Source organism: Cyclobacterium xiamenense, assembly GCF_009467825.1.
GTDB classification, from domain to species: domain Bacteria; phylum Bacteroidota; class Bacteroidia; order Cytophagales; family Cyclobacteriaceae; genus Cyclobacterium; species Cyclobacterium xiamenense.
This window is the reverse complement of record NZ_WIOK01000019.1, coordinates 1-57671: the sequence shown is the minus strand read 5'-3', so window position 1 is coordinate 57671 and position 57671 is coordinate 1. Positions and strand designations below refer to the sequence as shown.

The 57671-nt window shown below is 50.2% G+C and carries 47 protein-coding genes and 1 pseudogene (1 of these 48 running past the window's edge); 29 read left to right on the top strand and 19 right to left on the bottom strand.

Annotation, left to right across the window (positions count from 1 at the left end):
- The 6 genes from GCU44_RS14995 to GCU44_RS14980 all read right to left on the bottom strand — a co-directional run.
- Window positions 1-568 carry the 5' portion of an arginine decarboxylase gene (locus GCU44_RS14995; protein ID WP_154857257.1) on the bottom strand. The gene continues 824 nt to the left of window position 1, outside the view, so the window shows 568 of its 1392 coding nt (coding positions 1-568); it begins with the start codon at window positions 566-568; its stop codon lies beyond the left edge, outside the window.
- Window positions 569-640: 72 nt separating this feature from the next.
- Window positions 641-763: a hypothetical protein gene (locus GCU44_RS23385; RefSeq protein WP_262885323.1), complete on the bottom strand. Its 123-nt coding sequence runs from the start codon at window positions 761-763 to the stop codon at window positions 641-643.
- Window positions 764-895: 132 nt separating this feature from the next.
- Window positions 896-2980: a tetratricopeptide repeat-containing sensor histidine kinase gene (locus GCU44_RS14990; RefSeq protein ID WP_154857255.1), complete on the bottom strand. Its 2085-nt coding sequence runs from the start codon at window positions 2978-2980 to the stop codon at window positions 896-898.
- A gap of 42 nt (window positions 2981-3022) precedes the next feature.
- Window positions 3023-3331: a hypothetical protein gene (locus GCU44_RS23290; RefSeq protein WP_241684970.1), complete on the bottom strand. Its 309-nt coding sequence runs from the start codon at window positions 3329-3331 to the stop codon at window positions 3023-3025.
- Entirely contained in the window at window positions 3319-5244 is a 1926-nt protein-coding gene (locus GCU44_RS14985) for a carbohydrate binding family 9 domain-containing protein (RefSeq protein WP_241684969.1), read from the bottom strand. Before GCU44_RS14985 ends, GCU44_RS23290 begins: the two co-directional genes overlap by 13 nt.
- Window positions 5245-5345: 101 nt before the next feature.
- The gene (locus tag GCU44_RS14980) at window positions 5346-5966 is read right to left on the bottom strand and encodes a TetR family transcriptional regulator (protein ID WP_092177463.1); all 621 of its coding nucleotides are present in this window, start codon (window positions 5964-5966) and stop codon (window positions 5346-5348) included.
- Between the two features lie 195 nt (window positions 5967-6161).
- On the opposite strand from GCU44_RS14980, the gene GCU44_RS14975 reads away from it, so the two are divergent.
- The 4 genes from GCU44_RS14975 to GCU44_RS14960 all read left to right on the top strand — a co-directional run bounded on the left by GCU44_RS14975 (window position 6162) and on the right by GCU44_RS14960 (window position 14828).
- On the top strand, window positions 6162-9398 hold the full coding sequence (locus GCU44_RS14975) for a SusC/RagA family TonB-linked outer membrane protein (protein ID WP_154857253.1): 3237 nt from the start codon (window positions 6162-6164) through the stop codon (window positions 9396-9398).
- 13 nt (window positions 9399-9411) lie between these two features.
- Window positions 9412-11208 (top strand): RagB/SusD family nutrient uptake outer membrane protein, encoded by a 1797-nt coding sequence (locus GCU44_RS14970; RefSeq protein WP_154857251.1) that lies wholly within the window; start codon window positions 9412-9414, stop codon window positions 11206-11208.
- 93 nt (window positions 11209-11301) lie between these two features.
- Window positions 11302-12534 (top strand): alkaline phosphatase family protein, encoded by a 1233-nt coding sequence (locus GCU44_RS14965; protein ID WP_154857249.1) that lies wholly within the window; start codon window positions 11302-11304, stop codon window positions 12532-12534.
- A gap of 92 nt (window positions 12535-12626) precedes the next feature.
- Complete coding sequence (locus GCU44_RS14960) at window positions 12627-14828, top strand: DUF5916 domain-containing protein (RefSeq protein ID WP_154857247.1); 2202 nt, start codon at window positions 12627-12629, stop codon at window positions 14826-14828.
- A 52-nt stretch (window positions 14829-14880) separates the two neighbouring features.
- Here GCU44_RS14960 and GCU44_RS14955 read toward each other — a convergent pair whose 3' ends face one another.
- A complete protein-coding gene (locus GCU44_RS14955; protein ID WP_154857245.1) occupies window positions 14881-15804 on the bottom strand; it encodes a hypothetical protein in 924 nt (307 codons plus the stop codon).
- A gap of 355 nt (window positions 15805-16159) precedes the next feature.
- Between GCU44_RS14955 and GCU44_RS14950 the strand changes: the two genes are divergently transcribed.
- From GCU44_RS14950 to GCU44_RS23285, 6 genes are all read left to right on the top strand, one after another.
- The gene (locus GCU44_RS14950) at window positions 16160-17539 is read left to right on the top strand and encodes a serine hydrolase (RefSeq protein WP_154857244.1); all 1380 of its coding nucleotides are present in this window, start codon (window positions 16160-16162) and stop codon (window positions 17537-17539) included.
- 448 nt (window positions 17540-17987) lie between these two features.
- Window positions 17988-19646, top strand: a complete 1659-nt coding sequence (locus GCU44_RS14945) for an apiosidase-like domain-containing protein (protein ID WP_154857242.1) — start codon at window positions 17988-17990, stop codon at window positions 19644-19646.
- Between the two features lie 503 nt (window positions 19647-20149).
- Window positions 20150-20338: a type II toxin-antitoxin system RelE/ParE family toxin gene (locus GCU44_RS23210; RefSeq protein WP_206670844.1), complete on the top strand. Its 189-nt coding sequence runs from the start codon at window positions 20150-20152 to the stop codon at window positions 20336-20338.
- 128 nt (window positions 20339-20466) lie between these two features.
- The gene (locus tag GCU44_RS14930) at window positions 20467-20760 is read left to right on the top strand and encodes a nucleotidyltransferase family protein (RefSeq protein WP_092177646.1); all 294 of its coding nucleotides are present in this window, start codon (window positions 20467-20469) and stop codon (window positions 20758-20760) included.
- On the top strand, window positions 20750-21112 hold the full coding sequence (locus GCU44_RS14925; protein WP_154857240.1) for a HepT-like ribonuclease domain-containing protein: 363 nt from the start codon (window positions 20750-20752) through the stop codon (window positions 21110-21112). Before GCU44_RS14930 ends, GCU44_RS14925 begins: the two co-directional genes overlap by 11 nt.
- Window positions 21113-21539: 427 nt before the next feature.
- Entirely contained in the window at window positions 21540-21749 is a 210-nt protein-coding gene (locus GCU44_RS23285; RefSeq protein WP_317175341.1) for a DUF433 domain-containing protein, read from the top strand.
- Window positions 21750-21995: 246 nt separating this feature from the next.
- Here GCU44_RS23285 and GCU44_RS14910 read toward each other — a convergent pair whose 3' ends face one another.
- Window positions 21996-22181, bottom strand: a complete 186-nt coding sequence (locus GCU44_RS14910) for a type II toxin-antitoxin system RelE/ParE family toxin (protein ID WP_154857238.1) — start codon at window positions 22179-22181, stop codon at window positions 21996-21998.
- On the bottom strand, window positions 22174-22443 hold the full coding sequence (locus GCU44_RS14905; protein WP_154857236.1) for a ribbon-helix-helix domain-containing protein: 270 nt from the start codon (window positions 22441-22443) through the stop codon (window positions 22174-22176). Before GCU44_RS14905 ends, GCU44_RS14910 begins: the two co-directional genes overlap by 8 nt.
- 263 nt (window positions 22444-22706) lie before the next feature.
- Between GCU44_RS14905 and GCU44_RS14900 the strand changes: the two genes are divergently transcribed.
- The 5 genes from GCU44_RS14900 to GCU44_RS14880 all read left to right on the top strand — a co-directional run bounded on the left by GCU44_RS14900 (window position 22707) and on the right by GCU44_RS14880 (window position 27679).
- Entirely contained in the window at window positions 22707-25418 is a 2712-nt protein-coding gene (locus GCU44_RS14900; RefSeq protein ID WP_154857234.1) for a cation-transporting P-type ATPase, read from the top strand.
- 193 nt (window positions 25419-25611) lie between these two features.
- On the top strand, window positions 25612-25800 hold the full coding sequence (locus tag GCU44_RS14895; RefSeq protein WP_154857232.1) for a hypothetical protein: 189 nt from the start codon (window positions 25612-25614) through the stop codon (window positions 25798-25800).
- Window positions 25801-25815: 15 nt separating this feature from the next.
- On the top strand, window positions 25816-26235 hold the full coding sequence (locus GCU44_RS14890) for a hypothetical protein (RefSeq protein WP_154857230.1): 420 nt from the start codon (window positions 25816-25818) through the stop codon (window positions 26233-26235).
- A gap of 60 nt (window positions 26236-26295) precedes the next feature.
- Window positions 26296-27033 carry a carboxypeptidase-like regulatory domain-containing protein gene (locus tag GCU44_RS14885; protein ID WP_154857229.1) on the top strand — a complete coding sequence of 246 codons (738 nt, stop codon included), beginning with the start codon at window positions 26296-26298 and terminating at the stop codon, window positions 27031-27033.
- A 178-nt stretch (window positions 27034-27211) separates the two neighbouring features.
- Window positions 27212-27679: a DUF1569 domain-containing protein gene (locus GCU44_RS14880; protein WP_154857227.1), complete on the top strand. Its 468-nt coding sequence runs from the start codon at window positions 27212-27214 to the stop codon at window positions 27677-27679.
- Window positions 27680-27852: 173 nt separating this feature from the next.
- On the opposite strand, the gene GCU44_RS23205 is transcribed toward GCU44_RS14880, so the two are convergent.
- Window positions 27853-28170 carry a hypothetical protein gene (locus GCU44_RS23205; RefSeq protein WP_206670843.1) on the bottom strand — a complete coding sequence of 106 codons (318 nt, stop codon included), beginning with the start codon at window positions 28168-28170 and terminating at the stop codon, window positions 27853-27855.
- 51 nt (window positions 28171-28221) lie between these two features.
- Window positions 28222-28719: a hypothetical protein gene (locus tag GCU44_RS23200; protein ID WP_206670842.1), complete on the bottom strand. Its 498-nt coding sequence runs from the start codon at window positions 28717-28719 to the stop codon at window positions 28222-28224.
- A 732-nt stretch (window positions 28720-29451) separates the two neighbouring features.
- Between GCU44_RS23200 and GCU44_RS23500 the strand changes: the two are divergent.
- Together GCU44_RS23500 and GCU44_RS23280 are read left to right on the top strand one after the other, a co-directional pair.
- Window positions 29452-29658: pseudogene (locus GCU44_RS23500) on the top strand (glycosyl-4,4'-diaponeurosporenoate acyltransferase CrtO family protein); the annotation flags it as partial.
- Between the two features lie 140 nt (window positions 29659-29798).
- Window positions 29799-29960: a type II toxin-antitoxin system PemK/MazF family toxin gene (locus tag GCU44_RS23280; protein WP_262885322.1), complete on the top strand. Its 162-nt coding sequence runs from the start codon at window positions 29799-29801 to the stop codon at window positions 29958-29960.
- Between the two features lie 18 nt (window positions 29961-29978).
- Here the strand turns inward: GCU44_RS23280 and GCU44_RS14865 are convergent, their stop codons facing one another.
- Together GCU44_RS14865 and GCU44_RS14860 are read right to left on the bottom strand one after the other, a co-directional pair.
- Complete coding sequence (locus GCU44_RS14865; RefSeq protein WP_154857225.1) at window positions 29979-32276, bottom strand: hypothetical protein; 2298 nt, start codon at window positions 32274-32276, stop codon at window positions 29979-29981.
- 139 nt (window positions 32277-32415) lie between these two features.
- Entirely contained in the window at window positions 32416-33342 is a 927-nt protein-coding gene (locus GCU44_RS14860; RefSeq protein ID WP_154857223.1) for an AraC family transcriptional regulator, read from the bottom strand.
- 559 nt (window positions 33343-33901) lie between these two features.
- Here GCU44_RS14860 and GCU44_RS14855 point away from each other — a divergent pair.
- Both GCU44_RS14855 and GCU44_RS14850 read left to right on the top strand, forming a co-directional pair.
- Window positions 33902-35428 carry an aldehyde dehydrogenase family protein gene (locus GCU44_RS14855; protein WP_154857221.1) on the top strand — a complete coding sequence of 509 codons (1527 nt, stop codon included), beginning with the start codon at window positions 33902-33904 and terminating at the stop codon, window positions 35426-35428.
- A 73-nt stretch (window positions 35429-35501) separates the two neighbouring features.
- The gene (locus GCU44_RS14850; protein ID WP_154857219.1) at window positions 35502-35909 is read left to right on the top strand and encodes a DUF779 domain-containing protein; all 408 of its coding nucleotides are present in this window, start codon (window positions 35502-35504) and stop codon (window positions 35907-35909) included.
- Here GCU44_RS14850 and GCU44_RS14845 read toward each other — a convergent pair.
- The 4 genes from GCU44_RS14845 to GCU44_RS14830 all read right to left on the bottom strand — a co-directional run bounded on the left by GCU44_RS14845 (window position 35906) and on the right by GCU44_RS14830 (window position 43525).
- Entirely contained in the window at window positions 35906-37072 is a 1167-nt protein-coding gene (locus GCU44_RS14845) for an efflux RND transporter periplasmic adaptor subunit (protein WP_154857217.1), read from the bottom strand. The two genes, GCU44_RS14850 and GCU44_RS14845, sit on opposite strands and share 4 nt — an antisense overlap.
- Entirely contained in the window at window positions 37069-41385 is a 4317-nt protein-coding gene (locus tag GCU44_RS14840) for a CusA/CzcA family heavy metal efflux RND transporter (protein ID WP_154857215.1), read from the bottom strand. The genes GCU44_RS14845 and GCU44_RS14840 overlap by 4 nt, the downstream gene beginning before the upstream one ends.
- Window positions 41386-41454: 69 nt before the next feature.
- Window positions 41455-43167: an amidohydrolase gene (locus GCU44_RS14835; protein WP_154857213.1), complete on the bottom strand. Its 1713-nt coding sequence runs from the start codon at window positions 43165-43167 to the stop codon at window positions 41455-41457.
- A gap of 34 nt (window positions 43168-43201) precedes the next feature.
- Entirely contained in the window at window positions 43202-43525 is a 324-nt protein-coding gene (locus tag GCU44_RS14830; RefSeq protein WP_241684966.1) for an antibiotic biosynthesis monooxygenase family protein, read from the bottom strand.
- Between the two features lie 369 nt (window positions 43526-43894).
- Between GCU44_RS14830 and GCU44_RS14825 the strand changes: the two genes are divergently transcribed.
- Window positions 43895-44881, top strand: coding sequence for a DUF4097 family beta strand repeat-containing protein (locus GCU44_RS14825; protein WP_154857211.1), 987 nt, complete (start codon window positions 43895-43897; stop codon window positions 44879-44881).
- A 28-nt stretch (window positions 44882-44909) separates the two neighbouring features.
- Here the strand turns inward: GCU44_RS14825 and GCU44_RS14820 are convergent, their stop codons facing one another.
- Window positions 44910-45140 (bottom strand): hypothetical protein, encoded by a 231-nt coding sequence (locus GCU44_RS14820; RefSeq protein WP_154857209.1) that lies wholly within the window; start codon window positions 45138-45140, stop codon window positions 44910-44912.
- Between the two features lie 138 nt (window positions 45141-45278).
- Here GCU44_RS14820 and GCU44_RS14815 point away from each other — a divergent pair, with 138 nt between their 5' ends.
- The 8 genes from GCU44_RS14815 (at window position 45279) to GCU44_RS14780 (ending at window position 54081) form a co-directional block, all read left to right on the top strand.
- Complete coding sequence (locus GCU44_RS14815) at window positions 45279-47456, top strand: penicillin acylase family protein (RefSeq protein ID WP_154857207.1); 2178 nt, start codon at window positions 45279-45281, stop codon at window positions 47454-47456.
- Window positions 47457-47713: 257 nt separating this feature from the next.
- The gene (locus GCU44_RS14810) at window positions 47714-49099 is read left to right on the top strand and encodes a cytochrome ubiquinol oxidase subunit I (RefSeq protein WP_154857205.1); all 1386 of its coding nucleotides are present in this window, start codon (window positions 47714-47716) and stop codon (window positions 49097-49099) included.
- A gap of 3 nt (window positions 49100-49102) precedes the next feature.
- Entirely contained in the window at window positions 49103-50140 is a 1038-nt protein-coding gene (cydB, locus tag GCU44_RS14805) for a cytochrome d ubiquinol oxidase subunit II (RefSeq protein WP_154857202.1), read from the top strand.
- 178 nt (window positions 50141-50318) lie between these two features.
- Entirely contained in the window at window positions 50319-51245 is a 927-nt protein-coding gene (locus GCU44_RS14800) for an SMP-30/gluconolactonase/LRE family protein (RefSeq protein ID WP_154857200.1), read from the top strand.
- Between the two features lie 3 nt (window positions 51246-51248).
- A complete protein-coding gene (locus tag GCU44_RS14795) occupies window positions 51249-52520 on the top strand; it encodes a mandelate racemase/muconate lactonizing enzyme family protein (protein WP_154857198.1) in 1272 nt (423 codons plus the stop codon).
- 87 nt (window positions 52521-52607) lie between these two features.
- A complete protein-coding gene (locus GCU44_RS14790) occupies window positions 52608-52916 on the top strand; it encodes a putative quinol monooxygenase (protein WP_154857196.1) in 309 nt (102 codons plus the stop codon).
- A gap of 579 nt (window positions 52917-53495) precedes the next feature.
- A complete protein-coding gene (locus GCU44_RS14785) occupies window positions 53496-53798 on the top strand; it encodes a type II toxin-antitoxin system RelE/ParE family toxin (protein WP_154857194.1) in 303 nt (100 codons plus the stop codon).
- Between the two features lies 1 nt (window position 53799).
- Window positions 53800-54081 (top strand): addiction module antidote protein, encoded by a 282-nt coding sequence (locus GCU44_RS14780; RefSeq protein ID WP_154857192.1) that lies wholly within the window; start codon window positions 53800-53802, stop codon window positions 54079-54081.
- Between the two features lie 578 nt (window positions 54082-54659).
- Here the strand turns inward: GCU44_RS14780 and GCU44_RS14770 are convergent.
- Window positions 54660-56180 (bottom strand): glycosyl hydrolase family 79 N-terminal domain-containing protein, encoded by a 1521-nt coding sequence (locus GCU44_RS14770; protein ID WP_154857190.1) that lies wholly within the window; start codon window positions 56178-56180, stop codon window positions 54660-54662.
- A gap of 172 nt (window positions 56181-56352) precedes the next feature.
- Here GCU44_RS14770 and GCU44_RS14765 point away from each other — a divergent pair, with 172 nt between their 5' ends.
- Window positions 56353-57084, top strand: coding sequence for an NUDIX hydrolase (locus GCU44_RS14765; RefSeq protein WP_154857188.1), 732 nt, complete (start codon window positions 56353-56355; stop codon window positions 57082-57084).
- The last annotated feature ends 587 nt before the right edge of the window (window positions 57085-57671 follow it).

The following is a 57671-nucleotide window of genomic DNA, read 5'->3' as shown; positions in this document are numbered from 1 at the left end:
AGAAACCAAATTTTGGCTCCTCGTCCGCGGCTATACGAATTCCCACCTTAAACGGTACCTTCACGTGCTCCAGGTAATAGTCGATTTCGGTCAGGTTATCCAGCACCGGTATGCAGTTGCTAAACCCCTCATTGAGGAGTTCGGTCACATATTGTTTATAAAGGTCGCGTTTAAAGCCGTTGCAGACGATGTAGGTTTCTTTGCTGATTTTACCCTGTGCAAACAGACTTTTTACCAAGGGGATATCGTAGGTAGAACTGGTTTCTATATGCACATCGTTTTTTAGTGCCTCGTCCATGACAAAACTAAAATGGGAGGATTTTGTGCAATAACAGTAGGTGTAGCTCCCTTTGTAATCATGCGTCTGCATCGCATTTCCGAAAAAAGTTTTTGCATTTTGAATGTTTTCGGAAATTTTAGGTAAATAGGTTAGCTTCAAGGGGGTACCGTATTCCTCGATGATTTCCATCAGGTTTACCCCGTTGAAGGCCAATTGATTGTTGGCGACAGTGAATTCTTTCGTTGGAAAATCAAACGTTTGCTTGATGAGGTCAATATACTTATTCATACCTAACATTTTTCGTAATTAAATCGGAATCAAAATTTGCATTAATTATTCAAATTTCAAACCAATTTTAACTTAATAAAATCCTACACTGAATAAGGTATTCCAGCGACTGGCTGCGATCGTTTCCCTGGCTCTGAGGGGCTTGTTTGCCCGGGTGAGCCTGGGCGAAACCTCAAACGGAGCAATACGGTCCATTCGTAGTCGATTTTAAGCGAAGTAGCAAGCCAGGGACCCACTTTTTGGGTGTTTCATGCGTAGGGAGTAATGCGGAGCGACGCGTCGGTAGATGGCTAACACATCGCCACAGCTAGCGGGTGGAACAAGTAATCAGCTTTTTTGGACTTTGATAGGGATCTCTATGTAAAACGTGGTGCCTTTGTTTTCTTCGCTCTCAAACCAAATCGTACCTCCATGGGCAGCAATGATTTGTTTGGAAATGGCCAGGCCCATGCCAAAGGGTTTTTCTCCTTCGGTTCCGGAACGTTTGCCGTCGGTGTACCATTCAAAGACCTTGTTTTTAATGGATTCCGGTATGCCAATTCCCTCGTCCTTGATGGAGACGATCACTTTTTCGGATGTTTTCTTCATGCTTATCCGAATAGATTTTCCTTTCGGACTAAATTTCACCGCATTGGCAATAAGGTTGCTGATAACTCGCCAAAGTTTTTCCCGGCTAACGAAAGCGGTCACAGGGATGGTTTCCAAAATCAATTTTTGGTTTTTCTCGTGAGCTTTGTGCTGCAGCAATTCCACGCAATAATTTAGTAAGCGGTCGATGTCCACGGCTTCTTTGGTAAACGATGCCGCGTTTTTATTGGACTGCATCATTTCGGAAACCAGGTTCAGGGAGTTGTTACAGGAGGTTTTGATATGGCCCAGCAGCACCCTGTTTTCGCCGGATATCTGCTCGTCTGAGAGCAGTATATCGGCCATCATCACCATGCTGCTGATGGGATTTCGCAGGTCATGGGCGACCATATACATGATTTTGGTGTTTTCGGCCTGGCTTTGTTCCAGTGCACCCAGGGTTTCCTGAAGTTCAATGTTTTGTTGGCTGATGACCTTGTTGATGTTTTTGGATCGGCTGAGTCCCTGCCAAATAAACGCCAGGAAAATGACCAGTAAAACAGTGAATCCGATAGTTGCACCCAGGTAAATATTTTTGATCTGATTGTCGCGGTTTATCAGGGAAAGCTGGTATTGCTGGGCAGCGTTTTGCAAGGATGCCTCCATGTCTACGGTACGAAGGGCATCGTCCGCGCGGTCCAGCGAATCCTGCAGCTGGTTATGCATGCGTACGTATGGATAGGCTTTCTCCAGCGCCCCCTGTTGTTCGTAGAATGCATCCATTGCCTTTGCCCAACCGATGCGTCCCTGCACGTAGGCGCGGTTTTTCAATTCGGATCCGGATAGCACCGAATCCATGGCTACAAGTAGTTGCTCCGCTTCCTGGAGGCGGTTCTGGCTGATAAAAAGCTCGGCCAGTTTTATTTTCGCAGTCAATGCGTCTAGCACGTCAAAATTCGGCTGGCTGTTGATCGCAATGCTTTCCTTCAAAAAACGCTCTGCGTCCTGCGTCTTTCCGAGGCTGGCCAGTACTCCTCCCAGGTTTCCCAAAATAACACCCCGGGCCAGGCTGATGAATTTTTTTTCTCCAGGATATCGCTTCTCAATTGTTTCCAGAAATGTCAAGCCCTTTTGGTAAAAATAAGCAGCACTGTCCAGCGCACCTGTTTTTTCGTAGGCCAAACCCAGGGTATTCCGGTACATTTGCGGGAAATAGAGATTCTGGTCCATCATGTCGGCATCCCAACAGTCCTGATTTTCTTCGATTGCTTGTTTGAAATACGGTATACTCGCGGCATATTGCTGCTGCTCGTAGCGGAAAATTCCCAATTGATAGGTCAGGTTGCTGATCAGGCAATCACTTAGATTGGCCTGGGCAAACTCCCGCCCTTCAAAATAGCTGGCAAAGGCTTTTTCGAAATCTCGCCCTGCCTTGTACCAGTCTCCTTCCAAAAATTTAGTTTGGGCATATTCCTTTTGGTAGAGTCGGTTGCGGTCCTCCAGTACCCAAAACATGCTGTCCAGGTACACGCGTGACTGGTTGAGGTCAACGTCGTATTTCAGGTAAATGCGACTAAGAAAATTGTACCTTTCCCACCAATCCAGTGGCGTTTTGTTCCCCATCTGCTGGTACGCACTGTCCAGAAACTGCATGGACCTTCGGTACTGACCGCTGTTGAGCAGGTTACTGGATCGGTCCAGTATTTCGGTTGTTTCCGCAGAAATGGGTTGATAGGATTCTCCCTGGGTTTGGCAGCCTATCAGGCCATAAAAACCGATGAAATAAAGGAAACAATGAAAACAGGTTTTGGAGCTCCAAAAATAAAACCGGGTCACGCTATTCATAGGTTGTAAAAATAATCTAAAAATCTCCAAAAAGCCTAATTTTCAGAATCTAAAAGTATAAGCCAGCTTTACGGTGGATTGATTTTCCCGCATGTCGAAACGATCTCCAAATCGTTGCCAGTTGTGATTGTGGACCACAAACAGGGTATTCCCTGGGTCGATCACCCAGATAAAGCGGCTGTTCGTTCCCAAACCTTCCGTAATGGTATCGTATTGAATATTGAAGTTAATGGATACCCAGGGCGAAAAGTCGTAACTGCTAATGAGTCGGAAAAGATGGGTAGTAAACGCGCCTTCTTCTAACCGCACCCGATTGTACAGGTAACTGCCGGTAAGGTTCAGCCCTGCCAAAGGCCGCAGAACAGGTCCGCCTCAAGGGTGGCTTGCCGGCCTGTCCAAAACCCCATATTTTTGTAACGTAGGTTGCCGCCGAATTTACGAAAGGGGGCCGATTGAATCTCCAGGGAATAGCCCCGATTTTTGTAGATCCCTTCCGGTATCAGGTAGCGACCATCCCGCAAAACGTCAAAGAGGAAATCCAGGTTTTCGTAATTTTGGTGCACATTCAGGTAAAAGATATCCCCGCTTTCCAGTCGGATGCCCAAAAACCGAAGGTTATGGTTAACCGTGGCCGGTCTCCAGTCCATAAACATCAGGTATTCAAAATAATATTGCCAGCTGAGTTCCCGGATGCCTTTGCTCCGATCAATCAGCGGGTTGAAAGTGAAGGTGGGTTGCAGGCGCCGGAAACCATTTCTTGGCACAAAGCCAACAGCGGGCGCGTAATTCACGCCGAATTCCCGATAGGAAACATGTGCATCCCAGGGTTGATTCGGGAAATTCACCCGCAACCCGCGAACGGACCGGTCCAGTAAGCTCCCGGATTCGTCGTAGCTATTGGGCGTATGCCCCACAAAAAAGGACTCAAATTGCAGGTTTTTGTTTCCCAGGAAACGGGAAGTACTGAGGTTTAGATCCGCTCCAAAGGTTTCGCGCATGGGTAAGCTGTCCCCATCGGTATTTCTCCGGGTATAAATGACTCCTACGGTACTTTCGTTAGAGAAATTTTGCACCACCCTACCTACGGTAAAATTCTCTCCCGGCAAGCTGCCCGCTGCGTCAGTCCGGACCTGGATGAAGCCCACATCCGTCTGCTTGATACGACCGATTACACGTGCCCCATGCTTGATGGGGATGGGATTGCCCCCTTCCAGACCGATTCTTCTACTGAAATAAGGATTGGGGTTACTCGAAGGGGCAAATTGAAAGACGTTGGCGCCCTGTAGGAAAAAATCCCTGCGCTCCGGGAAAACCAGTGGAAAACGCGTCAGATTCACCTGCCGGTTGTCCACCTCCGTTTCGGCAAAATCGGTATTGACGGTAATGCCCGCTTTCAGGTTTGGGGTGATGTTGTAATTGAGTTCTCCGCCCGCATTGTAGGAAAACTGTTGGCTTGGGGAAGTCTCCGGCAGTTCTTTGCTACTGTTTCGGGAGACGATCGCGTAGGGGATGGCTTCCAGGCCAATGCCCTGATTGATGTCCGATAAGCCCCTTAGTTTGCCGGCATTTTGCGGGCGCTCAATACCTTGATTTCGTTGGTGGCCCATCCAGAGGCTGGTTTCGTTTTTTCGGCGGACGGTTCGTAGAAAGTTGATACCCCATGCATCGTTACGGGGATCGAAACTCAGGGTCATAAAAGGAATACGGATTTCAGCCGACCAGCCCTTGTCGTCTTGGCTTACCCATGCCCGCCAGATGCCGTTCCAGTCCCGGTTGATGCGGGCTCCCTGTCCGGTTCGCAAGATCCCATCGCCCATCAGGCCCACCGGGTTGATTTCAAAATAAAAAGCGGATCGCTGATCATCGTAAGTATCTAGAATGAAGGCAAACAAATCATCCGTGGATAAGTCGGCATCCCTTCTGCGCTGAAAGGCTTTGATTTGATCCGGTTCGCTATCGTACAACCGCACACCCAGGTACAGGTTTTTTTCGTCGTAGGCCACCTGCACGGCGGTTTGCTCGGTGGCCAGCTGCCCTTCCATTGGTTCCTGTTGACGAAAAGCAGTGGCTGCCCCCACTTTTCCCCAAAAGCCCTCTTCCAGCCTGCCGTCAAGGACGACCTGCTCGTCCCCGGAAAGGCGGTAGGCGTTTATTTCCCCCGATTGTCGGGCAGAAAGCTGCGAGAAAAAAAGCAGGGTACATCCCAGGTATGCTAAAATGTGTCCGATAGGGCAAGTTGTTTTACGAGTAGCAAAGTTGATCATTCGGTGTCGCCCAATCCATTGTTTTTTTACGAAAGGTCAACGCCGGAATTGCAGCTGCTGCCCTACCGGTAAACCGTACCCGCTATTCGATCGGCCCCTGTCTACCCGGAACGGGCAGGCTGTTCGAGGCGGTTGATCTCCGAATAGATGAGTTCGTATACCTGGTCTTTAAAGATTTTGAGTTTCTCATCGTAGGTTTTGGGATCATCCATCATGGATAGGTAATAATACGCTCCTTCAATGACCACAAAAATCCGTTCGGCCAATAGTCCGGTATCGCCGTTCATCAGCACTTCGTCCTTGTCTAGCAGGGTTTTTAGCGTCATTCGTAACTTGACATGCAGGTTTTTGTATTCGCGTTTTATAGAGGCATCCCGGAAGATAAAGGCATAACAACTAAAAAACACGCCGTCGTCGAAAAGGAGGTTCCAGTCCCGGGAAAAGAGCCGGTCCACCAATAGCTCCGGATTGATGCGGGGCTGGTTTTCCATCTTACTAATTATGGGCTTGTAAATAAGCTGGTACTGATGCAAGATGTGATCGATCAATCCCAAAATCAACAGGCGTTTGTTCGGGAAATAATGCATGACCAGACTCGGAGGCATTCCCAAATGCTTGCCGATTTTTGCAATGGAGACGTTTTCCAATCCCTCCGACTGGGACAATTCGTACAGGCCCGAAATAATCTCTTTTTTCCGCTCTTTCCTAATCGAATTTTTCATAGTATATAAAATAAAAAGGGCAATTTAGTCATAAAAATATTCTTTATATGAATTTTTTATTTATTTTAAATTATTTAATATTGAATGAATATTCAATAAATAAATAGTAATTCTGGTTTAACAATAAGGTAATAACCAACGACTAACTTGCCTGAAATATCTCTGAACCAATTCATCACCAACACCTAAAATTATATGCGAAAAGAATTACACCTACGAAAAGACATCGCAACGAAAACGGGATTTTTAAGCCTGCTTCTTTCGCTGATGTTGCTTGGGGCGACCCAGGCCCAGATTGTGGTTAAAGGAGTGGTTAAAGATGGCGTAGAAGACCTGCCTTTACCAGGAGTTTCCGTGTACCAAAAAGGCGGAAACAGCGTAAGTATTACCGATATTGACGGTGCCTACAGCATCGAAGTACCCTCGCCGGAGTCCGAATTGGTATTTTCCTTTATCGGCTTTGAAACACGTACCATCGCGGTCGGGGACCGCACGACCCTCGACGTAACCCTATCCGCAGAAGAAACCCTGCTGGAACAGGTCGTGGTGGTGGGATACGGAACCCAAAAGAAAATCAACCTCACCGGTGCCGTGGATCAAATCTCGGGTGAAGACATCATCAACCGCCCCGTAGCCAACGTCATGCAAGGCTTGCAGGGTGCCAGTCCCGGTTTGAACATTACGTATTCCGGAGGTCGCCCCGGTACGGTGCCGGATATCAATATCCGGGGTTTCACCTCCATTAACGGAGGCGGTCCACTGATCGTCATCGATGGAATCGCCGTTGCCTACGAAGACCTGCTTCGCTTGAATCCTGCCGATATAGAATCCTTTTCCGTATTGCGAGATGCGGCATCGGCTGCCATCTACGGCGCCCGGGCTGCCTTTGGCGTGGTTTTGATCACTACCAAACAAGGGGGTAGCAAGCAAACCATTTCGTACAACAGCAACTTTTCCTGGGGAAAACCCACCGTGTTGCCCGAACCGGTTACCGATCCGTATATTTATTCCAGGGTCATGGACCAGGCCACCAGCAATACGCCCTGGAATTACATCAACTTTAACGACTTTCACTACCAATGGGCTCGGGAACGGTCCGAAGACCCCAGCGTAGAAGACGTGCGAATCGACCCCAACAATCCCAATCGATGGGCCTACATGGGTAATAACGATTGGTACGGCTATTATTTCAACAATGCCAGCTTTTCTACCAACCAAAGCCTGGCCATCAGCGGGAGTTCCAACAACGAAAACCTGCCCATGACCTACTACGTGTCGGGAGACTATACCCGGGAAAACGGCATGAATAAATTGCAGCCGGATAACTGGGATCGATATTCCCTGCGAGCCCGATTGACAGCCACGCCGAAGTCCTGGTTGAAACTGGATAACAACCTGAACATCTACCAGACGAAACGGGCAGAATCAACCAATACTATCACGGATATCTATTTTCTGACGCCCATAGAAGTAGCCGAAAACCCCGACGGCACCTGGGCCAATACGGATGCCGGGAGACTGGCTGCCCGACTGGTAGACGGTGGACGAAACCAGGAGGACATGTTTGGCTTTCACAACATCCTTCGCGCCACCGGGACTTTCTTGAATGGAGACCTTACGGTAACGGGTAATGGTAGTTTTAAAAGAGAGCAGTGGATCTACGGTTGGGACCGACGAAAATTTGACATTGGATTCGGTCCCGATGACGTGCGTACGGAAGGTGGAGACGGGCTGGTGGCAGAGCGAAACGGCAACCTGCAAAACACCATCTTCGATCTTTACGGTAACTATACCAAAACCTTTGGTGATCATTCCATCAATATTCTGGCTGGGTACAACCAGGAAAGCTATTCCTATTCTTCGGTGGAGTCCGAAAGACGGGTGCTGATTTCCTCCTCCCTGCCTTACCTGGGCTTGACTACCGGAGATTCCTTTATTCGACCCGGATACAGTTCGTACGCCACCCAAAGTGTATTTGGCCGGGCCAACTATACGTACGACAACAAGTACATTTTGGAATTTAACGGGCGTTACGATGGATCGTCCCGTTTCCCTTCGTCCAACCGCTGGGGATTTTTCCCTTCGCTTTCCGGTGCCTGGATTATCAGCGACGAAGGTTTCTTTCAGGACATGGCCATGGGGGCCGCCGCTCCGACGTTCAAGCTACGAGGATCGTATGGAAGCCTGGGTAACCAAAACGTATCCAATTTTGGGTACCTGCAAGCCCTCCCCACCGGGTTGTCCAGTTACCTCATCGGCGGAGACCGGCAGGTGGTGGTCAATAGCGCCCCCGCACTCGCAGTGGATCCAAATTTTTATACCTGGGAACGGGTTGTTACCACCAATTTTGGCGTGGATCTGGGTCTTTGGGAAGACAAATTCTTTGCGACCTTCGATTATTTCATTCGGGATACCCGCGACATGTTGACCAATCCGGTGGAACTGCCCGGCGTGTTGGGAACCTCACCTCCCCAGCAAAATGCAGCCGATCTGCAGACCAAAGGCTGGGAACTGACGCTAAATTACCGAAATCAATTCGGCAGCTACGAGAAACCGATTCAGTTTTCGTCCAAATTCTTCGTATCCGATTCCCGCTCCTGGATCACCCGCTTTGAAAACGAGCAAGGCTTGTTGTCCAACTACCGGGTAGGGCAGGAAATCGGCGAAATATGGGGATTGGTAAACGACGGCATGTTTAGCTCGGAGGACGAAATCAGCCAGTTGGATCAGTCGGCCATAATTCCCTGGGGAGCCTTGGATATCGTACCTGGCTGGCCTAGATACGAGGATTTGAACAACGATGGGAAAATCGAGCAAGGCCTTACCGAAACGGATTCCAAAGACCTGACCATCATCGGAAACAGTCGGCCCCGCTACCAGGTGGGAGCCAACCTGAACGTGTCCTGGAACGGCTTCGACGTATCCATGTTCTTGCAGGGAGTAGGACGACAAGATTACTACCCGCAGCACTACCTTTTCTGGGGTCCGTACCAGCAGCCTTATGCCAATATTTACCCCTGGAACCTGGATTTTTACCGGGGACAAGCCGATGGAGAGGCCCTCCGTGCGCAGCACAGCCAGTCGTATCTGGATGCGGGACTGGCTGATGCCAATACCGATTCCAGCTATCCCGTACTGCAAGCCTGGCTGGCGGACAACAACTACGGCTCAGGCCTGGATATTCCGCAGACCGGTTACCTGCTAAACGCCGCCTACCTGCGGGTGAAAAACCTGACCCTGGGCTATTCCCTGCCACAGGAACTGGCAGGCAGGATCAATGCCAGCCGAATTCGAATCTTCGTTACCGGAGAGAACCTATTCGAATTTTCCGCCATCAAATCCTTTGTAGACCCAGAGGCGGTCAATAACGGGTACGGCTGGTCCTATCCCTTTCAGCGAAGGTATTCTTTTGGCGTAAATATTGACCTTTAAAATCCGACACACGATGAAAAGATATAGCATTTATTTATTGGTTCTGAATGTCATTTGGTTTGCATCCTGCGACGACGAGTTCATGGATCGGTATCCGCAGACGTCTATCTCTCCCGAAGAGTTTTTCAAGACCGAAGAAGATCTTCGTTTGTATGTCAATGGCCTCTTGTCCCTTCCCGGCATGTTTGAATACCAGGCCGACCAAAGCAGCGACAACATGGCTACGACCGGGGCCATCGAAATCAAGAGCATGATGACCGGCTCTCCCAGTTCCCAGAACATCACAGGTGGATGGAATTGGGCCCGGCTTCGGAACATCAATTATTTTCTGGAAAACAGTCCCAATGCCGATGCCAGCCCGGAAGCCATCCAGCATTACGAAGGACTGGCCAGGTATTACCGAGCGGTGTTTTATTTCGGAATGGTCAAACGCTACTCCGATGTTCCCTGGTACGACCGACTTCTCAACCCGGCCGATGAGGAGTTGTTTAAGGGAAGGGATTCAAGAGAGACCGTGGTAAGCGGAATCGTGGAAGACCTGGAGTTTGCAGCACAGCACGTGCGGGAGGACGTACCCAGCGGTACGCCCGGCAACTGGGCGGTAAAAACCTTCTTTGCCCGGATGGCCTTGTACGAAGGTACCTTTCGCAAATACCACGACGAACTTGGCTTGCAGGGATCCGCTGAGGCCTTCCTAACCCGGGCAAGAGACCTGGCCCGGGAAATCATGGATTCCGGGAATTTCTCCCTGCACCAAACCGGAAATCCCGAAAGCGATTACCAGGCACTCTTTACCAGTCAGGAACTCGGCGGCAATAGTGAGGTGATTCTTTACAACCCGTACGACTTAAACAAAGACCGAAACAGTAACATCAATTATACCGTATTCGGAACCTACGAACAGTCGCCTTCCCGCGATCTGGTGCAAACCTACCTGATGCGCGACGGCTCCCGATTTACCGATCAGCCGGGCTACGAAACGCTGCCTTATGTCAGCGAGTTTCAAAACAGAGATCCGCGCTTATCGCAGACCCTGGTCTATCCGGGTTGGGTAAGGCAGCCAGAGCCTGCGGAATTTATCCCCATTTTGAACCGCAATTTTACCGGATACTTCCAGCAAAAAGGGTACAATAACACCACGGAAAACGTGGCGCTGGGAAGTTTGGATTTCCCCGTTTACCGCTATGCCGAAGTGTTGCTGACCTATGCGGAAGCCGCAGCCGAATTGGGCAGCCTGACACAGGCCGACCTGGACATGTCGGTAAACCTGCTGCGCCAACGGGCAGGAATGCCCGATTTGCAGCTAACGGAAGCCAATGCCCAGCCGGATCCTTTACTTGCCGAAAAATACCCACAGGTATCCGGACCCATGGCTGGCGTGATGCTGGAAATTCGCCGGGAACGACGGGTGGAATTTGCCATGGAGGGCTACCGCCACGACGACCTGATGCGTTGGTCGGCTGGAAAGCTACTGGAGCGAATTCCCAAAGGCATGTATTTTCCCGGACTCGGAAAATACGACATGACCGGAGACGGCGTGGAGGATATTATCCTGATCGATAAGGATGCGGATATTCCTGGTGATCCGGAAAAGGAAACCAATTCTCTGGGCAGGATGCTAATTTACTACCGCGCAGGAACGGTAGACGATAACGTAACCGTGTACCTGGAAAACGGATCGCAGGGAGGTACGCTGGTAACCGAGACCACGGAGCGAACCTTTGTCGAGCCAAAGTACTACTACCGTCCCATTCCCCTACAACAAGTTACCCTGAATCCGAATCTGGAACAGCTATTTGGATGGGAATAATCGGCATGTAACGTAATTTTAGACCAAGCTACCGGCTGTCTTCCGGTAGCTTGGTTTATTTTTAGTATCTCGACCGTAAAACACAAAGCACCTATGAAGAATAAATTGAATGCCTTTTCCCTCTTTTTTTTAGCCGGTTTCTTGCTGGCTTTTTCAGGCCGGGCGCAGGAAAAGAAGACCCTGTTTATTATTTTGGATGGAATCCAGCGCGAATTGCTGCTTAAAAACCCTACGCCCCATTTGGACCAGGTGATGGCCGAAGGGGGCTACTATCCGGCCCATGTTGGGGGAATGCGGGGCGGATATTCCGAGACCCCCACCGTCTCCGCTGTGGGGTACAACAGCCTGTTAACCGGCGTGTGGGTCAACAAACACAATGTCAGGGGAAACAGTATTCGCCGACCCAATTACCATTATTGGACGATTTTCCGGCATTTCAAGGAGGACTACCCCCATAAGACCACTGCCGTATACTCTACCTGGCTGGACAACCGGACCAAACTCGTTGGAGAGAATCTGGAGGCCACGGGCAGGCTGCAGTTGGATTACCATTTTGATGGGTTGGAAGTCGATACCCTGGGGATCCCCCATGACGAGCAAAGCGATTACATCCGGGAAATAGACCAACAAGTGGCTGCCTATGCGGCAAAGGATATCCGGGAAAAAGGGCCTGACCTGATCTGGGTATACCTGCAGCACACCGATGATATGGGGCACCGATACGGCGCCAGCCCCCAAATGGATAGCGCCATTCAGGAAGCCGACCGGCAAGTCGGGTTGATTTGGTCGGCCATTCGGGAACGCGAAAAAAATTATGGCGAAGACTGGCTGCTCCTCATTACCACAGACCATGGCAGGGGAGAAGGCGGCTTCCACCACGGCGGCCAAACCGAGGAAGAGCGGGCCACCTGGATCGTTTCTAACAAAGCGTTGAATGAAATCGCCTCCCAGACCCCCGGAATCGTGGATCTGTTTCCAACAATGGCGCACCACATGCACCTTTCCATTCCAAAAAACCAGGCAATGGAAGTTGATGGGGTGTCCCTTTTGGGCGAAGCCCATGCCTCGCACCTGTCGGGCAGCCTTTCCGGTAAAGACCTTTCCCTTCATTGGAAAAGTTACGGTAGTGGGAAAACAGGGCGCGTTTGGATCACGCCCACCAACCAGTTCCGCTACGGCAATTCCGATCTGTACCGGCTGTTGGGAGAGGTGCGTTTGGACAAAGAATCCGCCAATTTTGACCTGCAGGTAGTTCCCGATAACCTGAAGGTCGTGTTGGAATTACCTACCGGGTTTGTAAATGTTTGGGTAAAAAACACCGATTGACCTTTTCCTGGCCCCATTGGCTACCACTTGTGTAAATCTAATCATATCTTTGGCGTTTGAAGTCCTAACTTTGACTTTGAACGCCAGATTTGATGAATAGACTTGTATTAACTTACGTATTTCTTTTTTCGACTAATTTTATTGTTTTCGGGCAGGAAGCCGTACCGGACATGCATGCCGTGTTGGTAGATGAGCCAATTACCGTAGATGGACAATTAACCGAGAAAGTATGGCAGGAAGGAGGATGGATTGCCGATTTTATTCAGACCTTTCCGACAGATACCTTACCTGCGATCGGGAAAACCCAGGTGAAAATCGCTTACGACGATAAATTTCTCTACATCGCCGCGGTGATGCTTAGCCCGGAGCCCAGGGATTCCTACGTCAGTACCTCCTTGCGGCGCGACTACCGCGGCAATCAAAACGATGGAATCAGTTTCGTGATCGACACCTTCAATGACAAAACGAATGGCTATATCTTTGGCGTTAACCCCTATGGCGTACAACGGGAGGCCATGGTAGGTAATGGAGGCCTGCAACCGACCGATTTTAACCTTGCCTGGGACAACAAGTGGTATTCCGAGGCCGTAATTTTGGAGGATCGCTGGGTGGCAGAAATCGCCATTCCCTTCTCCACGCTGCGCTACAAGGATGCCACGGACAATTGGAACGTAAACGTATACCGCATCGATAGTAAGTATTCTGAAAAAACCACCTGGACACCCATACCCCGGAACTTCAACGTGACCCACATGGCTTTTTCCCGGAATTTGTACTTCCCGAAGCCCCTGCCCAAATCCGGGGGAAACTATTCCCTGATTCCCTATGCTGCCATGGTGACCTCCAACAATTCCCTCGAGGGCATTCGCGAACCATTGAAGCCCTCTTTTGGCGGGGATGCCAAAATTGGCCTGGGGCCGGCATTGAATCTGGATTTGACGGTAAACCCGGATTTTTCACAAGTGGAAGTGGACGAGCAAGTAACCAACCTGGACCGCTTCGAAATATTTTTCCCAGAGCGGCGACAGTTTTTTCTGGAAAACGCGGATCTTTTTGCCGATTTTGGAACGGACCGCATCCGGCCTTTTTTCTCCCGCCGGATTGGAGTTGATCGGGACGAATCCACCGGACAAAACGTGCAGAACCAGATTCTCTACGGTGCCCGGCTCAGCGGCAAGCTTACCGATGACTGGCGGGTAGGGGCCATGAACATGCAAACCGGAAGCGATCCCTTGCGAGGCATTACGGGAAAGAACTTTTCCGTAGCAGCGCTGCAGCGCAAAGTGTTTAACCGCTCTAATGTGGGCGTCATGCTGATCAACCGGGAGACCCTGGACATGGAAAAAACCAACCTGGTGAATGGGGATCATAACCGCCTGGCTGGGATTGATTACAACCTGTTTTCCAAAGACAACCGCTGGAGCGGGAAGTTTTTTTACCACCGTACCTTCGAAGAAGGCGTGGACGACGACACCGGTACCGGCCATGCCCAACTGGCGTTTAGCGACGTGAACTTCAATGCCGGACTGGCCTATTCCTACGTGGGAGAAAATTACAATCCCCTGGTAGGGTATACACCCCGTACGGGATACCAACGCATCGCCCCCGAGATCGGCTATACCTTTTTTCCCGATTCGGAGCAGGTCAACCGGCACGGACCGAGCATTGTCTCCGAAACCCTCTGGAATCCTGCGCTGGGCGTAACGGACGAACTGCATGCCTTGAATTACCTGGTGCAGTTTCATTCCTTTGCCGAGGTGACGCTAAGTGCCAACAACCAATACACCTACCTCTTTTTTCCCTTTGATCCCACCCGAACCGGCGGCGAACCGCTGGCGGAAGGGACGGCATACCGGTACAGCTACCTCGGAATCGATTTTCGCACCGATCCCAGAAAGGCACTGGCACTGCGGGGTACCGGACAGATCGGGCAGTACTACAGCGGAACCATGGCTAATTTTACAGGCATGGCCGAATGGCGCATCGGCTACCGGGCCAATATCACCATGAACCTTAGTTACAGCCGCATCCGGCTGCCCGAACCGCAGAACGATGCCGATCTTTTTCTGATTGGTCCCCGAATCGACCTTACCTTTACCCGGAGTCTATTTTGGACTACGTTTGTGCAGTACAACAATCAGATCGATAATATCAACATCAATACCCGGATTCAGTGGCGCTATGCGCCGGTCTCGGATCTATTTATGGTGTACACGGACAATTATTTCCCAGGAACCTTCGCTTCCAAACAGCGCGCCTTTGTGATGAAACTAAACTACTGGCTGAATCTGTAACTGAACTGGGTGAGAGCCAAGGTTTTGACTGGTGTACATTCGAACGGAGTGCCTACAAGGCGATCAATTCCCAATACTCCGTAAACTCGATGCGGTCTCCCGGAGCCATGCGGTAGCTGGGGCTGCAGGGCTCCATTTCGGCAAAGCGTCCATTGCTATAAAAAATACCCATCACGTGTTCACTGCCCGCATAGGATGCTTCCGGGAACACCGGGTAGCGCTTGATGAAAAGTAGGTTTTCCCATTGGTAGCCCATCCATCCCACGAGTGCATCGCTGCCTGCCTTGATGGTGGATCCCACGGCGTGGAAGTGCAGTACCTTTCCGCGAACCCATATCCGCTCGTCCGGTCCGGGTTCGGGGTTGATGCGGTTTGGTCCCCACTCAAACCGACCGTAGCCAGCGGCAAATCGGCTGTTTTCCGGATCTACCGGCAGCGTAAGAATTCCCCCCGGCTGCACCAGGGTGCGGCTCCAAAAGTGGCGGACCAACGTATCCTGGCTGATGTTCTCCGCCCGCTGGAAGATCTTCAGTTGACCGCCCTGGGGCGAAAGCGTGAGTATCCGCTCGCTGCGCAATCCCAGTTCCTCGTCCCGCATACTGCTTAGCACCAACCGATAAGGTCCCTCGATTCGGGCCTGCCAGGGACCCATCCAGGTGGCAGCATGGAGCTTTTGGGTGAGGGCTTCGGGTCCATAGTCCAGTCTTCCCCCGTCCGGGTCAAAGCGCTCCGCTTGCCATTCTTCGAAACGCTTTCCATCCTGCAGGGAATCCGCATAGAGGATGTTTTTACCGCCGATGCGGTAGGCCAATACCCGTCCACCCGTTTCTGCATGGATGATCAGGTCTACCGTTTCGTTGTACATGCGGTAGCAATTTGACCATCCCCGGAAGGAAACCCGTTCGATCCCTGAAAAAACAGGAAAGGAAAGCAAGGCCAGAAGGGGAAGGAGTAGGGCGATTCGTGCGGATTGCATGCGGTATACGTTGGGTTTTTGGTTTTCGTTCGCTGTACGAAATCTACTAAATTTTGCTGACTGGCGCTAACCGAACCTGAAAAAAGAGGAAAACGGCATCCTGATTTTCGGACAGGAGACATCCTCGATGTTGCGGCCGGAGCAGGTATTTCGCTCGGCTCCGGACGCCACCATTTGGATCGTTTTGCTGCAGCGAAGGGCGCAAACGGGCCTTTCGGTCCTGTTAAACAAGAAATAGAACTCCGGTTATTTCTTCTATCGGGACAGTTGGGCTTGATTACTTGTCCGGATTGATTAATTTAGGAACTAAAAGCAAGAGGGTAGTCAGTCACCCGTACGCTTAACCAAAACGCCTATGAAACGCATTGGAATCACAGGATTGCTACTGTTGGTATCCCTACTTACCATGCACTGCCAACCGAATACCGGTAAGAAACGCCTGGACTCACTTCCCCCGGCAGTACTGGAAACGATTGAAAAACGCATCGCAGACGGGATCACCCCGGGAATGGCCATTGCCCTGATCGATTCTTCCGGCACCACCTTTCATCATTTCGGGAAGACCGCTGCGGACGGCAGCCCGGTGGATGACTATACCATTTTTGAAATCGGGTCCATATCCAAGGTGTTTACCGGAATCTTGCTCGCCCAGCAGGTGCTGGATGGAGACATCAAGTTGGAAGATGAGGTCAATCGCTTTTTACCGGAGGGGGTAACAGCCGCTAAGAAGGGTGCCGCTGAGATTACCATTGGGCACCTGGCCGATCATACCTCCGGCTTTCCACGCATGCCGGATAATTTCACCCCGGCCAATCCCAACAATCCCTTTGCTGACTACACGGAGGACCAGATGTATGCGTTTATTTCCAGCTATGAGCCCACTCGGGAAGCAGGTGCTGCCTACGAGTATTCCAATTTTGCCCAAGGCCTGCTGGGGCACATCCTAGCGCAAAACAAAGACATGAGCTATGAGGATTTGATGGTACGGGTCATTGCCGATCCATTGGGCATGGAGGATACCCGAATCCGGCTCACCGACCGCATGCAGCAGCACCTGGCGCTTGGACACAGTGCGGGAGTAGTGGTCGAAAACTGGGACATTCCCACCCTGGCCGGTGCCGGTGCCATTCGAAGTTCCGCTGCCGATATGGCGAGGTTTATAGCGGCCAATTTGGGGTACATCGACAGCGATCTGTCGGCAGCGATGGAACTTTCCCACCAGGTGCGGCACCGCAAGGCCGGGGAGATGAACGTAGGTCTGGGTTGGCATATCAAGGAAGGGAAGGAAGGGGACGTTATCTGGCACAACGGGGGTACCGGGGGATACCGTACCTTTGTCGGATTTGTAGAAGAAACCGGAGTTGGGGTGGTCCTGCTTACCAATTCCTCTACTGGTTCGGATGATATTGGCTTTCACCTGCTCGATCCGGGTTCGGAATTGGCAGAACTCAAATCCGGCAATCAGGCCGTAGAGGTGGCTGAATCTACGCTGGATGAATACGTGGGTGTGTACGAGCTGGCCCCGGATTTTTCCATTACGATTAGCAGGGAGGGGACGCAGTTGTATTTGCAGGCCACCGCTCAGCCCCGGCTGGAACTCTATGCCGAAAGCGATTCCCTGTTTTACCTGACGGTGGTGGAGGCCAAGGTGTCCTTTGAACGGAAAAACGGTGTGGTAGAAAGCCTGGTTTTGTTTCAAGGAGGCCGCGAAACCCCGGGGAAGAAAGTGAAATAAATCGGTTTTGACATTGGATCGGCAACAATTCCCTCCGCTGCGTCGGAGAGTGTAGCGCCTGTGCCAACCAGTGTCGGGAAGCATTTTCTTTGAAAACTAATCTGTCTCGAAAAAAAGTTTAGGTTTAAACTTTATTCATTGTTAGTCCTACCACAAATTCCCATTTCCGTCCTGAAATCCCTCAGCCCCCTTTGCAAGGTGGAGTTGCGGAATTGCCGATTTGTTGCTGAAATTTGGTAATGTAATCGGGCTGGGGAAGGCAAGGCTTTTAAAGTAAGATACCGACCATTCAAACGTACACAAACCACCATTCCTTTCGTAACTCCACCGAGCCGATCAAGTTGCTGCCCGGTACGCGAATAAAAACCCAGGCATTGTTCGGCCCCAAGTCGGAAATGGCTTATATTTAAGAAAGTATACCGTATACATAAAATTAGCCGATTGAATCATGTGGAAAAAAGCCTTTGCGATCGTTTTTGTAGGAATTCTTACCCTTCCTTCCTTTTCTATCGCACAAATTCAAACCTCTCCATTCAAAAAGGGAGCCCTGCTGCAAATCGACCAAGGACAGGTAAACGACATCGTCTTTTCTGCCAAAACTGATCCCGATGATAATCCGTTTGACGCGACATTCGGGGCCATTTATACCGGACCCGATGGGCAGCTCCTGGACCTTGCCGGTTTTTACAATGGCGGAAACGAATGGATCAGCCGCTTTTCGGCTGCCGAGCAAGGCACCTGGCGCTTTGTCACGTACTCCTCCGAGCCCAAACTCAGCGGACTGACTGGCGAACTGCAGGTGTTGCCCAACTCCAGTCCCCGGCAAAAAGGAGCAGTAGGCATCGATCCGGAAAATCCCCAGGCCTTTGCCTATGCGAACGGCGATCCCCATTTTATGCTGGCCTTTGAACTGGATTGGTTGTTTGCCCTGGACTACGGCAACGAATCCGGCCTGCCCAAGACCGAGCAACTCCTGGATCAGGTAAAAAGAAACGGATTCAATCACGTGGTGGCAAATATCTACGCCTACGATGTGGGTTGGCGAGTGGCCGACGACGTGCCGGAAAAATACTTCTACGGCAAACCACCCTATACCGCCTGGGAAGGCAGCAACGATAACCCCGATTTTAGCCGCCTGAACCTGGACCTTTTTCAGCATTGGGACCGGGTGCTAGCCAGCATGCAAAGCAAAGGGTTGGATGCCCACTTGATGATCTATGTTTGGAACAAATTGGTCAACTGGCCTGAAATGTACTCCCATGGGGACAACCTGTATTTTGACTACATCATTCACCGCTACCAAGCCTTTTCCAACGTGATCTGGGACGTTTCCAAAGAAGCACTGGATTACGAGCGGGCCGATCCGCCCTACATTCAGGAACGGATTCGCCGGATTCGGGAAAAGGACCGATACAACCGATTGATCACGGTACACGATTACGAATTCAATTCCCGGTACGGGGAGCTGGTGGATTTTATTTCCATTCAGAGTTGGCGCTCCAATCTGTATTCCCTGATGCTGCAGGGAAGGGCGGTTCATGCCGCTAAGCCGGTGGTCAACATCGAACACGGGGGCTACGAAACCGGCCCCTATCGTACCTTTGTTGGGAATTACACCAGCCCGGAAACCTGCCTGGTGCGGACCTACGAATGCGTATTTGCCGGGGTGTACGGTTCCTATTACTGGCAGAACAGCTCCTGGAACATCGTGGTCCACGATCCTTTTGCGGAGGGGCAGGATTTTGAGCCGCCGCGGTTTGACTACTACAAGCACCTGGCCGGCCTGTTTACCCGATACAACTTCAACGAGCTGCAACCCAGCTATCCCAAGATTACCACCAACGGCCGTGTAGGAACGGACAACCTGGCCACCAATGGCTATGCGCTAAGCAACGGGGAGGGCTTGTACCTGATGTTTATTCCCAAAGACAGCGAGCGGGTCAATGCGGTGCTTCCCAAGCCGGCTAGTGGAAAGATGAAAATCACCTGGTTCAATATTTTTACAGGCGAGTACCGGGAGCAGGGCATTCGGAACTGGTCCGGCTGGATGGAGCTGATCAGCCCCTGGCAGTATACCGATTCGGTGGTCATTGTGGAGGAGGGGTGAAATGCTACTAATCAACACAAATGGCATTACCTTTTAAGGTGAAAAAATTTGACCGGATTCTTTTTAGAAATATAGTAGACGACAAAATTAGGATAGCATTGTTTTTGGTGCTGAAATGATGTAATTGTTGCATCAACAATTCTAGTAAAGAATAAAACCATGGCAAGACAGCGTATTTCTTTAACCAAACCAAACGACGATTGGCTCTAAGCCCAGGTCGATAGGGAAGAGTATTCCAGCAAAAGAGAGCTCGTCAACGATTTAATCCGGCAAGCACGTGCCCAATAAAGGCAGATAGACTGGATACGCAGGAAACTTATCAAAGCAGAACATAGTGGTTTTACAAACACGAGTCCCGAAGAAATCCTGGCACAATCAAAGAAAGAATTGGGCAATCAATAATGGGCCATTACAGACTTACTGAGGACGCCAAGGCGGATTTGATTCGTATTCATTACTATGGGGTTTTACGATTTGGTGAAACCCAGGCCGAAAAATAGTTTATGGCATTTTTTGACCAGTTTGATTTAATTGCTGACCAACCCTATCTATTTCCGAGCGTGGATTTTATCAGGGAAGGCTATAGACGTAGCGTTTGTGGAGCAGATAGTATCTATTTCAGAATTGAAAATAATGCGGTAGAAATCATGGCAATAATCGGTAGACTGGATCTTGATGGAAATTCAATTTAGTGCCAAAATTTTCTAAATCTTCACAATAGCAATTATTTGCGGTTTTCGTAAATCGATGCAGGTGATCAGTGGATTCGATATGCTTGCTGTTGGTGCAGAAAATTACAGAAAACGTTATATTTGTAGGTATGAGGCTAGATGAATCAAAAATAGAAAGCATCAAAGCATACTTAAAAACCCGACCGGTTTTGAAAGCATACCTGTTTGGTTCCTATGCACGAGGCCAGGCAGATCAGCATAGCGATATAGATATTTTGGTTGACTTGGATTACACGAAAAAGATAGGTTTGGAATTTATTCAGATGCAAATTGATCTCGAAAAGATATTGAATACAAAGGTCGATTTGGTTTCGTCAAACGGCTTGTCCAAGTATGTCAAACCTTACGTAGATCTTGAAAAAGAACTGATTTATGCGAAATAGGATAGGAGACAACGCTCGTTTGAACCACATCCTTGATGCCATTTCTGAAATAGAAACATATCTGCAAAATGCGGATTATGAAAAGTTCTTGAAGCATTCAATGATGCGATTTGCATGTATCAAGCAATTGGAGATCATAGGTGAGGCGAGCGTTCACATTTCTGAAGAAATCAAAATAAAATTCCGGGAGATTGAATGGGATCAGATAAAAGGCATGCGAAATAGCTATGTTCACGAGTATTTTGGGATTGATTCAAAACTGGTTTGGGAAATTATCAACGATGACCTACCTAAATTGAAGGCTAACGTCATCAACATACTTGTCCATCTTTCAGAAAACTTAGGCTTTTAATACTTCACGACTTCGCCGCTAATGATCAGGGCAATCGCCTCTTCGATTACTTCGTAGGGCGCAATAAACCATTCCCGGGGCGTGTACCGCTTACCCTGTCCATCAAAAACATCGATGTTTAAACAGGAGGAGCCAAAGAAGTTGTGGATCAGTTGCTCGAATTTCTTAAAAAACGTGGTATACGAACCCTCTTCAGAGGCGCAGGATTTTGAGCCTTTGCCATTTTACTACTGGAAGCACCTAGAAGGACTGTTTACTAAATACCATTTCAAGGTGATCGGCAATTTGCTGCTGAATTTATTGGCTGCGGTTTTGTCAATTTCTGAAGGAAGCCATAAAGAAATTAATTTGTCTTTCGTAACTTTAGAATACGGATAAATAACACAAAAAAAAACTGGGTGTTCGATTTGAGCTCTTGAATATATAAATGAGCCAAAATGAGATGATAGATTACAAGGAAATAATAAAACGTAACCCAAATAAAAGATTTGGAAAGCCATGCATACGTGATACCAGAATCACCGTATTTGATGTCCTTGGATGGTTAGCTGCCGGAATGACCCAGGATGAAATCGAGCATGACGTACACGTCACACGTCTGGATGATAATTATTGCGAGATTCAATGTGCCCACTAAAAAACAATTATAGCCACATTAAATTATTTCTGATTTCCCGGAACTTACAGTTGATGATAGTAAGGCCTGTCTTGCCTACGCAGCTGATAGAGAACATAAAATTAAGCTTACTTCTAGTGTGGACGCTCCCAGGGATTTCGATTATAAGTGACGTTGAAAATCTTGTTGCTGCCCTAAAATACGCACAATCAGTATCTTCGATTCGGAACGTACAAAAAAAATACTGTGGGCTTTGTAGTTATAGCGTTAAAGGTGTGTGGAAAATTCGGATGCATCTCGCCCAATTTCAGAACTAATAGCGATTTTTTCCAGGCAGTTGAACAACTCTTCAATATAAACAAGGGTTTGTTTTTCACCCCATTTCTCTAAAGAGTAGTCAGCAATAGCATCCACATCTTCGTCTGCCTTGACAGATAAAACGTAATTAGCCATGCCGGTTTACATCCGTTTTTCCCAACGCTCTTTTCTTGGCAAGTGTTACGATTTCTTCTGCGGTCCTGGCTTTAGGACTGACACCACTCTCGAGGCCTTCCTGAACAGCAGCTTTGGTAATCAAAAACGCCCTGTTGCGCTCTTCATCTTTCCGAACCAAATACCGTAGATATTCAGCTTCGGTTTTATACCCACCTTGTTTTACGGCAAAATCAATATACCGATCTAAGGTCTCGCCAAAATCGATTGTTTTTCTACCCATAACTGCTGTAGTTATGCTGTAAATTTAACATCATTTTTGTGTAATCCCAAGGAAGCCGAAAGATATGGGTTTATCGGAAGGTATGGAAACTAGCCTGTATTTGTGAGCTTCGTGTGCAAACGGGCCAGGGAGGGTAAAGCTTTTGAATTCCGTAAATCTCAACTTAACGTTTCGCTTCGGGAATGCAATATCCATTTGATTCGTTTTATTTTTTGGGGTATATTCACCAAAGGTTTTTTGGCTTTTGGATACGATAAATAGGAATGGAACACAAGCAGCAGCACTGGCATACACACAGCTACAAGCAGGTAGCAGAAGCGCTGCATACCAACACCGATCAGGGACTATCAACCGACGAGGTGCAAGCACGTTTGCAGCAGTACGGGGAAAACCGCATTACCACCAAAAAAAGCCAGAGCAGCATCGTTCGCTTTCTGCTCCAGTTTCACCAACCCCTGATTTATATTTTGCTGGGCGCTACAGCCCTTACCCTGCTTCTGGAAGAATACACGGATGCCGCTGTCATCTTTGCCGTGGTGTTGATCAACTCCATCATTGGCTACGTGCAGGAAACCAAAGCCCTGAAGGCCATCGATGCGCTGTCCAAAAGCATGAGCACCCGGGCCACCGTCATTCGTGACGGCAGGCAGTCAGAAATTAACAGCCTGGGCCTGGTACCCGGGGATGTTGTGTTGCTGCAGCCGGGGGATAAAATCCCCGCCGACCTGCGCCTCTTCGCCGTCAAAAACCTGCAGGTGGACGAATCGGCCCTGACCGGAGAGTCGGTGGCCACCGAAAAAAATCCGGAGACCACTAATGGGGATGCCCTGCTGGGGGATCGCCACAACATGGGCTTCGCCACCACGGTGGTGACCTACGGAACGGGAAAGGGCCTGGTGGTGGCTACCGGGGACCGCACAGAGGTAGGCAAGATCAACCAATCCATCGCTTCTGCGGAAGAACTGGATACCCCCCTGACCCTGAAAATCAAAAAATTCAGTCATACCTTACTTTGGGTCATTCTGAGCCTGGCCTTGTTGATACTTGCGCTGGCCTACCTGCGGGGAGAGAGCCTGGCAGATGCCTTTATGGTGGCCGTGGCGCTGATGGTGGGTGCCATACCCGAGGGCCTTCCGGCAGCGGTGACCATCATGCTAGCCATTGGCGTGGCCCAGATGGCCAAAAGGCGGGCCATTATCCGCAAACTGGTGGCCGTGGAAACCCTGGGCAGCGCCAACGTGATCTGCTCGGACAAAACCGGAACGCTCACGGAAAACCAAATGACGGTTCAAAAAATACTGGCCGGCGGGGAGGCTTTTGAGCTTACCGGGATAGGCTACAATCCGGAAGGAAACGTTCTTTTTAACGGGCAAGCGGTGGGCCTTTCCGAAAAGCCGGCCTTGCAGCAGGTGCTGACTGCAGGGCTGCTTTGTTCCAATAGTCGCATTGTGGAAGAAGGGGGGCGGTGGACAGCGGAAGGCGATCCTACCGAGGCAGCGCTGATCAGTGCCGCCGAAAAAGCAGGCATCACCCGGCAGCAAACCGATCCGCAATACCCCCGCCTGGACGAGGTTCCCTTCCAATCGGAAAACCAATACATGGGCAGCCTGCACCGGCACGAAGATCATACGGTGGTTTTCTTAAAGGGATCGGTGGAGTCGGTGCTCCGCTGTGCGGATCGGGCGCTGGACAAAACCGGCCAAATTGTCCCCATTGATTCAGCCGCCGTGCAGCGGGCAGCCGAGCAGTTGGCTGCGGAAGGCCTGCGGGTCCTGGCCTTTGCCTGTAAAACCAGCGATCCTGACCAACGGCAACTGGACCAGCAGGACCTGTCCGAAGGCATGGTCTTTACCGGACTTCAGGGCATGATTGATCCGCCGAGAAAAGAGGCGGTAGATGCCGTAGCTCTTTGTCAGCAGGCCGGTATACAGGTAAAAATGATCACCGGCGACCATGCCCTTACCGCAGCCAACATCGCCGAGCAACTGGGGATCCGTGGCCAAACCGAAAACGAAAGACTCCTGGCCTTTACCGGGCTGGAACTGCAGGGATTCTCGGACGAGCAATTGCAGGAAGTGGCCGGAGCGGTGGCGGTCTTTGCCCGGGTCAGCCCGGATCAGAAACTTCGGCTGGTAAAGGCCCTGCAGGCCAGTGGCAAGGTGGTGGCCATGACCGGTGATGGGGTAAATGACGGGCCGGCCTTAAAGCAAGCGAACATTGGCATCGCCATGGGCATTACAGGCACCGAAGTCGCCAAAGATGCTTCGGATATGCTGCTTACCGACGACAATTTCGCTTCCATAGAGGCCGCCGTGGAAGAGGGAAGGGGAGTCTTGGACAACCTGACCAAGTTTATTGTCTGGACCCTTCCGACAAACCTGGGAGAAGCCCTGGTCATCCTTGCGAGCATTGCCTTTACGACCCAATTGCCGTTAGCCCCGGTGCAGATTCTCTGGATCAACATGACCACCGCCGTGTTGCTTGGCTTGATGCTTACCTTCGAACCCAAGGAAAAGGGCATCATGGACCGACCTCCGGTTCCCTCGGGCAAGCCCATCCTTACCTTTCCCCTGATCATGCGGACCCTATTGGTCGGGACCTTGCTGATGCTCAGTTCGTTTTTGCTATTTCGTTACGAGTTATCCCTGGGGGCCAGCCTGGCCGAAGCCCAGACGGTGGCCACCACGGTATTTATTGTACTGGAAGGCTTCTACTTGTTCAACTGCCGCTCCCTACACCGGTCCGTTCGGGAAATCGGCTGGTTTTCCAATAAATGGGTGTATGTGGGCGCCTTCACCATGCTACTCCTGCAACTCGTATTCATTCATGCGCCGCTGATGAATACCTTGTTCCACTCGGCCCCTATTGGTCTGGACTCCTGGATACGGGTGCTGGGGGCAGGAATTGGCCTATTCCTATTGGTCTCCCTGGAAAAGACCATCCGCAGAAAATTTACCGAGTCGGATGGGTTCTGAGTCGAGCGATCGGTCCTTCCCCTCCCGGTCCGGCGCGTTAAGCTGCCCGTTCTCCGTCCACGTCCGACCACCGCAGTGGCGCAAGCGTCCAGAAAGGACACGCGAGGCAACCCAAAAAACGATCCTGCCAGCTTTTTGAAAAGCGAAAAAGCTGTATATTTAGGGCGTTAATTTTGACCGGTCCGATAACGCAATGAACCATCCGCTGCTGTTTTTTGTGCTGCTGCTACTTGCCCTTGGGTCCTGCGGCCCTGCAGAGAAAGGAAAAGAAAGGAAAACCGAAGCTGCGGCGACGCTGGACGAAAAACCTTTGCGAGCGCCTTATGCAGGGATGAAGTGGGAGAAAATTTCCGGGGCAGGCATGGAGTTTTGGGCGCAATAAAGCCCCGATCTACGGGTGGAAATCAGCGAAACCTTGCCCGGCGCATTTGTGGAGCGCGTGGAAAACGGGCAGCCGGTAGCACTGCAACGCGTCCTGCAGGTTTTTTCTCTTCCGAACGAAAAAATCGAGGACCTGTTGGACGTTTTGTCGGCGGATGAGGATTGGTCAAAAACGGAGTGCTGTGCTTTTGAAGCGATTGCATCCAACCGGGAGGGGGTGGATCGGTACGAGTTGCGCCCCACCGGAAAGGCCAGGCAGGCGTACGAGGAGCGGGCCTCGGTGGAACCCATCACCGAAACCTGTGCCGGCTGGGGAATGGGCAACAGCGGCATTCGGTATTTTGAAATTCACCGCTCAAATCCCGGCAAAGCCTTGTTTGTGGAAATCGGGCAGGAAGCGCCTTTGTTTGATGAAAACAGTATTTATTTGAAATAGGGAGCCAGCGAGCACCCGAGTAGCAGCGAATCGATCGAAACTAACTAACGAAAAAAAACGATGAAATTCAAATTTCTTTTGGGAGTCCTGATTGCTTTTTTAGTGGTGTCCTGCGGCAACGATACCGATCCCGACGACGGTCCGGCCACTGCGGCCGACATCGTAGGTTCGGTCAATTTATACGACGAGGGCACCAACTCTCTGGACAACGCCGGCATGCAAGTCAGCGTGGAAGGCACCTCACCACTTATTACCGCCACAACCGATGCCAATGGGCGCTTTGTGCTAGCTGATGTCCCTTTCGGAACCCATACCCTGGTGTACGAAAAAGCAGGGTATGGTACCTTTAAGAAATACGAGGTGGTTCACGAAAATACCGGACCGGTTACGGCTATCTCGGAAACACCCTCCCTGGGTCAACGCTCCACCACCGAGATTACCGCCCTGGCGGTTCAACTACAGGCTGGGGAGGTGACGCTGCAAATTACGACCGAACCGGCTGGAAATACGGCAAACCGTCGGTATGTCCGGTATTTTCTCGGCACCGAATCCAGCCTTGAGGTGGAAGACTATCAAGCATTTTCTCCGGTATTTGTAGCCCAGATCAACCCGTTTGAGCTTACATTGTCACAAAGCGACCTGCTTGATGCGGGGTTTGCTTCCGGACAAACGGTGTATGTTCGGGCTTATGGGGATTCATTTTGGAGCAATACCTACCTTGACCCGGACCAGGATCGTACGGTATTTCCAAATATCCACCCAAACGCTGCGGAGCCGGTATCATTTGTGATGCCCTAAGGATGGAGTATAGAAGGAGGGAGGAAAAGCTCGGTAGGCAGCCTATTTGACCTGAATGGCAAGCGCCTTCTCCCGGCCTTTTGCGGTCTGCCTGCTTAGACTATAAATGGGAAAGAACCCATTCCTGCTTTTGGCTGGGCTGGCAGCGGAAACATTTGAAACACAAATACCAATTGATATGGCTTTACCCACTATTTTCGACAAAGAAGTAACAGCGGAGCTGATCCGGCGCATTGACTCCCTGACACCCAGTACCCAGCCGCAATGGGGAAAAATGAATGTGGCCCAAATGCTGGCGCATTGCAACGTCACCTACGAAATGGCTTTCGAAAACAAGCATCCCAAACCGAATTTTTTTATGGGGTTGATCCTTAAAGCCTTTGTCAAAAAAATGGTGGTGAGCGAAACGCCCTACAAAAAAAATGTTCAAACGGCTCCGGCTTTTATCATAGCCGATGAACGAGATTTTGACGTGGAAAAGAAACGCCTGTTTCAGTACTTGCAAAAAACGGTGGAGTTGGGAGGAGTTCATTTCGACGGAAGGGAATCCCTTTCTTTCGGAAAGTTAACGAAAGAAGAATGGAACAATATGTTTTACAAACACTTGGACCATCATCTGAGGCAATTTGGGGTCTCTAAAGCGTAAAAATCGACCGTTCTAAATGGAATATGCTTGGATCCCATCCCATCCATCCCTGTTGACGTTTTCAACCTGAATTTCAAGCAGGTTTTTTAGAGCCAATTCATTAATGGGAATATTGGGTAAAAAAAAATGGAGTGCAATCGCACCCCATTTTAATGTAGATAGGAATTCACAGATTATTTTTTCCCAGCTGATCCGGGCTTCGTTAGGACGATATCGTCGTAATAGTAATCCTGGTCGTTTCCAAAATTAGGACTATTAAAGATGAATTCTAAATATTGAGTACTTGGAGAAAAAACGTTGTATCCCCTTTCATCTGCCACGAGTCGATTATTTATTCGCCACTTTAACGCCGAACCGTTTTCTGTTTTATGCAGTTGGGCGTCTATTGTTACCCAACCACCTACTTCAGCGTCAATGCTGAGCTGTTTGGGAAGACCTAGATATACCCATTTTGCTCCGCTAAAATCGCCGTCTTCGTTTGTTTCGTACACATAAAGCCTGAATCCGGCCGTTCCATCGGCATTTGCGTCACTGTCCTGGTACTACAATATTGGATAGGCACTAATGTTTCCGTATGCATTACCTAAAACAGGCCAAACACCAGTTTGTTGAGGAACTCCATCCGATTCCCAGGAAGGGTCGATATAGAGAGAATAGGAAAAAAAGGAATTTGCATCCGTGTTCCAGTAGGTGCCACCGGCATTTTGATATTTTTTTCCCTGATACCCATAAAAACCCGAGGTTGGACCTGTTTCACTGATATTGATACGCAGCCTCTCCTCGCCATCAAAGATATCCTGCGTAAAGGAAACGGGTGGGTAACCCAATGACGGATTGTACCTATCTTGCACCCAGCCGGCTGTTCCTGCGGTATTGTCAGCCACATCCGACGGGTCACTGAAATCTAGCGAGAACACCGAATTGGGGCCCGCAATTTTGCTCTCAATTAGAACCAATTTTTCTTGCGTTGGATCTTCAAACGTAGCCTCGCATGACGCTAACATTACAGCTACAACAGAGAAATAAGTTAGTTTTTTCATAGTACTGGGATTTAATTGTGATTGGATAAATTAATGGATTTTGGAATCTATTATTTTCATAGGCTTTTTTGATTGAAGTGACTGCTTTTACTTGTTTATACCTGGAAATAGTCTACATATACCGTTTGCTAAGAAATAATCGTCGCCTTCCTATCTATTTTCCGTTCGACTAATTCCCGCACAACGATTGTATTTCTTTTTGTGCTATCCGGTTCATTCAGATGGCCTGGTAGCTGCCGATCCCTGGTTTGTTCCCGTAGTCAGTCGACCATCACTTTAGATCTGTCGGTTTTGTGATCAAAATGACGAAGACTCCTTAATGACATCGACTTGGTATATGCGATCAACTCTTTTTCGTTTTCCCTTACACCGCAGTGAAATTTTCGTAAATCTTCGTTCACTTCGTTCATACGGCCTTTGGAAATATTGCACAAATACAATGTCTAAGAACAACAATTATTGTATAATAAAATAGGTATTTATACTATTTTATTACTTTAAATTACTCTAAAGAGATTTAAGTATAATTAATATTTGTTTTTTTTCTATTCAAACCAAATTAATGATTAAATAAGTAAAATGCAAATTGGTGTTCCATTAATTTTCAAAAAGGCCTTTTTTATGGTTGTATGCAACGGGACTAAATGTGGGCGTTTATAGAAAGTTGCTGGTTTGGATTGGCTGGGAGAATCTCAGCAGGGCATCTAATCCGGTAAAAAAGAACCGGACTGCCTTAGAAAAATTGGAATACCAAACCGCCAATCGGAATTTGGCCACCTCATCATTTTCATTGTGGTAGCTGCACTTGGCATTGCGGTAGCGTTGCTCCAGGGCATCAGGGAGTCCTTTTGGCTCTTTTTTCTGAATGTCGTACTGAACGGTTACCCCATCGCAGTGCAGCGGTATAACCGGCCAAGAGTGCGGCGTGTTTTGGCCTGAATCGAAAGGGGTCTGGAAATAACAAAAGTCCCGTTTTGCTCATTCAAACAAACCTTCTTGCTAAATTCCCTCATCCATCAACGGTTGTTTGTCCAATCACAACAAACGTGCGAAAAGATGTGTAGATTTTACGGGTTCATTTGAATAAGGGTGTTGCCAATCTGAATCAACCCTGTGCTATCATGATTGACCAGGTTAGGGCAATAGATAATCGAAGGCTTACCGAAAGGCTGGGTACATTACCAGACGAATTAGCGGTTCAGGTTAAGGAAACTATTCGCATTGTCCTTGATCTTGAATAAGAATACCTTCAACGTATTTTACAAAAAATCCGGCCGATCCGGTCCATCATAAGGTGCCGCTCCAACTTTTTCCCCTGAACCTCTGTCCACCTCCAAAAAATCGTGATCGTTCGCTTCGGGAGCCTGAATCAGGCCATAGTGCCGGCCCATCCAATAATCCCGGATAAAGCCTGTTGGCTCCATGATCAAGGTGCTGTTTCTACCTCCATCCAGGACAATTGCCCGTCGGGCGCCCCGCATGACGGTGGTTTCTCTTGGAGAGATGGCCTTCAGGCCGCCCTCATAGGAAGTATAGCCCGCTTCCACAAACAAATCGTCCCGGTGGGAATTGGCAAAATTGTGCTCCGTGCAATCGAGTGTCCACTCCCGCAAATGTTGCACGGCGGCCTCTAAATCGGCATCGTTGCCGGTCATGGCCGCGTAGGTAAAGTTAAACCAGGGGATCTGCTCCATGCGCTTGATTTCAAAAGTACGCTCCAGGCTTCTCAGGTAAAAGGAGCGGAGAATGGGATCCTTCTCGTAGCGCAGCAGGGTATTGTAGGCCTCAAAGGCCAGGTTGTCATCCCAGGGGGCAATCTGGGAAGGAGGGAAGGTGTTTTTCTGCTTGACGGTATTTTCTGCATAGCCCCAGTCCACCAACTGCTCGTATCCTTTTTTGAAGCGTTCTTCTCCGGTCAGGGCGTAGGTGGAGTAGGTAAACGCCAGCGCTTCCAGCCCGTTCACACCCCGGTCGGACCAGCCATAGGGGCGCAGCAGGTACTCAGGATTCCAGCGTCCCCAGCGGGTGGGTTGCCCATCCGCATCGATCAGCACCCAGCCGTTTTCCATGATGTAGCCGGCTATCCGGCGCATGTGTTCTTTGGCCAGTTCTTTTTCCTGCCCCTTGGCTGCCAGGTCGTGAAACAAGGCCACGCTATAGAAATGAGCGATGATTTCGTCGCTGGAAGCATCCCCTTTCCAGTACCAAAGGCTATCTGCCGTGGCGTTCCATTTGGCCGGAAGGCCGCCGGAACCCCGTTGCCCCATGGCGCCTTTATCTCCTTTGCGGGACCAGATGGAGCGGGCGATCAGTCCGTCAATGGGGGTGATTCGCTCCAGCCACAACATGGCCTGAAAGGAATTGACCGCTTCTTGGCGCGCCGTTTCCTCCCCGGTCACGGCGTATTTGTAGCTCATGGCCGAGAGGTAGGTGGCCGTATGGGCGCCGTCATTGTCGCTGATTTCGCGCACCCATTCGCCTTCGTATTGGTAGAGGGTGTGAATAAAGCCCATGCGTTTGTGTCCGTATTCCTCCAGCCATTGTTCGTAATGGTCGCTTTTCTTGCGCAGGGTAAATGGCTCGTAGCGAATAATGCCAATGCCGCCTTCGGTGGCCAGCAGCACTTCGTTTTCCCCCACCGCAATATCATTGACTTGGTTATCCGGCAGCCAGTGGTCGGCACCGAAATAGTGCCAGTCGTCTTCCAGCATCCGAACCGCCCCGCGGGTGGTGGCAATCCATACATCCCGGTCAAATCCCTGTGCCAGCTCCCGCGTATCTTCTACCGGCAGGCCGTCGGCCCCTTTGATTTGCTGCAGGGAAGCACCCCGCAGCACGCCCAAACCCCGGTCTGTGCTAACATATAGCCGACTTCCCAGGGACAGCAGGTCGTAGGTAGTTTTAGAAGGCAGATTGCCCCAATCAATGAGGTGTTCGTTGACCACCTTTCCAGAAAGCTGTACCAGTTTTCCAGGCCGGAGAATGTGCAAGGTACCGCTGTAACTGGCTATTGCCGTGATAGGCCCCAATTTTACCGGATCGGCCAGCAGCTGGGTACCGTCTTCCATCAGCATGGTCACATCGCTGGAAAGGTAGCCGCCATTCGGTTCAATGTTGGTTAATTTCCCCGTTTCGTGGACGTAAATGGCCTCCCGGGTAGCGGCATGGATTTTGCCCTGATGCAGGCAAACATCCACAAAACTGTCTTCACTGAGTTGTTCCCAGGAGTTGCCGCCAAAGCGGTACAACCCAGAGGCGGCGATGACCCAGGCGTCGGCACCAATCACTTCTAACTTCTGTATCCCCGCCGGGCTATCGGATACCGGCTGAAGGCTTCCTTCTTTCAGTTCCTGAAGTTTTCCATCCACCACGGCAAAGGAACGGCCCGCCAAAAGGGCTACCTGCGTCACGGCGGTGGGGGTATGAACTAATTCACTTTTTTCCTGAAGGAATACCTTGTCGGCTACCGGTTTCCAAAGCGTTTGCTGGGCGGCCAATGGCAAGCTCAGGACAGAAATAAGAAGTCCAAGCGTATAGAATTTTAGCGATTGAGTCATTTTTTAAACGGGTCTGCAGGATGTATGTTATATCCTATACCCGCCATGTCGAAAAAGGGCCATTGACCCACACGGATTCCTGATGAATGGTGCAACTGGAAGTATCCGATCCGCAAGAAGCTGGGGAAACTTTTCTTCGTTAGTAAGGGTGGGTGTTCTGGAAGGCTTTTGGGGTTTTTCCGAAGCGGTTTTTAAACGCGCGTATAAAATAGGTGACGTTATTGAAGCCGGACATAAAGCATACTTCCTGTACTTGCGAGACCCCTTGTTTCAGGTAATTGGCAGCCAGGGTCAGGCGCTGGTCCAGGATGTATTCCGAGGGACTGATGCCCAGTTCTTTTTTAAAAGACCGGGAAAAATGGGCTTTACTCATGCAGGCTTTTTCGCTGAGTTGGTCCACGCTAATCTCCTCCCGGATGTTGGTTTTGATGAAGTGCACCACGTGTGCGAGGCGGTTGGAATCCGAATGGCTGCGGTAGGTCTTTTCCAGCAAGTCCCGGGCCTGGGTTTGAGACAAGCGAATCAGCAGTTCTTTGAGGGCGAGGGAAGCGATCAGGTCTTTTTCCCGGGATCGTTCTTTCACGCCAATGTTGATAAATCGATTGATGACGGCGGACAAATCACGGGTATTGATCAAATGGAAGCAGTTGCTGTCCAATCCCCATTCCTGCTGCCAGATTTTGTCGGGAAATTTTTCATTGAGCAGGTGAAAGGTGTTTTCAATCATCTCCCTGGATATGGACAGGGCAATGCACTGGGTGGGATTGTCCCAGCGAGCTTCGGGAAAGTCGATCTTCATGCATTCTTCCGGCGGGACGATGACGGACTCCCCGGGCAGGTAGTCAAATCCCGGCTTGTCAAACAGGTGCATGACTTTTTTACCCTTGAGCATGGTGGTCAGCACCAGATCGCCGAAGCTCAGGTTGACGTTTGCGGCTTTTTGGTGGGTTTCGAAGATATTCAGCTCGCAATTGTCAAGCGTGTAGGTAGTGCGGTTTTCCACCAGGGATTTCAAATCCCGTTCGTCTCTCCAGGGAACAGGGGCAATTAGGGGTTTATTAGGCATTCTTTCGCATACTAAGGAAAACAAGGTAGGTAATTCGGAAATTTTTTCATAACAATTCTACCACAAATACCGTGTACCGAGGCAATTTTCCCTTGCATTTCGCATAGAAAGGGCCTGATTGATTCGATTTTACGTTCCCTGACTGAATTGCAGCCACTTGGTTGATGGGTAGAGGCCTTGGCCTGTTGCGCCGGCTGGGGATTCCTGCGATTACGCAACCGCATACCTGGGGAGATTTCCGTGGTAGAAAGGCTGGGGCCGGGCGGTCGGTCTGGCTCGCTGCAATCCCGGGCCTTTTCCTTTCAGTCCGGCCAGGTGTTTCTCCGACGCAGGACGGTACCAAACACCATTTTTCGAGGCTAGCCAAATGCGTTTTGCCCCTTGCCTGCGTCTCGGTGCATCCCGCTTTGCCTGGGATTGGGATGCGCTTCTCTAAACCTTGGATTAATTCCGGTAGGGAACGCGTACAAACTCAGATTAGGTGGATAGTTTGCTGCATTAGGTGGATTTTTTAGAAAAATTGTTGCTGAAATTTGACAGGTAATCAATTAACACGAGTATGTCAACAATAACAGTATCCCAATCCAAGCCTGTAGACAGGCCTTCGATTAAAGAAAAATACGATCATTTCATCGGTGGTGCATGGGTAGCTCCCTCCTCCGGCGAATATTTTGAAAATACCTCTCCCGTGGATGGGAAGGTATTGTCCAGCGCAGCCCGCGGAAATCGGGCGGATGTGGAAAAGGCATTGGATGCGGCCCATCAGGCCTTCCCTTCCTGGTCCAAAACGTCCGCGGCCGAACGAAGCAGGGTGCTAAACAAGGTGGCGGACATCATCGAGGCCAACCTGGAAATGCTTGCCCGTGTGGAAACTCTGGACAATGGCAAAGCACTGCGTGAGACGCGTGCTGCGGATTTGCCGTTGGTGATCGATCATTTCCGGTATTTTGCCGGAGTGATCCGTGCCGACGAAAGCACCATTTCGGAGCACGACGAGCACACGGTGAGCATTGCACTGCACGAGCCGCTAGGGGTGGTGGGGCAAATCATTCCCTGGAACTTCCCCTTGCTAATGGCGACCTGGAAAATCGCGCCGGCGCTGGCTGCCGGTTGCTGTACCGTGGTAAAGCCGGCCGAGCAGACGCCAACCAGCATTATGGTCTTGATGGAACTGATTGGTGAAGTGCTGCCTCCGGGCGTGTTGAACGTGGTGACCGGATTCGGTCCGGAGGCTGGAAAACCGCTGGCGACATCTACCCGGGTGGCCAAGGTAGCCTTTACGGGAGAAACAACCACCGGACGCCTGATCATGCAATATGCCTCCGAAAACCTCATTCCCGTGACTATGGAATTGGGCGGAAAATCACCCAATATCTTTATGAAATCGGTGGCCGATGCAGACGATGCCTTTTTCGACAAGGCGGTGGAAGGAGCCGTGATGTTTGCGCTGAATCAGGGCGAAGTCTGTACCTGTCCTTCCCGAATCCTGGTTCACGAGGACATTTACGAAATCTTTATGGAGAAAGTAGTGGAGCGCACCAAAGCCATCAAAATGGGGCATCCCCTTGCCGAGGACACCATGATGGGTGCCCAGGCCTCCAACGACCAGTTCGAGAAAATCCTTTCGTACCTGGATATTGGCAAGCAGGAAGGGGCCGAAGTACTCTGCGGCGGAGACAAGGCCAGCCTCAATTCCGGTTTGGAAAACGGCTTTTACATCCAGCCGACCATCTTTAAGGGCCACAACAAGATGCGGATCTTTCAGGAGGAAATATTCGGTCCGGTTACATCCGTGACTACGTTTAAGACTACCGAGGAGGCCATCGAAATTGCCAACGACACCATGTACGGGCTTGGGGCAGGACTTTGGTCCCGCGATGCCCACGAGCTGTATCAGGTGCCTCGGGCGATCAAAGCTGGCCGCGTTTGGGTCAATTGTTACCATGCCTACCCGGCGCACGCGCCATTCGGGGGGTACAAAAAGTCCGGCTTTGGACGGGAAAACCACCTGATGATGCTGGACCACTACCGGCAAACCAAGAACATGCTTATTTCGTACGATAAGAATAAGTTGGGTTTCTTTTAACGGACGCAAGGGCCGCTCCCAATGGGAGCGGTCATTGTTTTTCCAGCTATGCACCCCAAATAACCAAAAAAAAATGACAGCGACAGTCCCTCGTGTATGCATCACGGAAAAAGCAAAAGAGGTAATCGACCGGCTACGAAAGCAGTACGGTTCGGAGTTGATGTTTCATCAAAGCGGCGGTTGCTGCGATGGTTCGGCACCCATGTGTTTTGAAAAAGGGGATTTTAAAATCGGTTCCCAGGATATTTGGATGGGAAAGGTGTACGGATGTGATTTTTTTATGAATGCGGACCAATTTGACTACTGGAAACATACCCAATTGACGCTCGATACCACGCCGGGACGGGGAAGCAGTTTTTCCCTGGAAATCCCACTTGGGATTCGGTTTTTGATTCGGTCCCGCTTGTACACGGAGGAGGAATTAACCCGCCTTAGTCCGGTAAAAACAGGCGAAGAACTATTGGAAGAGGGCTTGATTTAGTTATCGTGTCCCCCGGCTTCGTTCAGGGCGTTGGACAAGTAGTAGGTGCCGGAGACGACCACGCTGTCCCGAAACAACCCCTCGTCCGGGTTGAGGATGGCGGTATACCCCATGGCTTCTATGCCCGTGCGCACCTGCTTGCGCAGGTATTTGCGTTGCGCATCCCCGCTTTCCTGCAGGACAAATAGAAAGGTTTCGCTTCCCTCGTGCACAATAGCGCCGGAAGGCACCGACCAAATGGAGTCCTGATTCACCACCACGTAACTGTTGATGTACATACCGGGAAGAAACGAGGGGTTTTCGGTGTCCATGTGTGCATGTACCTGCACAAACCGTCCGGCCGGGTCGATGGTGTTTCCCTTTCGGTACACCTCTCCACGAAATAGTTGCTCCTTAAAATCCGGTAGGGTAAAAACCACCGGCTGTCCCTCTTTTATTTTGGGAATGTCTTGTTCGAGAACTTTCATTTCTACGTGCAGGTGCTCGCTGTTAATTACTTCCATCATTACTTCGTGTGGGGCACTGTGTTGCCCCACTGAGGTCTGCAGCATGGCAATTTTTCCAGTGATCGGACTTTTGATCTGAATTTTTGGCGCCAGGGTACCCTCCTCCAGGGCCGGTAGGTCTGCACCCATCAGTTGCAGGTTACTTTCCAGCGCGGCTTTTTGCCCGCGGGCCGATTGAAAGGCCGCCCGGGCTTCTTCGAATTCCCGTTGGGAAGAAATATTGTCCGCTCGCAGCGACTGCTTTCGCAGAAAGTCACTTTCCAGCGCAGCTAGCTGATTTCGGGCTTCCAGATAGGCCTGCTGCATGGCCACATACTCCGGGCTGGAAGCGGTCACCAGCACCTCGTCTTTTTGGACTTCATCGCCCACGATTACGTGAATTTTTTCGACAAATACCGTAGCAAAGGCGTTTACACTGGCCTTGTACTGGGGAGGGGAGTCGATAAATCCAGGCGCCTTTACGAGATCAGCCAGGGGTTGTTTGACAAAATTCCCCAGGCGAATGCCGGTAACGACCTCCTGTTCGGGACTGAGCCAAACTTCGGACTCGCCGGTTGCATCTCCGGATTCGGAAGCTTCCCCGGAGGAAGGAGGGGTGTCGTTGCAGGCCATTAGTCCGCTGACAAGAAGAAGAAAGAGTAGGCTTCGGATTTTCATGGCAGGGTAAAATAGTGAATATCAAGTAGTGTTTGGTTGTAGGCGTTCCGCAGGTCCAGGTGGTTCATTTCAATCTCGGTGGCGTACTCCAGGCTTCGGATGAACTCCAGGTAGTCGATTTCACCGCTATCGAAACTCGTTTGGGCGGTGCTGACGATTTCTTTTGCCAGGGGAAGGGCCTCCCGGTTGTAATAGTCCAACTCATTGAGCTGCTTTTCGAGAAGCGATTTTTTCTGGTTTAGGGCAGATTCGTAGCGCATGCCAAGGGCGTCGATTTCGTTTTCGGACCGGTAGACGGATACCCGTGCAGCCTGTACCCGGGCCCGGGAGGGGCCAAACCACAGCGGTAGCTGGATTCCCGCCTGGTAGCCAAAAAAGCCACTGACGCCATCCACTTTTTGGAACATGTATTGCAGGTATAGCCCGGGCAGCAATTTGTTTTGCATTTGCCTGGTTTCCGCCGCATACCGTTCCTTTTGATGGCGCAGGTAAGCGTAGGAGGGATGGTCCTCCAGTTGGGGTAGGGTGGCCATGTCCAGCGTCAATTCCGGAGCGTTTATCCGCAAGGTGTCGGAGGTTTGCACGATTTCCTGGACCTGTTGGTAGGCAATGCGGATATCCTGATCCAGCTGGGAATAGTTGAGCCGAATTTTTTCAGATCGGGCCTTTGCCATCACCATGGCCAGCTTGTTGGTCATTCCGGAAGCATAGCGCTTCTCGGAGGCTTGGTACAGGTTTTGGTACAGGGAGTCAAAACCTGCGTATTGGCGTTTCTTTTTTACCAGGTAATCCAACTGGTAAAAGGCCTTGTACAGGCGCTTTTTCAAGGCCAGGGTCCGCAGGTCGTAGCGGTCTTCTTCCAGCAGCAGGTCCTTTTCCAGTACTTTTTTTCGTGCGACATAGACGCCTGGAAAATCCAGGTACTGCTGAAATCCAAAAGAGTTGACCCCATCTCCCTCCAGGTTACGCTGGTTTTCTTCCGTCCCTACGAAGAACAGGGAAGGGGCAATGTCCCAGCCGGTTCGGGTCAAAACGGCGCGGTTTTCTACCGACAAACGGGCAGCGGCCAGCTCGTAGTTGTTTTCCAATGCCATGTCCCAGGCTTCTTCCGGACCAATGGCCTGTTCCTGTGCCGGACTTAGAAAGGGAATTCCAAACAGCAGGACCACTGCAGTTAGCGCTTTACCTGGGCGAAAACCTCGAATTTTTTTGGATTTTACCACGTAATACACCACCGGAAGCACGATTAAGGTCAGAAAAAACGCGGTGATCAGGCCCCCGATCACCACGGTAGCGATGGGTCGTTGCACCTCGGCCCCTGCAGAGGTAGATAGGGCCATGGGAATAAAGCCCAGGATATCCGTGGAGGCTGTCAGGAGCACGGGACGCAAGCGGTTTTTGCAGCCCTTCAGGATGCGTTTGTGGATATCGGTTTCCCCATCGGATTCCAGATCATTCAGGTAGCTGATTAGCACAATGCCGTTGAGCACCGCGATGCCAAACAGGGCAATAAATCCGATCCCTGCCGAGATGCTGAAAGGCATGTCCCGGATCCACAGCGCCACAATCCCCCCAATTACCGCAAGGGGGATGGACAAAAAGACCATGATGGTTTCGGAAACGGAATGAAAGGTAAAGTAAAGCATGATGGCAATGAGTAAGAGGGCCAACGGCACCACCTTTATGAGCCGGTCCCGGGCCTGATTCAGGTTTTCAAACTGCCCGCCATAGGCGATGGAGTAGCCGGTGGGCAAATCCAATTGCGCGTCCAGCAATGCCTGTATATCGGTTACGATGGATTCCACGTCCCGTTCGCTGGCGTTTAGACTCAGCACGATGCGGCGTTTGGTGTCGTCCCGGGAAATTTGAGCCGGGCCGGACTGAAAGCTAATATCGGCGACTTGCTTCAATAGGATTTTCTGTCCATTTGGCAGGGGTAGACTCAATTCTTCCACCACCTCCGTACTCACCGTTTCCCGATCCAGCCGCAAGGCCAGGTCAAATCGGCGCTCTTTTTCGAAAATGGTTCCCACCGTGCTACCCGCAAAGGCCGTGCGAATTACCTGGTTGACATCCGCAATGGACAGACCGTACAGAGCCAGTTTGTCCCGATCGTACCGGATGGACACCTGTGGCAGGCCTACCAACTGTTCCACTTTGATGTTGTCGATGCCTTCCACGTCGCGAATAATGGCGGCGGCTTCCAAGCCGTAGCGGTAGAGGGTTTCCAGGTCTTCCCCAAATATTTTGATGGCCAGGTCGGATTGTACCCCCGTGAGCAGTTCGTTGAAACGCATTTCGATGGGCTGGGTAAACTGGTAGGTGATTCCCGGCAAGACCGATAGTTCGGCGGTCATCTGATTGGCCAAATCGGCCTTTCCCTCAGCCCGGGACCAATCGGCTGGCTCTCGTAGCTTGATGATAATGTCCGACATCTCCATGGACATGGGATCCGTGGGTATCTCGGCAGCCCCGATTCGGCTGACCACTTGCTCTACCTCATCGGGAAATTTCTCCAGCAGTATGGACTCGATTTTGGTGGTGATTTCAATGGTCTGGGCCAGGGAGGTACCCGGCTTCAGTACGGGTTGGATCACGTAATCTCCCTCGTCCAGCGTGGGCAAAAACTCCCCACCCAGCCTGGAAAAGACAAACAGGCTGCTTCCAAATGCAATCAGGGCCGTGATTAAGACAAACTTCGAATGCTTTAGGGCCCGGATCAGTACCGGCTCGTACCAACCGTGTACGGTGCGGATAATCCGGGCAGATAGCGTCTTGTTTTCGTTTTTGGAGGGTCGGACAAACAAGGCGGCCATTACCGGGACATAGGTCAGGCAAAGAATCATGGCCCCGGCCAGGATAAACATAAAGGTCAGGGCCATGGGTTGAAACATTTTACCTTCCACTCCGGTAAAACTCAGGATGGGGATAAACACGATCAGGATGATGATCTGTCCAAAAATGGCAGCGTTCATCATCCGGTTTGAGCTATCGATGACCAATTTATCCACTCCCTCTTTTTGGGCTTTTCCGGTCAGCCCGGGGAATTTTTTTCCCATTTGGTACACCACGTACTCCACCACCACTACCGCTCCGTCAATCAGAATTCCGAAGTCAATGGCCCCCAGACTGAGTAGGTTGGCATCTACACGAAAAAGGCTCATCAGTGAGATACCAAAAAGCAGGGAAAGCGGGATAACCGAAGCCACCAGCAAACCGCTGCGAAAGTTGCCCATCAGCACGACCAAAATAAAGATCACGAACAAGGCACCCAGAATGAGGTTTTCCTGGATGGTGGAGGTGGTCTTGTCGATCAATACGGAACGGTCCAGGAATCCGTTAATGTAGACTCCTTCCGGAAGGATTTTTTCAACCTCGGCTATGCGTTCTTTTACGTTTTTGATGACCGCATAGGAGTTTTCTCCTTTCAGCATCATGACCTGCCCCAGCACTTTTTCTCCTTGCCCGTTGCCCGTAATGGCACCAAACCGGGTGGCGTAGCCAAAGCGCACCTCGGCCAGATCGGCAATAGTCAGGGGTACCCCGCCCCGGTTGGTCACTACGATTTTCCGGATGTCTTCCAGGGATTGGATCATTCCTTCCCCGCGAATAAAGTAATTGGTTTGGTTTTTTTCCAGGTAGGCGCCGCCGGCATTTTCGTTGTTATCCTGCAGGGCCTGCAGGACTTCGAGCAGGGAGATATCCATGCTGCGGAGTTTTTCGGGCTGCATGGCTACTTCGTACTGCTTGAGGTAGCCGCCCCAGGTATTGATTTCCACCACGCCCTCGATGCCGGTTAGCTGCCGCTTTATCAGCCAATCCTGGATTTCTCTCAGGTCCATTACCGAATAGCGGTCTTCGTAGCCCGGGCGGGTTTCCAGCGTGTATTGGTAGATTTCGCCCAGTCCGGTGGAAATGGGAGCCATCTCCGGGCTGCCAAAATGTGCCGGAATGTCTTTGCTGGCCTGTGCCAGTTTCTCGCCGATCAATTGCCGGGGGAGGTAGGTCCCCATTCCCTCGTCAAAAACCACGGTGATGGTAGATAGGCCGTATTTGGAGACCGAGCGAATTTCTTCGACTCCGGGCAAATTGGCTACGGCAAGTTCGATCGGAAACGTGATAAATTGCTCCACCTCCTCCGTGGCCAGGTTTCGGGCCACGGTGATGATCTGAACCTGATTGCTCGTGATGTCTGGAACGGAGCCAATGGATAGGCGCTGAAAAGAAAAAAGCCCCCAGATTACAAGAGCCAGTACCGCCAGAAGAACAATGAATTTATTTTTTACGCTAAAAGCGATTATCCGATGGATCATTCAGTAAGGTATTTCATGCAAGGTAAAAATAGTTTACCATATTTCCCCGAGTTGATGGCATGATAGATATCATTGTTCGTAAACTATTTCCCCGTCGATTACGGTCATTTGCACCTTGGTTCCCAGCAGTTCCTGCTCGGGTATTTCCATGATGTTGCGGTCAAAGACCACAAAGTCGGCCACTTTGCCCACTTCCAGACTGCCTTTCATGTTTTCTTCAAATGCCCCATAGGCAGCATCCAGGGTATAGCTGCGCAGGGCCTGTTCCCGGGTCATTTTTTGATCCGCCTCGTAGCCTTCTTCCGGGCTGCCATCCAGGGTTTTTCGGGTAATGCTGGCATAGAAATTCGCCAATGGGTGGATGGGTTCCACCGGTACATCGGTACCGTTGATGATGGGTACGCCGGATTGCAGCAAGGCCTGCCACATATAGGCCCCTTCCTTGATACGCTTTTCGCCGAGGCGATCAATGGCCCAGGGTCTGTCCGAAGAGAGGTGAATGGCCTGCATGGCCGGCAAGACGCCCAGAGCGGCAAAGCGTGGAATGTCGTCCGGGTGTAGGTGCTGGGCATGTTCAATACGAAAGCGGTGGTCGACCCGTTTGTCAGAAAATTCTTCCAGGGCAGCCTGGTACCGGTCCAGGACTTCCTTGTTGGCCCGGTCTCCGATCGCATGGGAGCAGACCTGAAACCCTTTTTCCAGGGCTTTTTTGGAAACCTCGTAGACGTATTCCATGGGCAGGGTCTCGTGGCCAAAATGGCCCGGTCGGTCGGTATACGCTTCCAGGAGCCAGGCCCCTCTTGATCCCAGCGCCCCGTCGCAACTCAGTTTGATCGAGCGGAAGGTGAGCAGGCTGTCGATTTCCGGCCCTTTTTCCAGCCATTCGTTCAGAAATTCCTGGTTGCTTCCCGCCAGCATGGCGTACATGCGGATTTTCATTTTTCCGTCTCGCTTCATTTGCCGGTACAGATCTACGGTTTTGGAACCAATGCCCGCGTCGTGAAATCCGGTGATGCCGTGCCGGTGGCAGGCCGCCAGTGCCAATTCGAATGCCTGCCGGTCTTTTTCGGGGCTATTGGCGGGAATGTGCCGGCTGATCAAACCCATGGCGGTTTCATTGAATAAGCCAGTAGGATTGCCGTTTTCATCCCGGAGGATTTCGCCGCCTTCCAGCTGCTCCGATTTGGGTAGTTGCTCCTTTCCCAGGGACATCAGTCCAGCCAATTCCATGGCCCGGGCATTGGCAAAGCCGGCATGCCCACTGGCATGGTACAAAAACACGGGGTGATCGGGCGAAGCTTCGCTTAGCGCCTGATGAAGGGGAAAACCGGCCACTTCCTTTCCCGGAGATTCGGTCCACTTGCTTTGGTGCCAGCCCCTGCCGGTGATCCACTCGCCCGCCGGTGTTCGCTCGGCTGCCTCCTTTACTCTAGCAACGATTTCCTGAAAGCTTTTGGTAGCGGATAAATCCAGGTTTAATTCATTATAACCCAATCCCATAAAGTGCCCGTGCCCCTCAATCCAACCGGGAGTCAGGATGTTGCCTTGCAGGTCGATCTGCTCCGTTTCGGGTCCGATAAATGGCTGTACGCCATCCAGGTCGCCCACATACACGATCCGATTCCCCTGAATGGCAAGGGCTTCGGCGGTCGGCTGCTGTTCGTTTACGGTGTAGAGAATGCCGCCCGTAAAGATCCGGGTGGCGGTTTCCGGGGATCCGGAACAGGAAAGCAGTAAAAGGGCCGAAGCAAGGGTGAATAGTGCGTGTAGTTTGGTTGTCATGGTGGCGTGAACGTTTGGTAGGAATAAAGGGGAATTAAAAGCTGTATTCTTTCTCAACTTTGCAAATACGTATGGTGTAGTGTTGGTACCATTTTTCCCGGCCCAATTGCTGAGCCATGCGGTGGCGGGCTTCTTTTTTCCAGGCAGCGATGGCCTCCAGGCTGTCCCAGTAGCTTACCGTGATGCCCAGGCTGTCTCTCGCGGACTCATGCCCCAGGTATCCGGGTTGGTTCCGTACCAGGTCTTCCATCTCCCGGGCCATATCCACATAATCCTGCCCTGCTTCGGGCTGTTTGATGCTGGTGAAAATGACCGCATAGTAGGGAACAGTAGGCATGTCGGGGAGTCGGGGTTGCATAGAAAAACCGGCGATTTCGGCTTAAATATAAAAAGAATTGCCAAACTGAACAGTGCTAAGATACGATTCGGGGATTTTCGGATGGAGCGTTTCTCTGTTTCGTATGCTGCAAATCACGTTGGAGAAGCCCTGGAGGAGCGGCAGGTAGTCAGCTTTCCGGTATTCCATACCCTATCTCTAGAAACGATTTCTTATGTCCGGTGTGCAAAGCAATTCTGTCCGTTTTTGAACAATTAGAATCACTGTTCCAATAGCTTCATGGACGAAAGTACGCCTAAATCCATCGATTGGGAGAGGTTTCGAAAATTGGCATCGGTTTGGATTACGTGTCTTTTAAAAAAAAACCAATCGTTTCAATAACGTTACAAAATGAAAAAACTACCTAAAAAACCGGGAAAGAAAATCTGGCAGTTTAATTTTCCTTCCACTAGAAACGCGCCAACTGCCGGATTACTGGTATTCGCTATTTTTTCTCTCACGTCTTGTTTGGATGCCCAATTAGAAACCGTGTCCGATATTGAGGAGAGTTTTGCGGAGATCACCTCTGTCGAGGTTGACGCCGGTTTCCTTCCCGCAACGTACCTGGGCAATCCGGACCTGGAGGAGGTATCCCTGGACGCTTTGCTTCGGTCCACCTCAAACGGGGGGAAAAATATTTCCTATCGGGTGGAGGGTGAGACATTGATTGTCCGTCTGGAAAGTAACGGGCTGGGTTTCGGCCGGTCTGAAGGACACATACGACTTACCGGTCCTACCGACCTTTCCTTGCGAATGCATGCCGGTTCCGGTACCGTGCGTGCCGAAAACGTAATCGGTGAACACATCGATTTGGAGGTGAATTCCGGCCGTGTTCACGCCAAACATCTGGAAGCACCCGAGTTGTACCTCGCTGCAAGTTCCGGTGAGGTAGTCGGCGAGTCGCTCAAGGGAGAAACGGTTGCTACCGTTTCATCGGGTAAAATAATCCTGAAACAGCTGGAGGGAGACCTGAATGCAGAAACATCTAGTGGAGCGATGGAATTGGAGGGGATCAATGGCCTGATACATGTCACATTGAGTTCAGGAAAAATTGATATGGATGGGGTGCAAACGCTGGGTAGGGTACATCTCAGCTCTGGAAAGGTATCCGGGAGGAATATTGGATTGAGTGAGCACACTTCTTTCAAGGCTTCCTCTGGAACGATTTCACTACAGACCCATAGCGACCTCCGCGCATTCAATTACGACATCCATACCGGCAGCGGAAGGGCCAGAATTGGCGAAAGCCAATCGTCCGGTATCCTAAAAATCGACAATGGTTCGCCCCATACCATTAGGGGAGAGGTTAACTCCGGTACCATTACACTGGTAAACTAATGCCTTTTTCAGGAGCTATATCTGATATTTAAATTTGGCAGCCACGGAACCAACCGGGCACTAGAAGCCAGTTTTTCAAAAGCCAATAGCCAACACATGCCGTTTCGGCTGCTGGCTTTTTTGGTTTGCAAGCTGTGGAAGTCAATAATTCAACAGAAATGGCTGTGGCTACACCGATGGCAATTTGGTAAGGGGTTGTTTTTTTAGTGGGCGTTGGGTTATTGACGGCAGTTCTTGAAATCCTCGCAGTAAAAATCAATCTGCATTGCGGTTTTTATTGCCTGAAACTGGATTTTTCCCTAATATTGAACACAGGTAGCAACGGTCTGAAATCATCCACCCTAAAGTGGTGGTTGTCATCTTTTGGCCGCCGCCTGTAAACCTTTAACCACCAATCATGCAAAAATTACTGCTAGTAGTACTGGCCCTTTCTTTTTGGGCCTGCCAGGAACCGGTCGGAACGGAAATCCGCAGCCTGGAAGATCGGGCAGCGCAGGTGACCATCATCCGCGACGATTACGGAATCCCCCATATTTACGCCAAAACAGATGCCGATGCCGTTTTTGGCATGCTCTATGCCCAATGCGAGGATGATTTTCGCCGGGTGGAGCGAAATTACATCTGGGCGACCGGCAGGCTGGCCGAGTTGGAAGGAGAAGAGGCCCTTTACAGCGATTTACGCGCCCGGCTGTACATGACCGAAGCGGAAGCAAAAGCGGCCTACGAAGCAGCCCCTTCCTGGCTGCAGGAATTGTGCGATGCCTTCGCGGACGGGGTCAATTACTACCTCGAAACCCATCCGGAGGTAGAACCCCGGGTGCTGACCCACTACGAGCCCTGGTTTCCCATGTATTTTAGCGAAGGGTCTATTGGCGGAGACATCGAACGCATTTCCACCCAACGCATCCGGGCATTTTACGAAGAGCAACAAGGATTGGCCTACAGCGAATTTGGCGACGGCTTGCTCCATCCGGATCCCTACGAAGAACCGAGGGGCTCCAATGGCATCGCCATCGCTCCGGAACGGAGTGCCAGTGGCCATGCGCTATTGCTAATCAACCCCCATACCTCGTTTTACTTTCGCCCGGAGATACATGTGGTGAGTGAGGAAGGGCTCAATGCCTACGGGGCCGTTACCTGGGGTCAGTTTTTTGTGTACCAGGGCTTCAACGAAAAAACAGGCTGGATGCATACCTCCACCCGCCTGGATTTCATGGATGAGTTTATGGAAGAAGTAAGGAAAACCGAAGATGGCTATGAATATGCGTACGGAGAGGAGTGGAGGGCCGTAGAAGAGATCCCTGTCACCTTAAATTACTCCACATCGGATGGCTTGAAGGAAAAAACCTTTACCATGTACCGAACCCACCACGGTCCAGTCACCCACCAACTGGACGACAAGTGGGTGGCAACCAAAATCAACTGGGATCCGGTCAATGCGCTGATCCAAAGCTTTACCCGTACCAAATTGGATAATTACGAGGCTTTCGAAGAGATGATGGCGATCCGGACCAATTCTTCCAACAATACGGTTTTTGCCGATGCCTCTGGCAATATTGCCTATTTTCATGGCAATTTTATTCCGAAAAGAGATACCTCTTTTGATTTTTCGAAGCCGGTAGACGGCAGCAATCCCGCTACGGATTGGCAGGGGCTGCACACGGTGGACGAAAGCATTGTGATTCATAATCCGGAAAGCGGCTGGATACAAAACTGCAACTCCACGCCCTTTACGGCGGCGGGCCCCTTTAGTCCCAAGAAAGAGAACTACCCCTATTACATGGCTCCAGATGCCGAAAACTTCCGGGGCATTCATGCAGTAGACTTGCTTTCCGAAGCCAGCGAGGTTTCCCTGGACGATTTGATTGCGCTGGGATACGATTCCTATTTGCCTGCATTTGCGTACCTGGTACCGCTTCTGGAGCAAGCCTACGAAACCGTTGGCATGCCGCAGGGAGAAACCGCCCAGGCATTTGAGCTATTGCGGGAATGGGATTACCGCACCGGAGAAGCATCCGTGGCCATGAGTCTGGGTCATTTTTACGGCATGGCTTTCAACCGGTTGATTGGCAGCCCCTATGCCTTGATCCCGTTTAATCAACAGGATGGTACTGCCCTGGATCTCCAACCGGAAGCGTTGGTGGGGGCGTTTGAACAGGCACTCGCGCAATTGGAAGCGGATTTTGGCACCTGGAATATCCCCTGGGGCGAAATCAACCGCTTTCAGCGGCTCAGTGGAGATATTGACCTGGCCTACGATGATTCTCTGGAGAGCCTTCCCATCGGACTGGCCTCGGGCCGCTGGGGTGCCCTGGCCTCATTTGGCGCCAGTGCCCGCGAAAACACCAAGAAACTGTACGGATCCTCTGGTAATAGCTTTGTGGCGGCGGTAGAGTTTGGCGAAAAGGTACGCGCCAAAAGCCTCCTGGCCGGAGGACAAAATGCGGATCCAACTTCTCCCCATTTTGACGATCAGGCCGAAATGTACGCTTCCGGAACATTCAAAGAGGTGGCCTACTACCGGGAGGACGTGGAATCCAGAGCGGAGGAGACCTATCAGCCCGGTAAGCGGTAGCCTGCTGTCCGGTCGTTGCTGATAAATCTCAGGAAAATTCAAGGCCGCCGGGATGGGTTTTCTCTGTATCGTTTCGGAGATTTACCGAGCGTAGGCCCTGAGCGAAGTAGAGCGTTCTCGGTTTGCAGGGGGAAAGCGGGCAGAAGCCAGAGTCCGGCGGGGAAAGGCGTTTGTTTGTTGCCGAAAGGGTGAGGCACGGCTCTACTGAAACGGACCGCTGTGGTAGAAAGGACCTGTTTATTAAAAAAAAATAGACGATGGACGTAGAGATTTTATCCCGCATTCAATTTGCGTTTACGGTAGCCTTCCATTACATCTACCCGCCGCTTAGCATCGGTTTGGGTTTGATCATGGTGATCATGGAATCTTTGTATCTGAAAACGGGAAACAAGGAATACGAAATCCTGGCGAAGTTTTGGACCCGTATTTTTGCGCTCACCTTCGGTATTGGCGTGGCCACAGGTATCGTCATGGAGTTTGAATTTGGCACCAATTGGGCCACCTACTCCCGGTACGTGGGAGATGTATTTGGGAGTGCCCTGGCGGCGGAAGGAATTTTTGCCTTTGCCCTGGAAAGCGGTTTTTTGGGGATCTTGCTTTTCGGCTGGAACCGGGTAAAACCCTGGGTGCACTGGGTGGCTACCCTGGGTGTATTTTTGGGCTCCATGTTCTCGGCGGTTTGGATCGTGATCGCCAACAGCTGGCAGCAAACACCGGCTGGGTACCACGTGGTGGGAGAGGGGATGCAGGCCAGGGCCGAGATCACCGATTTCTGGGAAATGGTATTCAACCCCTCCAGCATGGACCGCCTGATCCATACCTGGCAGGGTGCTTTTCTGGCAGGGGCCTTTTTGGTGCTAAGCGTGCATGCCTACTACCTCCGCAAGGGGCGGTTTGTGGATATCTCCAAGAAAGCCTTTCGCATCGCTTTGGTAGTCGCTACCGTCTTTTCCCTTTCCCAGTTGGTTTCCGGCCACAGTTCGGCCAATGGGGTGGCAGTAAATCAGCCCGCCAAGCTGGCGGCTTTTGAAGGACATTTCGACGCGAAGGCCCCCGGAGACATGTACCTATTTGGATGGGTAGACAAAGAATCGCAACAGGTGTGGGGAGTAAAGGTGCCTGGAGGGCTCTCCTTCTTGCTGGATTACCGATTCGATACACCGGTTACGGGTCTCAATGCCTTCCCGGAGGAGGACCGCCCCTCGCAGGTAAATGCCGTTTTTCAGTTTTACCACATCATGGTATCCATCGGGATGTTTCTCATCGGCCTGACCCTGTTTGCCTGTTACAAATGGTTGCGGGGCGATTTGTTTGCGAGCAACCGCCTGCTTTGGGTATTTTCCTTTTCCGTTATTCTGCCCCAGATTGCCAATCAGGTGGGGTGGTTTGCCGCAGAAATGGGCCGGCAACCCTGGGTGGTGTACGGTCTTTTGCGCACCAGCGATGCACTCAGCAAGTCGGTGACTGAAAATCAGGTGCTTTTTTCATTGATTTTGTTTTTCCTGGTGTATACCTTACTACTGTTCCTGTTTTTGTACTTGTTGAATAAAAAGATAAAACATGGGCCCTACGACGAAAAAGACGACGATGACCGTCCGTTTCAGCGGGAAGTGGCCCAATCCTTTTCCACACCAAAAAGCTGATCCATGGAAACATTAGCCGGTATTGACTATCCCACCCTTTGGTTTCTTGTTGTTGGCGGCTTGTTTTCAGGCTATGCCATTCTGGATGGATTTGATTTTGGTGCAGGCGCCTGGCACTTGTTTTTTAAAGAGGAGAAAAGCCGGCGCCTGGCGCTGAATGCAATCGGTCCGGTATGGGATGGAAACGAGGTTTGGCTGGTTATCGGAGGGGGAGCCCTTTTCGCCGGGTTTCCGGTGATGTATGCTACCTTGCTGTCCGGTATGTACGTGCCTTTTATGCTGTTTTTGGTATTTATTATTTTTCGGGCCGTATCCATCGAATTTCGCGGAAAGGAAGAGATGGCCTGGTGGCGAAAGATGTGGGACATCTCCTACTCCCTGTCCAGTATCGTTTTACCCTTTTTACTGGGAGTGGTCCTCGGAAACGTGCTGCTGGGGCTGCCAATCGGGGAAAATTTTGAATACGAGGGCGGGGCCTTATTAACTTTCCTCAATCCTTTTGCCTTAATGGTGGGGATCTCTACCCTGGCGCTGATGATGAGCCATGGGGCCATTTACCTGCTGCTGAAAACGGAAGGCAGGATGTACGCCAAACTGACGGTTTTGCTCAAAAAGGGTATGATTTTCTTTATGGTGAGTTTTGGCATCACCTCGCTATACACGCTGATCTACATTCCGCATCTGTCGGATACCTTTCGGAATCAGCCCGTTTTGTTTGTGGTACCGCTGCTGGTGTTTTTGAGCATTGCCAATGTGCCCCGCCTTTCAAGCAAGAAGAAATACGGACAAGCATTTTTGTTTTCCTCCCTGACCATCAGTTTGTTGCTGGTGTTGGTAGCCATAGAGTTGTACCCCAATCTACTCGTCTCCACCCTGGATCCCCAATACACGATTACCGTTTACAACGCCGCCGCCTCGGATAAGTCCCTGGGAATCATGCTGACATTTGCTGCCATCGGCACACCCTTGGTTATCGGCTATACCACTTTTGTGTACCTTACTTTCCGGGGAAAGGTGAAAATCGACGAAATGAGCTATTGACCTCTTTCCCTCGTTTTTCCTGCCAATTCGCAGCGAAGCGCATGGAATTTACCGGCAATTGAAGTATATTTCCCCTGGAAGACCGGTCGCCTTCGCGAATACCGGCCCTGTAAATCGGGCGGTTGAATCGACACGGTTTGCTTCCGTTGACTTGTCGTACCCCAAATCCCAAGAGACCATGAAATGCCGATTGCTTTTATTTTTGTTTGCCCTTTTGTCCCTCCCAGTCTGGGGGCAGCACCTGGATGTTAAAAATCCGGGGCTGCTGGAATTGATTGCAGCGGATGCATCCATTGAGAAACTAGCCGACGGCTTTCGGTTTACCGAAGGGCCCGTTTGGAACAAGGAGCAGGGCTACCTGCTTTTTAGCGATATCCCTGCCAATACCATTTATCAGTGGATCCCTGGTGAGGAAGTACGCCCGTTTCGGACGCCGAGTAACAATGCCAATGGCCTGACCTACGATGCGGAAGGGAATTTACTGATCGCCGAACACAGTGGCAGAAAGATTGCCCGGCTTAGCCCGGATGGGGAGTACCAAGCCCTGGCGCGGGAATTCAAAGGTACCCGGCTCAACAGTCCCAATGACCTGATTGTCCACAGCAACGGTGCCATCTACTTCACCGATCCCCCGTACGGCTTGCCGGCGGGTGCCAGCGATACCCTTGGTATCTTTGGTGTGTACCGGTACCACAAGGGAAAAATCAAGCTATTGGTAGAGGATCTGTACCGGCCCAACGGCTTGGCCCTGTCGCCGGATGAGCGCACGCTCTATGTGGCCAATTCGGACCGGCCCAAAAAGTACATGAAATACCCCGTCAGTAAAGGAGGAAAGGTGGGCAAGGGAAGCCTGTTTTTCAATGCATCCAGCCTTCCCGGAAACGGAAATCCGGATGGAATCAAAGTAGACGCGCTAGGCAACCTCTTTGCTACCGGGCCGGGCGGGGTGCTGGTATTTGCCCCTAACGGACGCCTGCTGGGGACCATCCGCTTTCCGGAGACCCCTTCCAACCTCGCTTTTGGCGGACCCGAGGGCAAAACCCTTTTTGTAACGGCACGAACCGGACTGTATGCGGTGGAATTAAACGTAGCAGGAAATAAGTAAACCATGAAAGAGAATAGACGGAAATTTATCAAGCGTTCTGCCCTGGGCGCAATGGTAGGGATGACAGCCTTTACGAGCGGATCTCGGGGAAATGTGATGGAAGAACGACGCCGACAGGAAGAAGCATTGGACCGAATTTTGGCCGAACCGGTATTGCGTCTGGATGCGCTGAAGGATCCGGTATGGATTGAGACGGTAGAATTGCTGCGAAAGGGAGACAACTTTATCTGCCGCGTTCGCTCCAAAGCGGGTGCCGAAGGACTGTCCGTAAGCAATAACATGCAGATGAAGCACCTGTACCCCATTTTTGTCAACCGCATTCAGCCCTTTTTTATCGGCAAGGATGCCCGGAACTGGGAAAAGCTTTTGGAGGAAGTGTACGTGTACCAGAGCAATTACAAGCTGCAAAACCTGGCATTCTGGGTGCCCTTGGCCACCTTGGAGTTTGCCATTCTGGATTTGTTGGGAAAACTGGCTGGAAAAAGCATGGGAGCCCTCCTGGCAGAAACCATCTACCATCCGGAGATCGCCGTGTACCAGGCCAACAATTACCGGGGAAAATCCGCAGCGGAATCCATAGACCTGATTGAAAAGCATGTCCGGGAAACCGAAGCGCGTGCGCTGAAATTCAAGGTAGGAGGGCGGATGAGTCACAATGCCGATTTTCCTCCGGGAAGGACCGAAGCACTGATTCCGCTGGTGCGGGAGCGTTTTGGTCCGGAAATGGTGATCTACGCCGATTCCAATGGTTCCTATACCCCTGAGGAGGCCATACGCATCGGCAAAATCATGGAAGAATATGCCTATGATTTTTACGAGGAGCCCGTTCCGTTTGACTGGTTTGAAGAAACCCTGGAAGTCACCAAAGCAGTTAATATTCCGGTGGCTGGTGGGGAGCAGGAACCCAGCATGCATGGCTTCCGCTGGCTGATCAAGGAGGATGCCCTGGATATCGTGCAGCCGGATATTTTTTATTTTGGAGGCATGGTGCGTTCCATGAAGGTGGCGAAGATGGCCGCCATCAAGGGAAAGCCTTGTACACCCCATATTTCCGGTTCGGGCCTTGGCTACCTGTACATGATGCATTTTGTATCGGCCGTTGCCAATGCCGGGCCCTTTCATGAATTCAAGGGGTTTAACAACGAGATTCCCCTGGATAGCCCTACCTCCAGCCTTAGCAGTGAAGGCGGAAAAGTGACCGTTCCCACGGGTCCGGGCCTGGGCGTTACGCTGGACCCGGATTTTGTGGCAGCGCACCGGGTAGTGAGGGGATGAAGCCGGTAGGTTTGCCGGGAAAAAAGTAAAGGATGGTATCGTTACCTTTAGCCGCTAAATAGAACAATAAATGCTAATCCGTATAAAATGAACAAGTACCTATTGAATGGCAAATTGACCGCCAAGCCCGGACATCAGGACGCACTCGCAGCGATTTTATTGGAAGCGTCTCAATTGGTGGCTACCGCGAAAGGTTGCCGGTTATATGTAATTGGAACCGACAAAGCCGATAGCCATTCCGTATACATTACCGAAATCTGGGACAGCAAAGAGGACCACGACCAATCCCTGAAAGTGGAGGGGGTACGGGAACTCATCACCCAGGCCATGCCCCTACTGGACGGCCCGCCAGCCAAAGGGCAGGAGCTGGAAATTATTGGTGGAGCGGGGGGTTAAGATGGTGTTCGGAAGCAGTATATAGCTAAGGTAGCGGTGGGTCTCTGGTTATTTGAGTGAGCAGTACACGTCTCTATAATTGTCTTCTTCAATCAATAGATACCCTCAGGTGAATGCCATTGTCAATTTCAATGCATGCCTTTAATGAGATGATGAAACCAATCCAGCGAAATCATCCCAGCTTGGAAAGGACATCTTTGCGATCAGAATCGGCGGATTCTTTGAACAGTTGGAGCACTGAAAGTACTACAGTTTGGAAGTAGAGTGGGGACGACCTGGAAAAATGAGCAGCAATTGTGACTTGGGCCGGGCCTTGCGTATCCTAAACTTTTGGCAAAGCGCTGGCATGTGAAAAACCGGTTTGTTTTATTGCTTCAATCTCCGAAATGCTTAATTTGTCGAACAAAATCGGGGAATGCGTTGGGTTACATAGTCCGTATACACGCAACTCTCCTTCCAAGACATAGCTTTATACTGATGTTGTGATGCATTCAGAAAAAGCATACTGACCTCTCTATGAGACGCTTTCAAATCTTCACGGAATAACCTATATTTGTATCCCAATGGATACACTTGTAAATGTTTAGAATTGATAAGACTACTGAATTCGATAAGTGGATTAGAAAGCTCAAGGATATTCGAGCCAAATCCAAAATACTCTTCAGAATTCAGAAGTTAGAAACTGACGAACATTTTGGAGACTGTAAACCTGTAGGTGACGGAATTGGCGAAATGCGGATAAGTTATGCGAAGGGCTATAGAATCTATTTCAAAGAGAAGGAAGACAGGTTGATCATTCTATTAATCGGCGGTGAGAAATCAAGTCAACAGAAGGATATTAAGAAGGCAAAAGAAATCTGGAATAAACTTAAGAATGAGTAATATGGCAACAACAAAATTTGACATTGCAGACTATCTCGACGACGAAGAAATGATTGCAGAGTATCTCAACACTGTTCTTGAAGACGGAGACAGCTCTGACCTCGTTGTAGCTATCGGACACATCGCGAAAGCAATCGGAATGACAAAAATTGCTGAGAAAACTGGAATGAGCAGACCAAGTCTTTACAAAGCATTAGCTGATGGAGCCAAACCCCAATTCGAGACAATCATGAAAGTTTTGAAAGCTATTGGCGGACAAATAAATGTGAAACCCAGTGCTTGAAAAAAATAAAAAACAACACCACAACATTGAGTAAAATGCATAAGCTCCTAACGTCGCTTACGACATCTTACTCTGACCGTCATGCACCATTCTAAAACAGAGGGATATAAGTGAAAAATGAGGGAAATTTTGTAAATTCGTTGAAGGTGTAACCCAAAGCATATGTTTAATACAATCGAAATTGACAGGAATAATCTGACAATAATGGGAGTGAAGTTTTCAGATGTAAAGACATTAGAAAGCACAGCAAATGCTTGAGGAAGTAATATGTTTGAAGGTTTTAAACCAACACCAAAAGGGGTTGAAATAATTCGAGATTATGTAATAGGCAAAATTTCATTGAGCGAATTGGTGAAGTTTGCAGAAAAAAAGGCTTATGTCTGATTCTTTATGATGGATAGGTATGTCACACTTGTTCAGCTAAATGATACATTTGGTTTATTAGTATATCCTGTACACACAGGAGAAAATAAAAATACGACATCCAACAACCCACACATTAACCTTGCCTTCGATTCCTCAGGCACGTCATGTATGCCCCCGTTGGAATAGGAGTGGTTTTGGGTCGTTTTTTTGCTTTACAGATTGTGGAAGGTCAAAAACAGGATGCTATGCGAAGGCATCACCAATTCTCCAGCCTGGACATTCTTGCCCTGAATTTCAGGTAAGGTGTCATCCGAATTTAGTTGAAGTACCTCCCCGTTTAGTTTAACCTCCTTGGAAAGCATGTTATCTGCCGTGAGCAGGTACTGCACGGCATCGGCAGGAATTTGAAAGGACGCCTCGGCGTCTTTTGGATTTACCAATAGTACGGCATAGCCATTGGGAGCATTTTTCAAATTGTGCACAAATAGGTCAGGCCCATCCGTGGGAGCTGTTGCATCGTATACCCGATTTCCCATGAATTTACTCCACAGCAAGGCGGCCCAGTAATTGGGTCTGGGATCGTGGGTATCCTGTTCGAGCAAGGCATACTCACTGGCGGCCAGGGTATTGTGCATGACCACTTGAACGCCTTTTTTCGCCAGTCGGCCCAGTTGTTCCAGGTAGCGGAAGCTATCGATATAGGTAGCTGCCCAGGGATTTCCCCCACAGGCCGCTTCGGCGGTTTCGGTCAACCATAGGGGAGCATTGGGCAAATAGTGATCGCGGGCTTTTTTATAGTAAGCCAATCCTTCTTCGGTCTTTGAAAGCCATTCCTCGCTCAATGCATTTTCCGGGCTTAGTTGGCCCATGCATCGTTGGGAGACCCCTCCGTAGTAATGGTAGCTAAAAATCTCAAATTCCGGTGCCGGACTGGCCGTAAGAATTTTATCGGTGGTCAGGGTAGAGTCGATTCCCGGGATGATTCCCCCTTCACCTGTCGATCCGGGCCCCATGATTTTCATCTCCGGAGCCGCCTGGGACAGGAACGCTTCGAAAGCCGCGAAATCTTCCGCGTACCGCGCCGCGTCATATCCCTCGGGTGCGCCGCCATGGCTGGCATGGGAGGGTTCATTGAACATCTCCGCAGCATGGATCTCCCCACCTATTGAATGGGTGTAGTCCAAAAGTGGCGCTGCCTGTGCAGCCGTCCAGTTACCGTTGGCATCCCGTATGCCTTCACTGTTGGCAAACGAGGTAACCAATTTGGCATCCATGGCCTTGCAAAAATCGATGACGCCTTTCCATTCAGCCCGGGTCAATACATTTTCATAGCCTTCGGGTGCCTGGCTCATTTTCGGCGCGTCATTGTCCTGAAAATACGTGGTATTGGCCCAGGTGCCGCTTACCCGAATGTACAAGGGGCCTAGTGCCTTTGAAAGGGCACGAAGTTTTTCATCGTATAGGTTGATAGAGGGGATGCGCTGCTTGAGTCCGGCAAAACCAAGGGCCCGAACCTTGGCCGTATCAATTTGACTGTAGGGCACCCAAAAATCGCCACCGACCACTTCACACATCTCTACATTTATCGATTGGTAGCGTTCATCCACTTCGGCAATCTGCTCCATTTCGGAAAAGTCAAAAAGGGCAGAAGTTTCCACTGTCTCCTTTTCGCTGGCACAGGAAAGGCTTAGCCCAACGAGCAGTACAGGCAGGTATTTTGGTATTGATTTCATAACGACGCATTTGAAAAGGAATCAAAAGTATCCAATTTTTTTATTGTATAAAAAAATATACAATAGATTTTATATTTTTTTACTAATATTGCTATCAATCACGGGAGCACGCTTGGTTTACTCGAAGTAGCTTAGAGCTATTAAATAATTGGCACCATTTACTGGTATTCGTATGGACGTTTTGAGCGATAAAAACTATATTCCACAGGTAGCGATCGATTGTGTCATCTTTGGTTACGAAAATCGCCAATTGAAGGTGTTGCTTTCCAAACTCGCCTTCAAGGGTAATTTTTATGCGCTTCACAGCGGCTTTATTAAGCAGGAAGAGGACCTCGATGAGGCCGCCAAGCGTATTTTGGAAGACCGAACCGGCTTTCAAGATATTTACCTGCAGCAGTTCAAGGTTTTTGGAAAGGCCGACAACAAACGGAAGCAGTTTTTGGATGCGCTGATACAATCCAATTATTCCGAAGACCGAAAATTTCTTACAGAGACGAACAATTCCAATGCGTATGCCTGGTTTACAAAGCGTTTTATTTCCATTGGTTACTATGCCCTGGTGGATATGAAACGAGTCAGTCCCAAACTGACGCAGTTCGACGTTTCGATAGACTGGTGTCCCATACAGGAAGTACCCGAACTGATCATGCACTACGACGAGGTGTTTCAGGAAGCATTAGCGTCGCTCCGGACAGACATTGATCATAAATTCAATGCCTTCAATCTACTTCCGGAGAAGTTTACCATGAAGGAAGTGCAACAAATTTATGAGACGATATTTGAAAAGGAATTTACCCGCAGCAACTTTCAAAAGAAAATTTTGGACATGGATGTACTCGAGCGTTTGGAAAAAAAGTTAACCGGAGCGAAAAACAAAGCTCCTTATCTCTATAGACTGAAATAGCAGAACCGACATTTTTGGCAGGAGAATCCATTCCTTTCTTACCCCCAAATAGAATAAAAAGAGGTAACTAAATTGGTATGAGATGAGAAGAAGAGAGCGGCGAAGGAATGAGAACTTTGGATTTCTGAACAGGACCGCTGAGGTTTTTACAACCTCGGTGGTCTTTCGTTTAACTCTTTAAAAACTTTTCCCCAGGCTGATCCCCACATTGAATGGGAAAAAACGGATGGGTTTTTCTGCAAATTCGGAACCTTCAAAATTAAGCATAGGGGTGTAACCAGCCCTGAAAAAAAATCCACCCTCCGGTTTTTGATACCTGTAGCCAATCCTCAAGCTTACAGATTTTTCCCAAAAAACTACCGATGACGTATTTTATAAGTGTTTGGTTTTCAACATGAAATAATCACTTCAAAAATACACCGGCATCTCGATTTCTACATTTTTAACTGTTTAGTTTACCGATGAGGTATTTTTACCACCCCCTGTCTGAGGCTGTCCGAAAAGTCGGGCAGCCTCTAATTTAGTTGTTTTTTTTCTCCAAAAATGGTATTTTGGAGTTGTACAAAAAAGCAACTATGGCCAAGTTA

What these genes read in the sequence shown, in the direction of transcription:
- GCU44_RS23385 (WP_262885323.1), bottom strand. Translation starts at nt 763, where the DNA reads ATGGACCGTATTGCTCCGTTTGAGGTTTCGCCCAGGCTCACCCGGGCA.
- GCU44_RS14990 (WP_154857255.1), bottom strand. Translation starts at nt 2,980, where the DNA reads ATGAATAGCGTGACCCGGTTTTATTTTTGGAGCTCCAAAACCTGTTTT.
- GCU44_RS14985 (WP_241684969.1), bottom strand. Translation starts at nt 5,244, where the DNA reads ATGATCAACTTTGCTACTCGTAAAACAACTTGCCCTATCGGACACATT.
- GCU44_RS14980 (WP_092177463.1), bottom strand. Translation starts at nt 5,966, where the DNA reads ATGAAAAATTCGATTAGGAAAGAGCGGAAAAAAGAGATTATTTCGGGC.
- GCU44_RS14975 (WP_154857253.1), top strand. Translation starts at nt 6,162, where the DNA reads ATGCGAAAAGAATTACACCTACGAAAAGACATCGCAACGAAAACGGGA.
- GCU44_RS14970 (WP_154857251.1), top strand. Translation starts at nt 9,412, where the DNA reads ATGAAAAGATATAGCATTTATTTATTGGTTCTGAATGTCATTTGGTTT.
- GCU44_RS14965 (WP_154857249.1), top strand. Translation starts at nt 11,302, where the DNA reads ATGAAGAATAAATTGAATGCCTTTTCCCTCTTTTTTTTAGCCGGTTTC.
- GCU44_RS14960 (WP_154857247.1), top strand. Translation starts at nt 12,627, where the DNA reads ATGAATAGACTTGTATTAACTTACGTATTTCTTTTTTCGACTAATTTT.
- GCU44_RS14955 (WP_154857245.1), bottom strand. Translation starts at nt 15,804, where the DNA reads ATGCAATCCGCACGAATCGCCCTACTCCTTCCCCTTCTGGCCTTGCTT.
- GCU44_RS14950 (WP_154857244.1), top strand. Translation starts at nt 16,160, where the DNA reads ATGAAACGCATTGGAATCACAGGATTGCTACTGTTGGTATCCCTACTT.
- GCU44_RS14945 (WP_154857242.1), top strand. Translation starts at nt 17,988, where the DNA reads ATGTGGAAAAAAGCCTTTGCGATCGTTTTTGTAGGAATTCTTACCCTT.
- GCU44_RS23210 (WP_206670844.1), top strand. Translation starts at nt 20,150, where the DNA reads ATGGCATTTTTTGACCAGTTTGATTTAATTGCTGACCAACCCTATCTA.
- GCU44_RS14930 (WP_092177646.1), top strand. Translation starts at nt 20,467, where the DNA reads ATGAGGCTAGATGAATCAAAAATAGAAAGCATCAAAGCATACTTAAAA.
- GCU44_RS14925 (WP_154857240.1), top strand. Translation starts at nt 20,750, where the DNA reads ATGCGAAATAGGATAGGAGACAACGCTCGTTTGAACCACATCCTTGAT.
- GCU44_RS23285 (WP_317175341.1), top strand. Translation starts at nt 21,540, where the DNA reads ATGAGCCAAAATGAGATGATAGATTACAAGGAAATAATAAAACGTAAC.
- GCU44_RS14910 (WP_154857238.1), bottom strand. Translation starts at nt 22,181, where the DNA reads ATGGCTAATTACGTTTTATCTGTCAAGGCAGACGAAGATGTGGATGCT.
- GCU44_RS14905 (WP_154857236.1), bottom strand. Translation starts at nt 22,443, where the DNA reads ATGGGTAGAAAAACAATCGATTTTGGCGAGACCTTAGATCGGTATATT.
- GCU44_RS14900 (WP_154857234.1), top strand. Translation starts at nt 22,707, where the DNA reads ATGGAACACAAGCAGCAGCACTGGCATACACACAGCTACAAGCAGGTA.
- GCU44_RS14895 (WP_154857232.1), top strand. Translation starts at nt 25,612, where the DNA reads ATGAACCATCCGCTGCTGTTTTTTGTGCTGCTGCTACTTGCCCTTGGG.
- GCU44_RS14885 (WP_154857229.1), top strand. Translation starts at nt 26,296, where the DNA reads ATGAAATTCAAATTTCTTTTGGGAGTCCTGATTGCTTTTTTAGTGGTG.
- GCU44_RS14880 (WP_154857227.1), top strand. Translation starts at nt 27,212, where the DNA reads ATGGCTTTACCCACTATTTTCGACAAAGAAGTAACAGCGGAGCTGATC.
- GCU44_RS23200 (WP_206670842.1), bottom strand. Translation starts at nt 28,719, where the DNA reads ATGAAAAAACTAACTTATTTCTCTGTTGTAGCTGTAATGTTAGCGTCA.
- GCU44_RS14865 (WP_154857225.1), bottom strand. Translation starts at nt 32,276, where the DNA reads ATGACTCAATCGCTAAAATTCTATACGCTTGGACTTCTTATTTCTGTC.
- GCU44_RS14860 (WP_154857223.1), bottom strand. Translation starts at nt 33,342, where the DNA reads ATGCCTAATAAACCCCTAATTGCCCCTGTTCCCTGGAGAGACGAACGG.
- GCU44_RS14855 (WP_154857221.1), top strand. Translation starts at nt 33,902, where the DNA reads ATGTCAACAATAACAGTATCCCAATCCAAGCCTGTAGACAGGCCTTCG.
- GCU44_RS14850 (WP_154857219.1), top strand. Translation starts at nt 35,502, where the DNA reads ATGACAGCGACAGTCCCTCGTGTATGCATCACGGAAAAAGCAAAAGAG.
- GCU44_RS14845 (WP_154857217.1), bottom strand. Translation starts at nt 37,072, where the DNA reads ATGAAAATCCGAAGCCTACTCTTTCTTCTTCTTGTCAGCGGACTAATG.
- GCU44_RS14840 (WP_154857215.1), bottom strand. Translation starts at nt 41,385, where the DNA reads ATGATCCATCGGATAATCGCTTTTAGCGTAAAAAATAAATTCATTGTT.
- GCU44_RS14835 (WP_154857213.1), bottom strand. Translation starts at nt 43,167, where the DNA reads ATGACAACCAAACTACACGCACTATTCACCCTTGCTTCGGCCCTTTTA.
- GCU44_RS14830 (WP_241684966.1), bottom strand. Translation starts at nt 43,525, where the DNA reads ATGCAACCCCGACTCCCCGACATGCCTACTGTTCCCTACTATGCGGTC.
- GCU44_RS14825 (WP_154857211.1), top strand. Translation starts at nt 43,895, where the DNA reads ATGAAAAAACTACCTAAAAAACCGGGAAAGAAAATCTGGCAGTTTAAT.
- GCU44_RS14815 (WP_154857207.1), top strand. Translation starts at nt 45,279, where the DNA reads ATGCAAAAATTACTGCTAGTAGTACTGGCCCTTTCTTTTTGGGCCTGC.
- GCU44_RS14810 (WP_154857205.1), top strand. Translation starts at nt 47,714, where the DNA reads ATGGACGTAGAGATTTTATCCCGCATTCAATTTGCGTTTACGGTAGCC.
- cydB (WP_154857202.1), top strand. Translation starts at nt 49,103, where the DNA reads ATGGAAACATTAGCCGGTATTGACTATCCCACCCTTTGGTTTCTTGTT.
- GCU44_RS14800 (WP_154857200.1), top strand. Translation starts at nt 50,319, where the DNA reads ATGAAATGCCGATTGCTTTTATTTTTGTTTGCCCTTTTGTCCCTCCCA.
- GCU44_RS14795 (WP_154857198.1), top strand. Translation starts at nt 51,249, where the DNA reads ATGAAAGAGAATAGACGGAAATTTATCAAGCGTTCTGCCCTGGGCGCA.
- GCU44_RS14790 (WP_154857196.1), top strand. Translation starts at nt 52,608, where the DNA reads ATGAACAAGTACCTATTGAATGGCAAATTGACCGCCAAGCCCGGACAT.
- GCU44_RS14785 (WP_154857194.1), top strand. Translation starts at nt 53,496, where the DNA reads ATGTTTAGAATTGATAAGACTACTGAATTCGATAAGTGGATTAGAAAG.
- GCU44_RS14780 (WP_154857192.1), top strand. Translation starts at nt 53,800, where the DNA reads ATGGCAACAACAAAATTTGACATTGCAGACTATCTCGACGACGAAGAA.
- GCU44_RS14770 (WP_154857190.1), bottom strand. Translation starts at nt 56,180, where the DNA reads ATGAAATCAATACCAAAATACCTGCCTGTACTGCTCGTTGGGCTAAGC.
- GCU44_RS14765 (WP_154857188.1), top strand. Translation starts at nt 56,353, where the DNA reads ATGGACGTTTTGAGCGATAAAAACTATATTCCACAGGTAGCGATCGAT.